This window comes from Sphaerisporangium rhizosphaerae, assembly GCF_042665155.1.
Classification (GTDB): Bacteria; Actinomycetota; Actinomycetes; order Streptosporangiales; family Streptosporangiaceae; genus Sphaerisporangium; species Sphaerisporangium rhizosphaerae.
Genome location: NZ_JBHTCG010000050.1, coordinates 1 through 48,081 on the forward strand (window position 1 = coordinate 1; position 48,081 = coordinate 48,081).

Annotated in this window: 40 protein-coding genes; 28 read left to right on the top strand and 12 right to left on the bottom strand. The window is 72.7% G+C overall.

The annotated features are described in order from the left end of the window. Nucleotides 1-170: 170 nt before the first annotated feature. Nucleotides 171-1,100, bottom strand: a complete 930-nt coding sequence (locus ACFQSB_RS37945; RefSeq protein ID WP_380832015.1) for a peptidylprolyl isomerase — start codon at nucleotides 1,098-1,100, stop codon at nucleotides 171-173. Nucleotides 1,101-1,392: 292 nt separating this feature from the next. Here ACFQSB_RS37945 and ACFQSB_RS37950 point away from each other — a divergent pair, with 292 nt between their 5' ends. The 16 genes from ACFQSB_RS37950 to ACFQSB_RS38025 all read left to right on the top strand — a co-directional run bounded on the left by ACFQSB_RS37950 (nucleotide 1,393) and on the right by ACFQSB_RS38025 (nucleotide 18,491). Continuing rightward, nucleotides 1,393-1,854 (top strand): DUF2231 domain-containing protein, encoded by a 462-nt coding sequence (locus tag ACFQSB_RS37950; RefSeq protein WP_354847872.1) that lies wholly within the window; start codon nucleotides 1,393-1,395, stop codon nucleotides 1,852-1,854. Nucleotides 1,855-1,908: 54 nt separating this feature from the next. Then, nucleotides 1,909-3,225, top strand: a complete 1,317-nt coding sequence (locus tag ACFQSB_RS37955) for a replication-associated recombination protein A (RefSeq protein ID WP_354847875.1) — start codon at nucleotides 1,909-1,911, stop codon at nucleotides 3,223-3,225. A gap of 232 nt (nucleotides 3,226-3,457) precedes the next feature. Then, on the top strand, nucleotides 3,458-3,850 hold the full coding sequence (locus tag ACFQSB_RS37960; protein ID WP_354847877.1) for a DUF948 domain-containing protein: 393 nt from the start codon (nucleotides 3,458-3,460) through the stop codon (nucleotides 3,848-3,850). Further along, nucleotides 3,847-4,101, top strand: coding sequence for a hypothetical protein (locus ACFQSB_RS37965; RefSeq protein ID WP_354847880.1), 255 nt, complete (start codon nucleotides 3,847-3,849; stop codon nucleotides 4,099-4,101). Before ACFQSB_RS37960 ends, ACFQSB_RS37965 begins: the two co-directional genes overlap by 4 nt. A 1-nt stretch (nucleotide 4,102) precedes the next feature. Continuing rightward, a complete protein-coding gene (gene alaS, locus ACFQSB_RS37970) occupies nucleotides 4,103-6,775 on the top strand; it encodes an alanine--tRNA ligase (protein WP_380832017.1) in 2,673 nt (890 codons plus the stop codon). A 28-nt stretch (nucleotides 6,776-6,803) separates the two neighbouring features. Continuing rightward, nucleotides 6,804-7,301: a Holliday junction resolvase RuvX gene (ruvX, locus tag ACFQSB_RS37975; RefSeq protein ID WP_380832019.1), complete on the top strand. Its 498-nt coding sequence runs from the start codon at nucleotides 6,804-6,806 to the stop codon at nucleotides 7,299-7,301. 59 nt (nucleotides 7,302-7,360) lie between these two features. Next, nucleotides 7,361-8,587: an endolytic transglycosylase MltG gene (gene mltG, locus ACFQSB_RS37980; protein WP_380832020.1), complete on the top strand. Its 1,227-nt coding sequence runs from the start codon at nucleotides 7,361-7,363 to the stop codon at nucleotides 8,585-8,587. Nucleotides 8,588-8,744: 157 nt separating this feature from the next. Further along, nucleotides 8,745-9,908: an endolytic transglycosylase MltG gene (gene mltG / locus ACFQSB_RS37985; RefSeq protein WP_380832022.1), complete on the top strand. Its 1,164-nt coding sequence runs from the start codon at nucleotides 8,745-8,747 to the stop codon at nucleotides 9,906-9,908. Further along, nucleotides 9,908-10,738: a shikimate dehydrogenase gene (locus ACFQSB_RS37990; RefSeq protein ID WP_380832024.1), complete on the top strand. Its 831-nt coding sequence runs from the start codon at nucleotides 9,908-9,910 to the stop codon at nucleotides 10,736-10,738. The genes mltG (ACFQSB_RS37985) and ACFQSB_RS37990 overlap by 1 nt, the downstream gene beginning before the upstream one ends. A gap of 292 nt (nucleotides 10,739-11,030) precedes the next feature. Beyond that, nucleotides 11,031-11,714: a translation initiation factor IF-3 gene (gene infC / locus ACFQSB_RS37995; RefSeq protein WP_459117359.1), complete on the top strand. Its 684-nt coding sequence runs from the start codon at nucleotides 11,031-11,033 to the stop codon at nucleotides 11,712-11,714. A 137-nt stretch (nucleotides 11,715-11,851) separates the two neighbouring features. Further along, on the top strand, nucleotides 11,852-12,046 hold the full coding sequence (rpmI, locus tag ACFQSB_RS38000; RefSeq protein ID WP_189163794.1) for a 50S ribosomal protein L35: 195 nt from the start codon (nucleotides 11,852-11,854) through the stop codon (nucleotides 12,044-12,046). A gap of 24 nt (nucleotides 12,047-12,070) precedes the next feature. Then, on the top strand, nucleotides 12,071-12,454 hold the full coding sequence (gene rplT, locus ACFQSB_RS38005) for a 50S ribosomal protein L20 (RefSeq protein WP_354847900.1): 384 nt from the start codon (nucleotides 12,071-12,073) through the stop codon (nucleotides 12,452-12,454). Between the two features lie 127 nt (nucleotides 12,455-12,581). Next, entirely contained in the window at nucleotides 12,582-13,385 is an 804-nt protein-coding gene (locus tag ACFQSB_RS38010) for a TrmH family RNA methyltransferase (protein WP_380832026.1), read from the top strand. Nucleotides 13,386-13,527: 142 nt separating this feature from the next. After that, nucleotides 13,528-14,610, top strand: coding sequence for a sensor histidine kinase (locus tag ACFQSB_RS38015; protein ID WP_354847906.1), 1,083 nt, complete (start codon nucleotides 13,528-13,530; stop codon nucleotides 14,608-14,610). Nucleotides 14,611-14,907: 297 nt separating this feature from the next. Next, on the top strand, nucleotides 14,908-15,948 hold the full coding sequence (gene pheS / locus ACFQSB_RS38020) for a phenylalanine--tRNA ligase subunit alpha (protein WP_354847977.1): 1,041 nt from the start codon (nucleotides 14,908-14,910) through the stop codon (nucleotides 15,946-15,948). Then, the gene (locus tag ACFQSB_RS38025; protein ID WP_380832027.1) at nucleotides 15,948-18,491 is read left to right on the top strand and encodes a phenylalanine--tRNA ligase subunit beta; all 2,544 of its coding nucleotides are present in this window, start codon (nucleotides 15,948-15,950) and stop codon (nucleotides 18,489-18,491) included. The genes pheS and ACFQSB_RS38025 overlap by 1 nt, the downstream gene beginning before the upstream one ends. A gap of 66 nt (nucleotides 18,492-18,557) precedes the next feature. Here the strand turns inward: ACFQSB_RS38025 and ACFQSB_RS38030 are convergent, their stop codons facing one another. Together ACFQSB_RS38030 and ACFQSB_RS38035 are read right to left on the bottom strand one after the other, a co-directional pair. Next, nucleotides 18,558-21,755 (bottom strand): penicillin acylase family protein, encoded by a 3,198-nt coding sequence (locus tag ACFQSB_RS38030; protein ID WP_380832029.1) that lies wholly within the window; start codon nucleotides 21,753-21,755, stop codon nucleotides 18,558-18,560. A gap of 213 nt (nucleotides 21,756-21,968) precedes the next feature. Beyond that, entirely contained in the window at nucleotides 21,969-22,889 is a 921-nt protein-coding gene (locus tag ACFQSB_RS38035; protein ID WP_380832031.1) for an NmrA family NAD(P)-binding protein, read from the bottom strand. 84 nt (nucleotides 22,890-22,973) lie between these two features. Between ACFQSB_RS38035 and ACFQSB_RS38040 the strand changes: the two genes are divergently transcribed. Further along, nucleotides 22,974-23,717 carry an SbtR family transcriptional regulator gene (locus tag ACFQSB_RS38040; protein WP_380832033.1) on the top strand — a complete coding sequence of 248 codons (744 nt, stop codon included), beginning with the start codon at nucleotides 22,974-22,976 and terminating at the stop codon, nucleotides 23,715-23,717. Between the two features lie 60 nt (nucleotides 23,718-23,777). Here ACFQSB_RS38040 and ACFQSB_RS38045 read toward each other — a convergent pair whose 3' ends face one another. Beyond that, complete coding sequence (locus ACFQSB_RS38045; RefSeq protein WP_380832063.1) at nucleotides 23,778-24,356, bottom strand: Uma2 family endonuclease; 579 nt, start codon at nucleotides 24,354-24,356, stop codon at nucleotides 23,778-23,780. A gap of 72 nt (nucleotides 24,357-24,428) precedes the next feature. Continuing rightward, entirely contained in the window at nucleotides 24,429-25,739 is a 1,311-nt protein-coding gene (locus ACFQSB_RS38050; RefSeq protein WP_380832035.1) for an MFS transporter, read from the bottom strand. A 227-nt stretch (nucleotides 25,740-25,966) separates the two neighbouring features. On the opposite strand from ACFQSB_RS38050, the gene macS reads away from it, so the two are divergent. Beyond that, nucleotides 25,967-27,214 (top strand): MacS family sensor histidine kinase, encoded by a 1,248-nt coding sequence (macS, locus tag ACFQSB_RS38055; protein WP_380832037.1) that lies wholly within the window; start codon nucleotides 25,967-25,969, stop codon nucleotides 27,212-27,214. Beyond that, entirely contained in the window at nucleotides 27,147-27,797 is a 651-nt protein-coding gene (locus ACFQSB_RS38060) for a response regulator (RefSeq protein WP_380832039.1), read from the top strand. The genes macS and ACFQSB_RS38060 overlap by 68 nt, the downstream gene beginning before the upstream one ends. Before the next feature lie 39 nt (nucleotides 27,798-27,836). Here ACFQSB_RS38060 and ACFQSB_RS38065 read toward each other — a convergent pair whose 3' ends face one another. From ACFQSB_RS38065 to ACFQSB_RS38090, 6 genes are all read right to left on the bottom strand, one after another. Further along, nucleotides 27,837-28,127 (bottom strand): YiaA/YiaB family inner membrane protein, encoded by a 291-nt coding sequence (locus ACFQSB_RS38065; RefSeq protein ID WP_380832041.1) that lies wholly within the window; start codon nucleotides 28,125-28,127, stop codon nucleotides 27,837-27,839. A gap of 143 nt (nucleotides 28,128-28,270) precedes the next feature. Beyond that, complete coding sequence (locus ACFQSB_RS38070) at nucleotides 28,271-31,171, bottom strand: AfsR/SARP family transcriptional regulator (RefSeq protein WP_380832043.1); 2,901 nt, start codon at nucleotides 31,169-31,171, stop codon at nucleotides 28,271-28,273. 111 nt (nucleotides 31,172-31,282) lie between these two features. Further along, nucleotides 31,283-32,674, bottom strand: a complete 1,392-nt coding sequence (locus ACFQSB_RS38075) for an NAD(P)/FAD-dependent oxidoreductase (protein WP_380832045.1) — start codon at nucleotides 32,672-32,674, stop codon at nucleotides 31,283-31,285. Nucleotides 32,675-32,697: 23 nt separating this feature from the next. After that, a complete protein-coding gene (locus tag ACFQSB_RS38080) occupies nucleotides 32,698-32,868 on the bottom strand; it encodes a hypothetical protein (protein WP_354847939.1) in 171 nt (56 codons plus the stop codon). Between the two features lie 130 nt (nucleotides 32,869-32,998). Then, complete coding sequence (locus tag ACFQSB_RS38085) at nucleotides 32,999-35,842, bottom strand: AfsR/SARP family transcriptional regulator (RefSeq protein ID WP_380832047.1); 2,844 nt, start codon at nucleotides 35,840-35,842, stop codon at nucleotides 32,999-33,001. A 110-nt stretch (nucleotides 35,843-35,952) separates the two neighbouring features. Then, on the bottom strand, nucleotides 35,953-37,626 hold the full coding sequence (locus tag ACFQSB_RS38090; protein WP_380832049.1) for a class I adenylate-forming enzyme family protein: 1,674 nt from the start codon (nucleotides 37,624-37,626) through the stop codon (nucleotides 35,953-35,955). Nucleotides 37,627-37,817: 191 nt separating this feature from the next. Here ACFQSB_RS38090 and argC point away from each other — a divergent pair, with 191 nt between their 5' ends. The 9 genes from argC to tyrS all read left to right on the top strand — a co-directional run bounded on the left by argC (nucleotide 37,818) and on the right by tyrS (nucleotide 47,414). Next, on the top strand, nucleotides 37,818-38,840 hold the full coding sequence (argC, locus tag ACFQSB_RS38095; protein ID WP_380832051.1) for an N-acetyl-gamma-glutamyl-phosphate reductase: 1,023 nt from the start codon (nucleotides 37,818-37,820) through the stop codon (nucleotides 38,838-38,840). 55 nt (nucleotides 38,841-38,895) lie between these two features. Further along, nucleotides 38,896-40,047, top strand: coding sequence for a bifunctional glutamate N-acetyltransferase/amino-acid acetyltransferase ArgJ (gene argJ, locus ACFQSB_RS38100; RefSeq protein ID WP_380832053.1), 1,152 nt, complete (start codon nucleotides 38,896-38,898; stop codon nucleotides 40,045-40,047). A 53-nt stretch (nucleotides 40,048-40,100) separates the two neighbouring features. Next, nucleotides 40,101-41,012, top strand: coding sequence for an acetylglutamate kinase (gene argB, locus ACFQSB_RS38105; protein WP_380832064.1), 912 nt, complete (start codon nucleotides 40,101-40,103; stop codon nucleotides 41,010-41,012). Then, entirely contained in the window at nucleotides 41,009-42,253 is a 1,245-nt protein-coding gene (locus ACFQSB_RS38110) for an acetylornithine transaminase (protein WP_380832055.1), read from the top strand. The genes argB and ACFQSB_RS38110 overlap by 4 nt, the downstream gene beginning before the upstream one ends. Continuing rightward, nucleotides 42,250-43,188, top strand: a complete 939-nt coding sequence (gene argF / locus ACFQSB_RS38115) for an ornithine carbamoyltransferase (RefSeq protein WP_380832056.1) — start codon at nucleotides 42,250-42,252, stop codon at nucleotides 43,186-43,188. The genes ACFQSB_RS38110 and argF overlap by 4 nt, the downstream gene beginning before the upstream one ends. Beyond that, nucleotides 43,185-43,703, top strand: coding sequence for an arginine repressor (locus ACFQSB_RS38120; protein ID WP_354847961.1), 519 nt, complete (start codon nucleotides 43,185-43,187; stop codon nucleotides 43,701-43,703). Before argF ends, ACFQSB_RS38120 begins: the two co-directional genes overlap by 4 nt. A 181-nt stretch (nucleotides 43,704-43,884) precedes the next feature. Beyond that, complete coding sequence (gene argH / locus ACFQSB_RS38125) at nucleotides 43,885-45,309, top strand: argininosuccinate lyase (RefSeq protein WP_354847979.1); 1,425 nt, start codon at nucleotides 43,885-43,887, stop codon at nucleotides 45,307-45,309. Between the two features lie 29 nt (nucleotides 45,310-45,338). Then, nucleotides 45,339-46,019 carry a DNA-3-methyladenine glycosylase gene (locus ACFQSB_RS38130; protein WP_380832059.1) on the top strand — a complete coding sequence of 227 codons (681 nt, stop codon included), beginning with the start codon at nucleotides 45,339-45,341 and terminating at the stop codon, nucleotides 46,017-46,019. 126 nt (nucleotides 46,020-46,145) lie between these two features. Beyond that, on the top strand, nucleotides 46,146-47,414 hold the full coding sequence (gene tyrS, locus ACFQSB_RS38135; RefSeq protein WP_380832065.1) for a tyrosine--tRNA ligase: 1,269 nt from the start codon (nucleotides 46,146-46,148) through the stop codon (nucleotides 47,412-47,414). Between the two features lie 478 nt (nucleotides 47,415-47,892). Here the strand turns inward: tyrS and ACFQSB_RS38140 are convergent. Then, nucleotides 47,893-48,081, bottom strand: a 189-nt coding sequence (locus ACFQSB_RS38140) for a hypothetical protein (RefSeq protein WP_380832060.1), incomplete at its 5' end; no start/stop codon positions are given.

Genomic DNA, 48,081 nt, shown 5'->3' on the forward strand with positions numbered 1-48,081 from the left:
CGAGCCGAAAGTATTCCTCCCGCTCAGCCCGGAGCTTCCTCGGCCCCTGCGCCTTGCGCACCTTGCGGATCTCAAAGTCCATCGCATCCCCTGAAGTGGGGTGTTGCAACGAACCCTAGAACCCAAGCGTGGCGCGCCGGGGCTCCGCTGTGCTGACAGGTGCCCGCCGGCTAGCGGGTGATCCGCAGGTCCTTGATGATCACCGGGAGCTTGGGGGCGTTGGAGCCCTCGCCCCGCACGTCGGCGAGGGGGTCGCCGTTGAAGGGGATGATGCCGCCCTTGGCGATCTTGTCGATGACGTCCATGCCCTTGGTGACGACCCCGAACGGGGTGAACGCGGCGCCCGAGGAGGTCAGCTGGGTGTTCTCGTCCGAGAAGGAGATGAAGAACTGGCTGCCGTTGGAGTTGGCGTCCTCCGAGGCCTGCGCCATCGCCACCGTGGCCCTGCCGAGCGGGATGCCGCCGAGGTTCTCGTCGGCGAACAGGTAGCCGGGGCCGCCGGTGCCGTCGGTGGAGTGCTTGGCGTCGCCCTTGGCCAGCGGGTCGCCGCACTGCAGCATGCCGAGGCCCACGGTCTCCGGTGTCGCCAGGCGGTGGCAGCGCGTGTTGTCGAAGAAGTTCTTCTTCGCGAGGAACTCGAAGGAGTTCACGGTGCACGGCGTCTGCGCGGTGGCGAGCTGGATGACGATCGTCCCCTGGTTGGTGGTGATCACCATGTTCTTGCCCCGCGTGTCGGGCTTGGCCGGCGGCATGCCCACCTTCTTCGCCGGGGCTCCGGTGTCGTCCTTGCGGTATTCGCAGGTCACGCCGGCGGGCTTGGCGTCCGTGGTGGGAAGCGCGGCCGGGACGGAGGCCCCAGGCGACGCGGAGGCCGAGGCGGAGGCGGAGGCCGAGTCGGCGGGCGCGGCCGCGTCGGGCGCCTTGGAGTCGTCGTTCCCCATGAGTGTCACGGCGGCGATGACGCCGCCGGCCACGAGCACCACCCCCAGGAGGGCGCCGATGACCGTGTTCCGCCTGGAGTTGCCGGTGTCCTTGCTGCGCTGTTCCTGCCGCTCGCGGTGCTCCCGTGCCAGCTGGGTCTGGCGATCCACGTCGGTCACGGTATGCCTTCCATTTGCCGATAGATGACTTGATGTGCTCGGGAATCGTACCGGCCTTTACGTCGAGCCCGTATAAAACGCCCAGTTCGCATCGCCTGGTCGATCGTCCTTTGCCGGGCGGTCCAGCCTGGTTGCCGCGAGGAAAGTTGCCGCGCGGAACTTCTTATGGCGACTTGACGCCGGTTCCGGGATCATGGGGAGGCGGTGGAGGGGGACCGCGCCGCCGGCCCGGCCGGAACCACGCGCCGGCCGGATCCGTATATGGGGACGAACCACTGACAGGAGCCATGTGATGTTCGACCAGATTCTCGGACTGCCCGCCCACCCCCTCATCATCCATACCGCCGTGATCTTCATCCCGCTGCTCGCCGTGGGGGCGGTGGTGTACGGCGTCGTGCCCCGCGTGCGGCCCTCCATCGGCTGGGCCGTCGTCCTGCTCGCGATCGCCGCGCCGGCCGTCACCTTCGCGGCCAAGGAGAGCGGCGAGGCCTTCCTGAGCACCATGTTCGCGGGCGGTTCGCCGAGCGGGCCGCTGGCCGCGCGCATCGAGGAGCACGAGAGCTACGCCAACCCGCTGCTGTTCAGCACGCTCGGGCTGGGCGTCTCCTCGCTGCTGCTGGTCTACTCCTCCCGCAGACTGGGCAGGATGACCACCGCCGTACTGGTCGTGGTCACCGTGCTGCTCGCCGCCGCCGCCGGCTTCTACGTCCTGCGGGCCGGCCACACCGGGGCGACGGCGGTCTGGGCGCACTGAGGGCCGGCGCCGGCGCGGCCGTAGGCCCTCCCGCGCCGGCGGTAATGTCGACGCGTGGAGAGTTTGTTCGACTCGGCGGCTGAGGAGGCCCACAAGGGCCAGGAGCCGCTCGCGGTGCGCATGCGGCCGCGCGGCCTCGACGAGGTGGTCGGCCAGCGCCACCTGCTGGGCCAGGGCACCCCGCTGCGCCGTCTGGTCGAGAGCGAGGCCCCCATGTCGCTGTTCCTGTGGGGGCCGCCCGGCACCGGCAAGACCACCCTCGCCTACGTCGTCGCCGGGGTCACCAAGCGGCGCTTCGTCGAGGTCTCGGCCGTCTCGGCCGGGGTCAAGGACGTCAGGGCGGCCATCGACCAGGCCAAGCGCGAGCTCGGCATGACCGGCCGCCAGACGGTGCTGTTCGTCGACGAGGTGCACCGCTTCAACAAGGCCCAGCAGGACGCCCTGCTGCCCGCCGTGGAGAACCGCTGGGTCACCTTCATCGGCGCCACCACCGAGAACCCCTTCTTCTCGGTCATCTCGCCGCTGCTGTCGCGTTCGCTGCTGCTGACGCTGGAGTCGCTGACCGAGGACGACGTGCGCGCCGTCCTCGGCCGCGCCCTGACCGACCCCAGGGGCCTGGCGGGCGCGGTGACCCTGGCCCCCGAGGCCATGGACCACCTGGTGCGCCTGGCCGGGGGAGACGCCCGCCGCTCGCTCACCTACCTGGAGGCGGCCGCTCTGCTCGTCCCCGAGGGCGAGATCACCGTCGAGACCGTCGAGAAGGCCGTGGACAAGGCCGCCGTGCGCTACGACCGGCAGGGCGACCAGCACTACGACGTCATCAGCGCCTTCATCAAGAGCATGCGCGGCTCGGACGCCGACGCCGCCCTGCACTACCTGGCTCGCATGATCGAGGCGGGGGAGGACCCGCGTTTCCTGGCCCGCCGCATCATGATCTTCGCCTCCGAGGACGTCGGCATGGCCGACCCGACCTGCCTGCAGGTCGCGGTGGCCGCCGCCCAGGCCGTGCAGATGATCGGCCTGCCCGAGGGCCGCCTCAACCTGGCCCAGGCGGTGGTCCACTGCGCGCTGGCCCCCAAGTCCAACGCCGTCACCAGGGCGATCGGCGCCGCCTCCGACGACGTGCGCAGGGGGCTGATCGGCCAGGTGCCCGGCCACCTGCGCGACGCCCACTACCCGGGCGCGGCCAAGCTCGGCCACGGCAAGGGCTACAAGTACCCGCACGACTTCGAGCACGGCCTGGTCCGGCAGGACTACGCGCCGGAGGAGGTCCGCGACCGGCGCTACTACGAGCCCACCCGCCACGGCGCCGAAGGGCACTTCGCCGACCGATGGGCAAAGATCCGCGAGTTCCTGCGCGGCGCCGGGTGAGCGTCCCGCCGGCCGCCTCCGGAGATCGCCGGAGATCCCGGTGGACGCGTGGCGAGCCCACTGCGCCGGGACCGTGCGACCCGCCGCTCCGCCGGGGCGGGGCGGGCCTCCCGCCGTCCACAGACTGGCGCGCTCAGCGCGGGCGCCACGCCCGGGCGCGATAGGGTCTCCCCATTCCATCGCCCCAGCCGGGTCGAACATCCGTAGGTCACCTACGAGGGGACGCATCGACATGCTTACCGCGGGAGAGGTCGCAGGCCTCATCGTCGCACTGTTCTGGGCGATATTGGTGTGCTTCATGGCCGTGGTGCTGGTGCGGCTGGCCCGGCTGCTCACCGAGACCGCCAAGATGGTCGCCGACCTGAGCGAGCGGGTCATCCCCCTGCTGGACGAGGTCAGCGTCACGGTCTCCGAGACCAACCGCCAGCTGGTCGCCGTCGAGGCCATAGCGGTCGACATGAAGCAGGTCAGCGGCAACATGGTCAAGGTCACCGGCGTCGCCTCGACGCTGCTGGCCAGGCCGCTCATCAAGGTCGCCGCGCTGCTGCACGGCCTGCGCGCCGCGTTCACCGGCCGCCGCGGGGGCGCCGCGTTCCAGGCGGGCGACAGGCGGTGGCGCGCGTGATCCGCCGGCTGTTCTACATGGCCCTGGGCGCGTACATCGCGGTCTGGGTGATGCGTAAGCTGCAAGCGTTGAAGCCCGACCACGTCGCGCGCCGCACGGCCGACCGCGCCATGGGCCTCGCCGAGGAGGCGCGCCTTCTCGCCGGCGACGTCCGGCGCCTGGCGGCCGGCAGGGAAACCGAGTTGCGAGCGCGCTTCGGCATCGACAGTGTTGAACAAACCCACGTAAACGACGTAAAGGATGGCCGCTGAGATGGAGTCGGCAGAGATCGCCCGCCGCTTCCTGCGCTTCTTCGAGGAGCGCGGTCACACTGTCGTGCCCTCGGCCAGCCTTGTCGCCGAGGACCCGACGCTGCTGCTGGTCAACGCGGGCATGGTGCCCTTCAAGCCCTACTTCCTGGGCCAGAAGAAGCCGCCGTTCCCGAGGGCGGCCAGCGCCCAGAAGGTCGTGCGCACGCTCGACATCGACGAGGTGGGCAAGACCACCCGGCACGCCAGCTTCTTCCAGATGCTCGGCAACTTCTCCTTCGGCGACTACTTCAAGGACCAGGCCCTGCCGTACGCCTGGGAGCTGCTGACCAGGCCCGAGTCCGAGGGCGGCTTCGGCTTCCCCGAGGAGCGCCTCTGGGTCACCGTCTACCACGACGACGACGAGGCCTTCGACATCTGGCACAACAAGGTCGGCATCCCCGCCGAGCGCATCCAGCGCCGCGGCCTGGCCGACAACTACTGGCACATGGGCGTGCCCGGCCCCGGCGGCCCCTGCTCCGAGATCTACTACGACCGCGGCCCCGACTACGGCAAGGAAGGCGGCCCGGTCGCGGACGAGAACCGCTACCTGGAGGTCTGGAACAACGTCTTCATGCAGTTCCAGCTCAGCGCGGTCCGCAGCAAGGTCGACTTCGACGTTTCGGGCGAGCTGCCCGCCAAGAGCGTCGACACCGGCATGGGCCTCGAGCGCATGGCGGCCATCCTGCAGGGCGTCGACAACATCTACGAGATCGACACCACCTACAAGATCCTCGACCGGGCGGCCGAGCTCACCAAGTCCCGCTACGGGCGCAACGCGCGCGCCGACGTCTCGCTGCGCGTCATCGCCGACCACCTGCGGGCCGGCGTCATGCTCGTGGGCGACGGCGTGCTGCCCTCCAACGAGGGCCGCGGCTACGTTTTGCGCCGCATGCTGCGCCGCGCCATCCGCAACCTGCGCCTGCTCGGCGCGGGCGAAGAGCGCTACATGCACGAGCTCACCGCCACCACCATCGAGGCGATGGGCCAGCAGTACCCCGAGCTCAAGGCCGACGCCGCCCACCTCCACACGGTGATCGACGCCGAGGAGGTCTCCTTCCTCGGCACCCTGCGCACCGGCACCGCGATCTTCGACGCGGCGGTCGAGGAGACCAAGCGCAAGGGCACCGCGACGCTCGCGGGCAGCCAGGCGTTCCAACTGCACGACACCTACGGCTTCCCCATCGACCTGACGCTGGAGATGGCCTCCGAGCAGGGCCTGCAGGTCGACGAGGAGGGCTTCCGCCGCCTCATGGACGAGCAGCGCCACCGCGCCAAGGCCGACTCCGCGGCCAAGAAGACCGGCAACGCCGACATCTCCGTGCTGGGCGAGATGCTCGACCGCGCGGGCAAGGTCGACTTCCTCGGCTACGACCTGACCACCGCCGAGGCCACCGTCATCGGCCTGCTCGTCGACGGCGCCTCGGTGCAGGCGGCGGGCGCGGGCACCACGGTCGAGGTCGTCCTCGACCGCACCCCGTTCTACGCCGAGGGCGGCGGCCAGCTGTCCGACCAGGGCGCGATCGGCACCGGCGGCGCGCACGTCGACATCGTGGACGTCCAGTCGCCCTTCGCCGGCCTGGTCGTGCACCGCGGCAAGGTCCGCGACGGCGAGATCCGCGTGGGCGACCAGGCGCACGCCGAGATCGACATCGAGCGGCGCCGGGCCATCTCCCGCAGCCACACCGCGACCCACCTGGTGCACCGCGGGTTCCGCAACGCGCTCGGCGAGAGCGCGGCGCAGGCCGGCTCCGAGAACTCCCCGGGGCGCTTCCGCTTCGACTTCACCGCGGCCGGCGCCGTCCCGCCGAGCGTGCTGCGCGACGTCGAGGACGAGGTCAACGCCATCCTGATCAACGACCTGAAGGTCCACGCCTACCACACCTCGCTCAACGAGGCCCGGTCGATGGGCGCACTGGCGCTGTTCGGCGAGAAGTACGGCGACGAGGTCCGCATCGTCGAGGTCGGCGACTACTCCCGCGAGCTGTGCGGCGGCACCCACGTCGCCAGCTCCGGCCAGCTCGGCCTGGTCAAGGTGCTCGGCGAGGCGTCGATCGGCGCCGGCGTGCGCCGGGTCGAGGCCCTGGTCGGCATCGACGCCTTCCGCTTCCTGGCCCGCGAGAGCGTTCTGGTGGCCCAGCTCAGCGAGCAGCTCAAGGCCCGCCGCGAAGAGCTGCCCGAGCGCGTCGAGGGCATCGTCACCCGCCTGCGCACCGCCGAGCGCGAGCTGGAGAAGCTCCGCTCGGCCCAGGTGCTCGCGGTGGCCGGCGAGCTGGCGGCCTCCGCCCGCGACATCGAGGGCGTTTCGGTCGTCACCCACCGCGCGCCTGACGGCACTTCGCCCGATGACCTGCGTAAACTCGCCCTAGACGTGCGCGGCCGGTTCCCCGGTGACCGCGCCGCGATGATCGTGATCGCTGGTGTTCCCGCCGACCGGCCGGTCGTGGTCGCCGCTGTGAACGATGCGGGGCGCGCCCGGGGGCTCAAGGCCGGGCGACTGGTCGGCGTCGCCGCCAAGGCACTTGGGGGTGGCGGTGGCGGTAAGGATGACGTCGCGCAGGGCGGTGGCGCCCGTCCGGAGGCGATCGGCGACGCGCTCGGCGCCGTCGAGCACGCGGTCCGGGAGGCCCTGTCCTGAACACCGGCGCCCGCATCGGGAGCCCGCCGTGAGGGCGGGCGTCCGGCTCGGCGTCGACGTGGGTTCCGTCCGCGTCGGGGTGGCCCGCAGCGACCCTTCGGGCCTGCTGGCCACCCCCGTGGAGACCGTGCGCCGGGGCCGGGGCGACCTCGACCGCATCGCCGCGATCGCCGGCGAGCACGAGGCCGTCGAGATCGTCGTCGGCCTGCCCACCTCGCTGTCGGGCCGCGAGAGCCACGCGGCGGCCGCGGCGCGCGAGTTCGCCGTCCGGCTGGCCGGGCGGCTGGCGCCGACCCCGGTCCGGCTCTACGACGAGCGGCTGACCACCGTGACCGCGCAGCAGGGGCTGCGCGCCAGCGGCGTGAAGGCCAAGAACCAGCGCGAGGTGGTCGACCAGGCGGCCGCCGTGGTGCTGCTGCAGGCCGCCCTGGACGCCGAGCGGGCGAGCGGCGCCCCGCCGGGCAGATCCGTCGAGCCGCCGGGGCGCCGCCCCGGCGGGGAATCGAGCGCCGGGCCCGCGCGGTGACCCGCCAGGCGGGCCCCGGCGGCCCGGGCGACCCGGACGTTTCCCCTGATGTGCCCGATGTGAAGCGGGACGATTGGAACGTTCCGCCGGGCCCGGACGAGGCCGACGGGGAACGGGACGGGCGCGAGCGGCAGGACGGGCCGCCGGACGGCCCTGACAGGCCCGACGATCCCGAGGACCCCGGCGACCTGATCGCTTTCAGCGACGAGGGCGGCGAGGACGACGAGCGGGCCCGCGCGGACCGCGGGCGCCGCGGGCTGCTCCTGCTGGTCGCCGGCGGCAGCGCCGTGGTGATCGCGGCCGGGCTGGCCGGCGCGCTCACTCTGTTCCGGCCGCTGATGAGGCCCGCCGACTTCGAGGGCAGGGGCACGGTCCCGGTCGTGGTCGAGATCGCGCCGGGCGCGAGCGCGGGGCAGATCGCCGAGGTCCTGGTGAAGGCGGAGGTGGTGGCGAGCGCACGCGCGTTCGTGCACGCCGTGGAGGAGCGCGGCCAGTCCGGCAGCCTGCGGCCGGGACGCTACCTGCTGCGCAAGCGCATGGCGGCCGCCTCCGCGCTGGATTCGCTTCTCGCGCCGCAGTCCAGGATCCGCAAGCGGGTGACGGTGCCCGAGGGGCTGCGCGCGGCCGAGGCCGTCGCCCGGCTCGCCAAGGGGTCGGGCCTGCCCGCCGCCGAGCTGTCCAAGGTGCTCGCCCGCCCCGCCGACCTCGGGCTGCCCGCCTACGCCAAGGGCGCCGCCGAGGGGTTCCTGTTCCCCGCGACCTACGACATCGAGCGCACGACGACTCCCCGCGACCTGCTGCGGTCGATGGTCCGCCGGTTCAGGCGCGCCGCCGCCCAGGTCGGGCTGGAGGCCGAGGCCGCCCGCCTGCGCCTCACGCCGCGCGAGGCGGTGGTGGTCGCCAGCATCGTGCAGGCGGAGGGGGGCAGGGAGTCCGACTATCCGAAGATCGCCAGAGTCATCTACAATCGCCTCGCGTCCGGAGCCAAGCTGGAGATGGACAGCACGGTGATGTACGGCCTGGGCAAGCACGGCATCGTGGCGTCGAACGCCGAGATCAAGCGCGACACCCCCTACAACACCTACATGCACCCCGGGCTGCCGCCCGGGCCGATCAGCAATCCCGGTGAGGCGGCGCTCAGCGCGGCACTTCGTCCGGCAAAGGGTGATTGGTACTGGTTTGTCACGGTCGACCCACAGCGTAGAATCACGAAATTCACTGACAAAGAGAGTGAGTTCGTGAAGTACCGAGAAGAGCTGCACAAACGTCTCGGGCAGCACCACTGATGCCCGGCGGTACGGCCGTCCCCTCCCGTACACGCCCGGTGACGCGGACCGGCGCGACCCCCGGCGCCGGACCGACCGGCCATACGGTAGGTCCTGCCGATTGTGAGCACTGGCTTGACGGCGGGCCGGTCCGACCGGGAGATTGGCGAACGCACCCATGAACGATCTCGACCTCGATAGCTTGCTGGGTGCCGAGGACGACGAAGGTCCCCGGCGCCGGTCTCGTGGTTCCCGATCCGCGCAAAGGCGCAGCAAGAAGCGCCAGCGGCGCCAGCGGCGCAAGGGCTTCGTCGCCTTCTTCGTCGCGATCGTCATCATCGTCGGAGTCCTCGGCGTCGGCGGCTACTACGGCTACAACTGGATCCGCGGCGTCACGATCCCCAAGGACTACACCGGCCAGGGCTCCGGCGAGGTCCTCGTGGAGATCAAGGAGGGGCAGAGCGCCACCGACATCGCCCAGACCCTGGTCGACCAGGGCGTCGTGGCGAGCGAGCGGGCGTTCATCAACGCCATCGGCGCCGCCGGCAAGAGCGCCTCCCTCCAGCCGGGCGAGTACAAGCTCCGCAAGGGCATGGCCGCGGCCAACGCCGTCCCCCTCCTGGACCCCAAGCGCCGCCTGCAGACCACCCTCACCGTGCGCGAGGGGCTGCGGCTCTCCCAGATCTTCCAGCAGCTCTCGACCGCGACCGGCAAGCCCGTGCGCGACTTCGAGAAGGCCGCCAAGGACGCCGAGGCGCTTGACCTGCCGTCCTACGCCAAGAAGCGGCTCGAGGGCTTCGCCTTCCCCGCCACCTACGAGGTCTCGCCCAAGTCGGCCCCCGAGGACCTGCTCGCCGCGATGGTCGAGCGGTACAAGAAGGCCGCCGACGACGTCGGCCTGGTGGCCGGGGCCCGGCGGGTCGGCCACACCCCGCTGGAGGTGCTGACGATCGCGAGCATCGTGCAGGCCGAGTCGGGCAGCAAGCGCGACATGCCGAAGGTCGCCCGGGTGATCTACAACCGGCTCCAGCGCACACCGCCGATGCTGCTGCAGATGGACAGCACCGTCATGTACGGCCTGAACAAGTTCGGCGTCTCGGCAACGCACGCCGATCTGAAGAGCAAGTCGCCCTACAACACCTACGCGCGCCCGGGCCTGCCGCCGGGGCCGATCACCAACCCCGGCGAAGACGCCATCAAGGCCACGCTCAAGCCGGCCGACGGGCCCTGGCTGTTCTTCGTCACCACCGACACCAAGCGCGGCATCACCAAGTTCACCGACTCCCAGGAAGAGCACGACAGGTTCGTCCAGGAGTTCAACCGCAACCAGGCGGGCGGCTGATGGAGCGCCGCGCCGCGGTCCTGGGCTCGCCGATCGCTCACTCGCTGTCGCCGTGCCTGCACCGCGCCGCCTACCGGGCGCTCGGCCTCACCGGCTGGCGGTACGACGCCATCGAGTGCGACGAGGCGGGCCTGGCCGGGCTGATGGCCACGATGGGCCCCGAATGGGCCGGGCTGTCGCTCACCATGCCGCTCAAGCGGGCGGTGCTGCCGCTGCTGGACACCGTCGCCGACCTCGCCGTGCGGGTGGGCGGGGTCAACACGGTGGTGTTCCGGGACGGCGCGCGGCACGGCGAGAACACCGACGTGCACGGCATCGTCCGCGCGCTCACCGAGGCGGGGGTCTTGGCGCCGCGCTCGGCGACCATCCTCGGCGGCGGCGCGACGGCCGGCTCCTCGCTCGCAGCCCTGCGCGAGCTGGGGCTCCGGGAGGCGACGCTGGTCGTCCGCGACCGGTCGCGGGCGGAGGAGACCGCACAGGTGGCCGACCGGCTCGGCATGGCCCTGTCGGTCCGGCGCTTCGACGAGCTGGGCGCCGCCCTCGACGCCGACCTGGCCATCTCGACTCTGCCGTCGGGCGCGGCGGACGCCTACGCCGAGGCCGTGGCGGTCGTGCCCGCCGTCTTCGACGTGGTCTACGCCCCCTGGCCCACCCGGCTCGCGCGCGCCGTCCGCGACAAGGGCGGGACGGTCGTCAGTGGCTTCGCCATGCTGCTCCACCAGGCCGTCCGCCAGGTCGAGCTGTACACCGGCCAGGCCCCGGTGCCGGTGGACCCGGTGCGCGCCGCCGGCGAGACCGAGTTGCTCAGGCGTTCGGCCCGTACACACTGAGCGTCCGCCCCCTGGTGAACGGCCGTTTCGTCGCCCTCTGCACCGGAACGCTCGCACAGGGTGACAGGGGTGTGGGACGATTCGGCGGGGGCGCGGTGTTGTGGTAATGTTGCTGCTTGATCGGTCCGGCGTGCGCGCTGGACGCGCAAGCGGAGGTCTTCCTCCCACCTGATCGGCTGCCAGGCCGGCGGGTCAAGGATCACTACCGGACTACTCCGGGGAGCTCTCGATCGATGATCTGAGAGCTTGGTGGCCCCGCATGCGCGACGTGCGGGGCTTTTCGCTTTCCGGCGTGAGGCCCCATGGCACGGTCGAGCACGAACGCGGAAATGCCAGGTACCTAGGAGGTCCCATCAGCACTGAGCCCCGCATCAACGAGCGCATTCGTGTGCCCGAGGTCCGCCTCGTGGGCCCGAACGGCGAGCAGGTCGGCATCGTCTCCATCGGAGACGCTCTGAAGCTGGCCCAGGAGTCCGATCTCGATCTGGTCGAGGTCGCGGCCACGGCTCGTCCGCCCGTGTGCAAGCTCATGGACTACGGCAAGTTCAAGTACGAGTCCGCCATGAAGGCACGCGAGGCGCGCCGTAACCAGGCGCACACGATCATCAAGGAGATCAAGCTCCGGCCGAAGATCGACCCGCATGACTACGAGACCAAGAAGGGTCACGTCGTGCGGTTCCTCAAGGCGGGGGACAAGGTCAAGGTCACCATCATGTTCCGCGGGCGTGAGCAGTCCCGCCCCGAGCTGGGCTTCCGGCTCCTGCAGCGGCTGGCGGAGGACGTGACGGAGCTCGGCTTCGTCGAGTCCCAGCCCAAGCAGGACGGCCGAAACATGATCATGGTGATCGGGCCGCACAAGAAGAAGGCCGAGGCCAAGGCCGAGAAGGCCGCCGCGCGCGCGCGGACCGACGACCCGGCGCATGACGACGTGAGCGTCGGCGCCGACATGGCGGGGGCTTCGGAACCGCAGGAGTGACGCGGCCCGCCTGACGATCCGGCGGCGAGCGTAGAGAACACCGACACCGGGTGAGGTGCCACAGCCGGCCGAACGGCCTGGCTGGGGTACCTTGACCCGGGATATCGGCACGGACGAACGAGGGAGAGACGGCTGAGATGCCGAAGATGAAGACGCACAGCGGTGCGAAGAAGCGGTTCCGCCTCAGCGGCAGCGGCAAGATCATTCGCCGGCGCGCGAACCGTGCCCACTACAACGAGTGGAAGTCGTCGACGCTGACGCGCCGTCTGAAGCCTGAGGTCGTCATGTCCGATGCCGACACCAAGAAGATCAAGAAGCTGCTCGGCAAGTAACCGAACCCCCGGGGAGATAGAACAATGGCACGCGTAAAGCGGGCGCTCAACGCCAAGAAGAAGCGCCGCGTCGTCCTCGAGCGGGCGAGTGGTTACCGGGGTCAGCGGTCGAGGCTGTACCGCAAGGCCAAGGAGCAGATGCTCCACTCCTTGACCTACGCCTACCGCGACCGCAAGGACAAGAAGGGCACCTTCCGGCGGCTGTGGATCCAGCGCATCAACGCCGCGGCGCGCGCGAACGGCATCACCTACAACCGGTTCATCCAGGGCCTGAAGGCCGCCGGTGTCGAGGTCGACCGCAAGATCCTCGCCGATCTCGCCGTCAACGACAGCCAGACCTTCGCCACGCTGGCCGAGACCGCCAGGAAGGCGCTTCCGGCCGACGTGAACGCGCCGGCCGCGAGCTGATCGCGACGCACGTCCCGGTGAACGACTCGTTCTTTCGCGGAGCGGGTCGTTCACTGTTTTCCGCGTCGTTTTCCGGGTCGTCGCGGCGGGCCATGCCGCGGCGGTCCGGGGGTTGCTAAGGGGGCACATGGCCGGGTCCGAGCTGACCAATGTCAAGTCGCCGCGGGTCAAGGCCGCCAAGCGCCTGACCAAGCGGGCGTTCAGAGACCGCGACCGGTCCTTCCTGGCCGAGGGCCCGCAGGCCGTCAGGGAGGCGCTGGCGCTGCCCGGCGTCGCGGTCGAGCTGTTCACCACCGCCGAGGCCGAGAGCAGGCACGCCGACATCGTGACCGCCGCCCGGCTGGCGGGGGTGCCGGTGCACGGCGCCAGCGGCGAGGTCATGGCCGAGCTGGCCCAGACGGTCACGCCGCAGGGGCTGCTCGCGGTCTGCCGTTTCGTGCACGTCCCGCTCGCCGAGGCCGTCACCGAGACGGCCGGGCTCGTCGCCGTGCTCGCCCACGTGCGCGACCCCGGCAACGCCGGCACCGTCCTGCGCACGGCCGACGCGGCGGGCGCGGACGCGGTGGTGTTCACCGACGCCTCGGTGGACCCCTACAACGGCAAGTGCGTCAGGGCCAGCGCCGGCAGCCTGTTCCACCTGTCGGTGGTCACCGCGGCGCCGGTGGCCCAGACCGTGCGTCATCTGAAGGACAAGGGCCTGCGGGTGCTGGCGGCCGACGGGGCGGGCGACAGGACGCTCGACGACGTGGACCTCGCCGGGCCGACGGCGTGGATCTTCGGCAACGAGGCGTGGGGGCTCCCCGAGGAGATCCTCCGCCTGGCCGACGACGTCGTCCGGGTGCCCATCTACGGGCGCGCCGAGAGCCTCAACCTGGCCACGGCGGCCGCCGTCTGTCTCTACGCCTCGGCGCGGGCACGCCGCGCCGGCTGACCCCTGCGGCCCGCCCGGAAATCCGTTACCGGACAACTCGCCATGTTTCGGGCGAGGCGTGCCGTCCCGCGCTGGCGCGGGGCTGCCGCCGGGTACGGGAAACCCGCTATTGTCGGCGCTGTAGGGGTCGAGGGAGGCGATAGTGCGCGGCGAGCAAACCCACCGGCGGGGCGCCGATGCCGCGTGCTCGATCGACGTCGACGACCTTCCCGAGGGCGTCATCGTGGCCGACGGCCGCGGCCGGGTGGTGGCCTTCAACCGGGCCGCCTGCCGCCTCACCGGCGTGGGGGGCGACGCCGTCGTCGGCAAGTACTTTCCCGACGTCCTGCCCTTCCGCGACGACGACGGCCGCGACTGGTGGAAGTGGCTGGACGCCTACGGAGGGCTGCGCATCCGCAGCCGCCAGCCCGAGTGCTCCCTGTATCTTCCCGGCGGCCACGAGCTGCTGGTCGCGGCCCGGTTCGTCCGCAGGCCCGCGCGGGGCGGCGAGGTCGAGCGCGTCGTGGTCACCCTGCGCGACGCCGCGGCGCGAGCCCGCCTCGAGCGCAGCCGGGCCGACCTGGTCTCCACCGTCGCCCACGAGCTGCGCTCCCCGCTGACCAGCGTCAAGGGGTTCACCGCCACGCTGCTGGCCAAGTGGAGCCGCTTCACCGACGACCAGAAGCGCGTGATGCTCGAGACCGTCAACGCCGACGCCGACCGGGTCACGCGGCTGATCACCGAGCTGCTCGACGTCTCGCGCATCGAGTCCGGCCGGTTGCAGATCCACCGCCAGGTGGTCGACGTCCCGGCCCGGGCCCGCAAGATCATCGCCGGCCGGGTCGCCGCGGGCGAGCCGGAGGACCGCTTCCGCCTGGAAACGCGCGGCGAGCTCCCCGAGATGTGGCTCGACCAGGACAAGATCGACCAGATCCTCGGCAACTTGCTGGAAAACGCGGTGCGCCACGGGCGAGGTACGGTGACGATAGTGGTGGAGCCCGTCGAGTGGGGAGTAGCCGTGTCCGTGCGTGACCAGGGTGAGGGTGTGGCACCCGAGCTGGCCTCGCGCGTCTTCCGGCAGTTCTGGCGCGGCAACGGGCGCCGCCGCGGCGGCACGGGCCTCGGCCTGTTCATCGTCAAGGGCCTGGTGGAGGCCCACGGCGGCACGATCACCGTGCAGCGGGCGCCCGGCGGGGGCGCCGAGTTCCGATTTACCATGCCCGCCGGCACCCCCGACTTCGCCTGAGGCGTCGGGACGGGCCGGTGGGCGACACCACGCCGGCATCCGCCGGCTCGGCCGCGTCGCGTCCGGCGCCCGACCGCGGCAGCGGTCGGGGGGTCCGGCCGCGGTCAGGAGGCTGTGAGCGCCGCCCCGTTCGCGCATGATCGTGGTGGTCGTCCACAGCGCACCGTTCGTGGCCGGTCCGCCACTCTGGACGGACTAGACTCGTGCCCGCTCAAGCCCTGGATACGGAGCTCTCTCTTGTCGAACACCTATGACCCGGTCGAGGTGACGCCGTTGCACGCCGACGAGGTGGCGCGCATGGAGGCCGAAGCCGTAGCCGCCATCGACGCGGCGGCCGACCTCGACGAACTCAAGCAAGTGCGGCTCGCCCACGCCGGTGACCGGTCACCGATCGCGCTCGCCAACCGCGAGATCGGCGCTCTTCCGCCCCAGGCCCGCGCCGAGGCGGGCAAGCGCATCGGCGGGGCGCGCAAGACCATCGGCGAGGCGCTCACCGCCCGGCAGGCCGTGCTGACCGCCGAGCGCGACGAGCGCGTCCTGGTCGAGGAGACCGTCGACGTCACCCTGCCGTGGGACCGCCGCCCGCGCGGCGCCCGCCACCCGCTCACCACCCTCCAAGAGCGCATCGCCGACGCCTTCGTCGCCATGGGCTACGAGGTCGCCGAGGGGCCTGAGCTGGAAGGCGAGTGGTTCAACTTCGACGCGCTCAACATCGCGCCCGACCACCCGGCCCGCTCCGAGCACGACACCTTCTTCGTCGGCTCGGTCGACTCCGGCATGGTGCTGCGCACCCAGACCTCGCCGGTGCAGATCCGCGCGCTGCTGTCGCGCGAGCTTCCGGTCTACGTCGTCTCGCCGGGCAAGGTCTTTCGCACCGACGAGCTCGACGCCACCCACACCCCGGTGTTCCACCAGGTCGAGGGGCTGGCCATCGACGAGGGCCTGACGATGGCCCACCTGAAGGGCACGCTCGACCGGTTCGCCGAGGTCATGTTCGGCCAGGGCATCAGCACCCGGTTCCGGCCCAACTACTTCCCCTTCACCGAGCCGTCGGCCGAGATGGACCTGCGCTGCTTCGTCTGCCGGGGCGCCTCGGCCGTGCCGGGCAACCCGCCCTGCCGCACCTGCAAGTCCGAGGGCTGGATCGAATGGGGCGGCTGCGGCATGGTCAACCCGCGCGTGCTGGTGGCCTGCGGCGTCGACCCCGAGCGCTACAGCGGGTTCGCCTTCGGCATGGGCGTCGAGCGGACCTTGATGTTCCGCAACAACGCCGAGGACATGCGAGACATGGTCGAGGGAGACGTGCGCTTCACGCTCCCGTTCGGTATGGAGGCCTGATGAAGTTCCCGCTCTCCTGGCTGCGGGAGTACGTCGACCTGCCGGCCGCCAACGCCCACGAGGTCGCAGAGAAGCTCACCGCCGCCGGGCTCAAGCTCGAGTCGATCGAGTCGGTCGGCGACGACATCAAGAACGTCGTCGTCGGCGAGGTGCTGTCCATCGAGGAGCTCGCCGGGTTCAAAAAGCCCATCCGCTACTGCTCGGTCGAGGTCGGCGAGGCCGCGCCGCGCTGGCTGATCTGCGGCGCCACCAACTTCGCCGTGGGCGACCGCGTCGCGGTGGCGCTGCCGGGCGCCGTCCTGCCCGGCGGGTTCGAGGTCGGGTCCCGCAAGACCTACGGCCACGTCTCCGACGGCATGATCTGCTCGGCGCGCGAGCTCGGCATCGGCGAGGACCACAGCGGCATCCTCATCCTGCCCGCCGACACCCACCTGGGCGCCGACGTGGTCGAGCTGCTCGGCCTGCGCGACGACGTCATCGAGCTGGAGGTCACCCCCGACCGCGGGTACGCCCTGTCGATCAGGGGCGTCGCCCGCGAGGTCGCCACCGCCTTCGGCGTGCCCTGGCGCGACCCGGCCGACATCGAGCCGCCCGCCTTCGACGACGAGGCCCACCCGGCCTCGATCGCCGACCCGACGGCCTGCGACCGGTTCGTGCTGCGTTCGGTGTCCGGCTTCGACCCCTCGGCCGAGACTCCCATGTGGATGCAGGTGCGCCTGGCCCGCGCGGGCATGCGCCCGGTGTCGCTGGCCGTCGACGTCACCAACTACCTCATGCTCGAGCTCGGCCAGCCGCTGCACGCCTTCGACCGTTCCCGGCTCACCGGGCCGATCGTGGTGCGCAGGGCCGAGCCGGGCGAGAGGCTCGAGACGCTCGACCACGTCGTGCGCGAGCTGTACCCCGAGGACATCCTGATCACCGACTCCTCCGGGGCGATCTCCATGGCCGGCACGATGGGCGGCCTGGCCACCGAGATCTCCGGCGAGTCCACCGAGCTGGTGATCGAGGCGGCCCACTTCTCGGCCACCGGCACGGCGCGCATGTCGCGCCGCCACAACCTGGTGAGCGAGGCATCGCGCCGGTTCGAGCGCGGCGTCGACCCCGAGCTGCCGCTGTACGCCTCCTGGCGCGCGGTGCAGATGCTGACCGCCTTCGGCGGCGGCACCGCCGAGGCCGGGGTCACCCACGCCTTCGTCGACGTCGAGCCGGCGACGATCGTCATCCCGGCCGACCACCCCGACCGGGTCGCCGGCGTCGCCTACGGCCGCGACACCGTCGTGCGCCGCCTCGAGCAGGTCGGCTGCGCGGTCGTCGCCCAGGGCGCCGCGAGCGGCCAGGCGGGCGCCGAGGCCGTCCCGGCCGACGTGCTCGAGGGCCCCGCCCGGCCCGATCCGGCCGAGCTGCTGGTCGTGACGCCGCCCTCTTGGCGTCCCGACCTGACCGACCCCAACGACCTGGCCGAGGAGGTCATCCGGCTCGAGGGCTACGAGCGCCTGCCCTCGGTGCTGCCCGCCGCCCCGGCCGGGGCCGGGCTGACCGAGGTCCAGCGACTGCGCCGCCGCGTGGGCCGCGCGCTCGCCGCCGCCGGGTACGTCGAGACGCTCGCCTACCCGTTCATCGGCGCCCGCGACCTGGACGGCCTGCAGCTCTCCGCGGACGACGCGCGGCGCCGCACCCTGCGCCTGGCCAATCCGCTGAGCGAGGACGAACCGCTCATGCGCACCACGCTGCTGCCCGGCCTGTTCAAGACGCTGGTCCGCAACGTCGGGCGCGGCTTCGGCGACGTGGCGCTGTTCGAGTCCGGGCTGGTCTACCGGCCCGAGCCCGGCGCCCCGGCCAAGGCGCCCGTGCTCGGCGTCGAGCGCCGGCCGTCGCAGGAGGAGCTGGACGGCATCGCCGCGGCGCTGCCCCGCCAGCCCCTGCGGGTCGCGGTGGTGCTCGCCGGCGAGTTCGACCGCTCCGGCTGGTGGGGTCAGGGACGCCCGGCCGGCTGGTCCGACGCCGTGGAGGCCGCGCGCATGGTCGTGCGGGAGTCCGGGCTGGAGCCCGTGGTCCGCGCCGACCGGCACGAGCCGTGGCACCCGGGCCGGTGCGCGGCGCTGTACGTGGGAGAGGCATTGGTCGGTCACGCCGGCGAGCTGCACCCGCGCGTCGTCGAGGCCTTCGGCCTGCCCCCGCGCACGTGCGCGATGGAGCTCGAGCTCAGCGTCCTGGAGGCCGCCCTGCCCGGGGCGGTGCAGGCGGTGCCCGTCTCCTCCTACCCCGTCGCCACGCAGGACGTCGCGCTCGTCGTCCCGGCAGGGGTGCCGGTCGCGCAGGTCGAGGCCGCGCTGCGCGAGGGCGCGGGCGAGCTGCTGGAGTCCATCCGGCTGTTCGACGTCTACACCGGGGCGCAGGTGGGCGAGGGCAACAAGTCCCTGGCCTACACCCTGCGCTTCCGCGCCGCCGACCGCACGCTGACCGTCGAAGAGACCACCGCCGCCCGCGACGCCGCGGTGGCCCAGGCCACCACCAGCACCGGCGCCCACCTCCGCACCGCCTGACCCGCCAAGGGGCGGGTGAGCCGTTACCCGGCGGACCGCTATGCGGGTCCGCCGGGTACCGGGTGTTCAGCGGGAGTAGACCTCCATTTCGTACAGCGAGTAGCCATAGCCGGTGCCGCGGGTGATGCCGTGCATGCGGACATAGCGCGCGGAGGCCGGGCCGAAGGTCAGGTTGTCCACGCCGCCGTCGCCGGTGGTCGTGGAGTACACCGTGGTCCACGACGACCCGTCCGGAGAGGTCTGGATCTCGTACGCCTTCCCGTAGGCCGCCTCCCAGCGCAGCACCACCCGGGCCACGGTCCTGGCGGACCCGAGATCGACCCGCAGCCACTGGTCGTCGCTGGAGGCGCTGGCCCACCGGGTGGTGGGGTCGCCGTCCACGGCCCTGCCCGCCGGGTAGTAGGGCAGGATCTGCGTGCTGGACGCGCCGGCGCTCGCGCCGGCCGCCAGGTTGGCGATGGGGTCGCCGCGGCGGGCGGGGAAGGACACGACCTGCTGGTAGGTCGGCCGGTTCTGCCAGGAGATCAGCGACTGCTTGATCCCGCCGAGCGGCGAGTGGCGGATGGCGTCCGCGCACCACTGGTCGCCCGCCGAGCAGGCGTCGTCGGCCGGGTAGGTCGTCGCCGCCGGTTCGGCGAGCGCCGCCGACAGGCTGTCCAGCAGAACGGCGCGGCAGCCCGCCACCGTGCCGTCTCCGCAGTACTTGGCGGGCAGCGGTCCGGCGACCGGGTCGCCGAGCACCGCCCGGACGTCCTTGCCGACGTAGCCCCACCAGCCGTACTGGAAGGCCGAACCCTTGTGGGTCTGGGCCTCGTTGGCCGAGGCCGGGAAGCTCGACAGGTCACCCTGCTGGTGCCCGGAGGGCGACTCGTTGATCTGCAGGGCGTTGACCAGCGACTGGTACAGCCCGTCGCCCAGCCCCGGCCGGAACTCGGCCCTGACCAGCTTGGGCCACCAGGCGTCGAAGGCCCGGATGGCGTCGGCGTGCGCGTAGGTCCTGCTCCCGGGCGAGGTCTCGACCCTCTTGGCGCCGCCCGAGGCCCACGCCGCCAGCTTCGACACCGCCGAGGCCAGTGCCGGGTCGGACACCGTCGCGCTGTTGATCACCCGTAGCAGGTCGGGCAGCACCTCCTTGCCGCGCAGGTCGGTGACCGCCGCGTCGGCCATGATCTTCACGGTGCCGGCCCGGTCGAGCTTGCCCGCGCCGGCGAGCGCGGCCTTCACCGGCCGGTCCAGCAGGTCCACCCGGTGCACCGGCCCGAAGCTGAAGTTGCCGTCGGCCGCGCCGAAGTCCTTGGCCTGCTTGTTGTTCCAGCTCACCAGGTAATCCTGGGCGGCCGTCTGCGGGTGGGCGGAGGCCGGCAGGTAGGTCGCGCTGTTGGTGGCGGGGTCGTAGCCGGCCCACTCGTGGGCGGCGTCGGCGGTCATCGGCAGGTTGGGGTCGGAGCCCGCCGCCCTGACCGGGACGTCGCCCGACATGAAGTACGCGGCCTCGGCCGAGTTGACGTAGAACCAGTTGAACGCGAAGCCGATCTCCGACGCCGAGGCGGCGAAGGCGGCGGCGTTCCCCATCTGGGCCGGGTCGTTGAACAGCGCGAAACCCACCGCGGAGTCGGCCTCGTGCTGGTAGGTCGAGCGCAGCGTGGTGAAGGCCGTGGGCTGCCCGCCGACGGTGCCGCGCCAGGTCACCAGCCCGTACTTGGTGCGCTGGATGACCAGGTCGTAGGACCCGGCGGAGGTGGTGTCGGCGACGTTCGGCTTCCAGGAGTTGGTCTTCTTGAGCGTCTCCATGGCCGTGCAGGCGCCGCGGTAGAGGTAGTAGGTGGAGGCCGTGGTCACCGCGCCGCCGGAGGGGTTGCACAACTGCAGCGCGTAGGTGTCGGTGATGTCCTCCCCGGCCGAGGTCGCGCTCCAGGCGTAGTCGGTGCCCCTGCCGAGCAGCACGTACAGGTTGAGCCCCGCGAAGGCCACCCCGCGCGAGCGGATGCCCGGCCCCGTCAGCTCCTGCAGCATGAGCAACTGCGGCGCGAAGTAGCCGGTCTGCGGGCCGAACACCGCGATCGGGTGCCCGGAGGCGGACTCGGCGGCCGACACCACGACGGCGTTCGACATGCCGGGCTTGGAGTTGTCCACCGACAGGCCGGGGAGCACGCCCGTGGCGGCGGTGGCCGATGGGGCGACCGAGGTGGTGGCCGACCCGGACTCGTTCTGGGTGATGTCCACCGGCGCCGTCGTGGCGGCGTCGGGCAGCACGACTCCAGTGGCGCCGGGCGCGGCCCCGAACGGGAAACTCTGGCCGTTGTGCAGGGTCAAGGTGGCCTCCGGGTCGTTCTGCGCCCGGAACGCCGCCCATGCCTGGTCGCCGGCCGCCGTGCCGTACTTGGCGCGGGCCGCCACGCGCACCAGGGCGGACTGCATCTCCGCGCCGCCGCCCCCGCCGAACAGCCCGCCGATCACCCCGGAGACCGCGATCAGGTCGGTCATGGTGAAGTCTTGCGGGCCGCCGGCGTTGGTGATCGCGTCCAGGTGGCCGGTCAGGACGTACTCGCCGGGGCAGTCGCGGCCGGCCATGCAGTGGTCGATGTAGGCGTTGATGCCGCTCACGTAGTTCTGCACGTCGGCGTACAACTGGGCGCCGCGGGGCCCGGAGTCCCGCAACCGGGTGATCTGCGCCTGCAGGTCGGCCTCGGTGTAGGGGGAGTTGCGCCAGACGCTCTGCTCCAGGGCCCGGTTGCCCGGCGCTCCTCCGGCGAACGGGGTCAGCTCGCCGCGGCCGACGTGGCGCATGAGGTCCATCAGCCAGAGGCGGTCCTGCGCGCCGGCGTACCCGGCGCCGAACATGGTGCCCTCCCGGGTGGTCCCGGTGATGTGCGGGACACCGGTGGCCTTGTCCCGGACGATGGTCACGTCCGCCCGGGGGCTGGTCGTGCTCTCCACCTGTCCGGCCGGCACCCCGAAGGAGGCGTCGTTGAAGAAGGCGGCGATCTGGTCCTCGGTCAGGCCGGTGTAGCCGGAGATCAGGCCGGCGTACCTGCCGAGCTGGTCGCCCGAATGCCGCGGCATGGTGCCGAGCGACTGGTTGGCGAGGATCTCCACCAGGGTCGCGTTGCCGTTCTGGCCGGGCGGCAGCACGTCGGCGCACTGGCCGAGACAGTAGTCGTCGGCGGTGTAGACGGCCGCCGATGCGGGCACGACGGGGGATGCCAGCGTGAGGATCGCGAGCGCGGAGGTCGCCGTGATCATCCGCTGGAGACGTGCGTGCATGTGAGAACCCCCAAAACATGAGGCGTACTCGAATGTTTGGGAGGACCATACGCTCGCACCAACACCGGATCAATGGCCGATGTGATAATCACCCGTGCCCGATGGCGGGCCGGCGGGTTGCCGTGAACCTCGGCCGGTCCCGGTCCCGGTCCCGGTCCCGGTCTCGGTCCCGGCGCCGGCCGGGCCGGCCCAGGCGGTGATGAGATCAGCGGCTCAAGCGGTGGCGAGGTGAGCGCGGAGGGCGGCGGCGCCGGATTCGGCGAGCCAGTCGGCGAGCGTGCGCAGACCGGGGTGGATGACGCGCAGGGCCTCGATGTCGGCGTGCCAGCGGTGACCGGCCTGCCAGCGCTTCTTGGTCTCGGCGATCCCCGGGCCGAGCCGGGCGGTCTCCTCGTCGGTGAGCTGCTCGTACCGGATCGGGATGCCGGTGGCCGCGGCGATCGTGGCGGCGGCCTGCACCGGGGTCGGCTCGTCGCCGGCCAGCTCCAGGGTGCGCCCGGCGAACCGGGCCGGGTCGGCGAACGCGAGCGCGGCGAACTCGGCGATGTCCTCCAGCGCGATGACCTGCATGGGCTGGTGCGGCGCGAACAGGTGCCGGTGCACGCCATCGGGGGAGATGCCGTCGATGCCGGTGACTCCGGCGGCGGCGAGATAGTTCGTCATGAAGCGCACCGGGCGCAGCACGGTGGGCGACGCGACGTGGTCGCGCAGGTACTCCTCGATCAGCGCCTTGCCCTCCGACATCGACGATGTGCTCGACGTCGAGGCGACGGTGCTGTATACGACCTGCGCGATTCCCGCCTTGGCCGCGGCGTCGATCAGCGTCCGGCCGCGAGCGATCTCGAGTTCGGTTTCCGGTCCGGCCGGGCCGTAGGCGACCGGTGGGACGCCGAACACGGCGGCGACGCCGTCGAGCGCGGGCGGCAGGCTCGCCGGATCGTCGAAGTCGCCGCCCACGAGCCGGGCGCCCGCGGCGGCCAGCGCCGTGGCGGCAGGCGCGTTCACGTCGCGCACCAGCGCCCGCACCTGCCGGCCCCGGGCGAGCAGCAGCCGGGCGGTGGCGCCGCCCTGCTTGCCGGTGGCGCCGGTGACGAGGATGGGAGCGTCGATGCCGGCGGGTGCCGCGGTGGTCATGGTGTCCTCCACAGATGTGCGGGATACTGGATACGGTCCGGAATGCTCCACCCGTTTCGCCGCCGCAGACAAGGATTTCGTGACATGACGGCAGTGCCGGTCGCCGGGCGTTCCGATGCCCGCCGGAACCGGGATCTGGTGCTGCGCACCGCGATGCGGGTGTTCGCCGAGGAAGGGCTCCAGGCGTCTCTCGGCCGCATCGCCCAGCGCGCCGGGGTCGGCGCCGGGACCGTCTACCGGCACTTCCCGAGCAAGGACATCCTGGTCGAGGCGGTGCTCGCCGAGCACCTTGAGACCCTGGTCGCCTCCGCCGGCCGCTGGGGCGCCCGCGCCGCCCCCGGTGACGCGCTGTTCGGGTTCCTGCTCGAAGTGGTCGAGAAGTCGGCGGACCGTCAGAGCGTGTGCGACGCCCTCACCGGTGACCGGAGCTGGCCGCGTGCCGTGCTGACCGCCGCGGTCCAGCGGTTCCACCAGGCCCTGGAGCGCCTGATGCGCGACGCGAGACAGGCCGGGGCGATACGCGCCGACGTCCGGCTGGACGATCTGTCGGCGCTCGTCGTCGGCGCCGTCGCGCTGCGTACGGCACACCGGGACCAGGCCCGCGGCGCCCAGTTGGTGCGGTTGCTGCTGGACGGACTGCGTGCCAGGCCCGTCACGAATCCCGCATCATTTCGTGACGCGTCCTCGTCGCCTCGTCACGGACCCACCGCCCCGCGGCTCTGCGAGGAATGCGGCGCGTCGCTTCCAGCGCGCGATACCGGGCGGCCGCCCCGCTACTGCGGCCCCACCTGCCGCCAACGCGCCCACCGCCGCCGCTCCGCCGGTTGACGACCCCACCGACTCACCGCTCACCCAGGACTTGAACAGCCCCGGCCCGCCCAACGGCCGTCAGAGCCTGTCGATCTCGGTCAGGTCGATGTCGATGTCGAACGGCGCCGTCAGCCGAACCCGATCATGATGGCTGCTGGACAGCACGTAGCTGCGCGTGGCCGGGTCCAGTTCGTAGACGTTCACCGTAGGACGTCCCTCGGAGCTCTCGACCAGCCAGAAGTGAGGGATGCCCGCCTCGGCGTACAGCGACGGCTTGCGCTTGCGGTCGCGCTCCTCCGATTCGGGGGACACCACCTCGACCGCGAGCACCAGATCTTCGGCTCGGTAGGCGGTGACGTCGGGGCCACGCAGGGCTGTGGCGTGGAAGACGATGACGTCCGGCTCCGGTCGCTGCCGTGGGCCCAGGATCACACTCATCTCGCGACGCACGCGCAGATCGCCGGGAGCCGTGCGGCGCAAGCCGTTCTCCAGCAGAGACAGCATCAGAGTGTGGAAGTCTTTCTGCGGGCTCACGAGCACCAAGCTTCCATCGATCAACTCGGTGTGCGCAGGCAAATCCGGAAGGTGATCGAGGTCCTCGGCGTGGAACCCCTCAGGGGGAGGGATCAACCAGTCGGGTAGCTCCGAATTCGTCATCATTTCGCTCCGGACCTGGACCTTCATGCTTCCCACCGTAGCAAGTGGCTTCCCTGATCCCGGGGGCTTTGGTCAGGTGGTGACGGGCACTTCGCGGCGGGCGCGTTCGGCCAGGGCGTGTTCGTCGGTGCGGGCGTCGTACTTTCTGAACTTGGGGAGGGCGGTGGCCATGGCGGCGACGGCGGCCATGCAGAGCAGGCCGCCGACGCCGAGGGAGAAGCGGGCGCCGCCGGCTTGGGCGAGGAATCCGGCGCGGGCGTCGCCGAGCATGGGGCCGGTGGAGTAGGAGAGCAGTTCGATGCCGGCCAGGCGTCCGCGGTATTCGTCGGGGATGGTCTGGTTCCAGATGATGCCGCGGAAGACGCCGCTGATCATGTCGGCGGCTCCGGCGAAGGCGAGTAGGGCGGCCACGAGCCAGATGTTGGGCATGATCGAGGCCAGGGCGACGCCGGCGCCCCACAGTGCGGCCGAGGTGATCACCGCGCGGCCGTGGCGGTGGACGTGGGCGGTCCAGCCGGAGGTGGCCGAGGCGATCACCGAGCCGATGCCGCCCGCCGCGTACAGCAGGCCGAGCGCCCTGGGCTCGTGGAGCTGGTCGGCGAGGAACGGGAAGAGCGCGTTCGAGAAGGCGAACACCATGGCGGCGATGTCGACCAGGTAGGTGCCCATGAGGTCGGGGCGGCGGACGGCGTAGCGCACGCCCTCGACCAGCGAGCGCAGCGAGGCCGGGGTGTGGTCACCGGTGCGGGGAACGGGGCGCACGCGCACCAGAAGCAGCAGCGACAGCAGGAAGGACGCGATGTCGATGCCGTAGGAGGTGGCCGGGCCGAGGGTGACGACGATGAGGCCGCCGGCGGCCGGGCCGACGATCATGCCCGCGTTGCGCGCCAGGCCCTGGAGGGCGAACGCGGCGCCCATCTGGTCGAGTTTGAGGACCCGGTTGATGATCGCCTGCTCGCTGGGGCCGCGGAGGCTGGACAGGCCGGCCGACAGCGCGGCGACGACGTACAGCACGGGCACCTGGGCCGGGGCGGGGAACAGCACGGCGTTCAGCAGCAGGAGCACCGAGGTCAGGCAGAGGCCCACCTCGGACAGGACGACGATCTTGCGCCGGTCGAGCGCGTCGGCGATCGCGCCGCCCCACAGCCCGCACACCACCATCGGCGCGAACTCCACCAGGCCGACCAGGCCCACCGCGACGTAGGAGCCGGTGAGCTGCTTCATCTGGAAGGGCACGGCCACCATGGTCATCAGGCTGCCGAACATCGTGACCAGGCTGGAGCCGAACAGCAGCCGGAAATCCCGCGAGTCGCGTAGTGGGCTGAGGTCCATGCGCAGCCGCAGCAGCAGGGTCTTCAGCGATCCGGCGGGACTCGTCGACACAGGCGGCAAGTCTGAAGGCCCACGACGCTCCCGGGCAACCGGTTTTCCGTGCGCCGGGGCCGCCGCACCCACGGACACGCGTCACGGGCACCCGAAGGACGCCCGGCGGCCGGACCCGCGCCCCCGTCCGGGAGCGGTGCCCGTCAGAGCTCGGGCGATGAGAGGGCATCCGGGCCGTCATATAGTCGGCTCACCGGGGACAGCGCCGACGAGCGTGATGGGGCCGCATGGAGATCGAGGGGTCGTTCTGGCGGGCCATCGCGGTGTACCGCATCGCCTCTCTCGGCTACGCCGCGGTGTTGCTGGCGGGCGCCGGCGGCTACCAGCGCCCCCTCACCGGGTGGGCCGTCCTCGGCGTGATGGCGGTATGGACCGCGGCCACCACGATCGCGTACTCCTCCGCGAGAAGCCGCCCCCTGCTGGTGCTGGACGTGCTCGTCACGCTCGGCTGCATGCTGGCTTCGCCGTACGTCCAGGGACCTGACGCCGGACCGGCGGGTGTGATGCCGGTGACGGCGACCTGGATCGGGGGGCCCGTGCTCGCCTGGGCCGTGTACGGCGGGCGGCGGGCGGGCGCGGTGGCGGCGATCGTGCTGGCGCTCGGCGACCTGTGGCTGCGCGACGCGGACCGGTTCGCGCTTTCCGTACCGATCAACGGATCCGTGCTGCTGATCCTCGCCGGAACCGTCGTCGGACACGTGGCGCGGCTCACCAGACAGGCGGAGGAACGGCTGCAGCGTGCCGCCGAGATCGAGGCGGCCGGCCGGGAGCGCGAGCGGCTCGCTCGCGGCATCCACGACTCCGTGCTCCAGGTACTGGCGCTGGTGCGACGCCGCGGGCTGGAGATCGGCGGGGAGGCCGCCGAACTGGGGCGGCTGGCCGGAGAGCAGGAAGCGGCGGTGCGCGAGCTGATCCGCAGCGGTCCTGGCACGGGGGAGCAGGACGGTGCGGGCCTGGTCGATGTGGGGGCTCGGTTACGCCGGTACACCTCGGCGGTGGTCACCGTGTCGACACCCGCGACCCCTCTGCCGCTTCCCGCCGGTCACGCTCACGAGGTCGTCGCGGCCGTGGGGGCGGCGCTCGACAACGTACGGTGGCACTGCGGCGCGGAGGCGAGGGCCTGGGTCTTCGCCGAGAACGACGGCGTCTCGATGACCATCACGGTGCGCGACGAGGGCCCCGGCATCCCCGAGGGACGCCTTTCTGAGGCGGAGGCGGAGGGCAGGCTCGGCGTCGCGCAGTCCATCAGGGGCCGGATCACCGGCCTCGGCGGCAGGGTCGGTCTCACGTCCGTGCCGGGCCAGGGAACCGAGGTCGAGCTGGTGATCCCCGTCCCCGCCCGGCCCGCCGCCCACGAGCGGGCCCGCACATCCGGGGCGGGAACGCGGGCCGGTCTACAGTTGCGGAATGACCAGCGCTCTGCGGGTGATGGTGGTGGACGACCACCCGATGTGGCGGGACGCGGTCGCCCGTGACCTGGAGAACGCCGGGTACCAGGTGGTGGCGACCGTGGGCGAGGGCCGCCAGGCGCTCCGCGTCGCCGCCGCCCTGCGCCCCGACGTGGTGATCCTCGACCTGCGGCTTCCCGACCTGTCCGGTGTCGAGGTGGCCAGAGGGCTGGCCGCCTCCGATCCCGCGCCCCGCGTCCTGGTGCTGTCGGCGAGCGCCGAGCATGAGGACGTGCTCGAGGCGGTCAAGGCCGGAGCCTGCGGATACCTGGTCAAGTCGGCGAGCCGTGAGGAGTTCCTCGGCGCCGTCCGGCGCACGGCCGGCGGGGAACCGGTCTTCACCCCTGGCCTGGCAGGGTTGGTGCTCGGCGAGTATCGCCGTCTGGCCACGCAGAGGCCTTCGGACGCCGGGCCGCGCCTCACCGATCGGGAGACCGAGGTGCTGCGCCTGGTCGCCAAGGGCCTGTCCTACCGGCAGATCGCCGAACGGCTGGTGCTCAGCCACCGGACCGTGCAGAACCACGTGCAGAACACCTTGAACAAGCTCCAGCTCCACAACCGGGTCGAGCTCGTCCGTTACGCGATCGAGCAGGGACTGGACGGGACATAGCGGGGACTGGACGGGACACAGCGCGGCCGGAGCGGCGGCTCACGGCGTGTCGACCTTGTACGGGTCGTGCTCGGAGAGCAGTTTGTCCAACCGTGCCTGGTCGACGCGGCTGGACATGCTGTCGAGTTCCTGCCGGTCGCGCACGCACTTGGCCAGTCCGAAGGCCGTGGTCACCGTGTACAGCACGGCGATCGCGAGGAACGCGCGAATCCAGGGATCGATCGGCAGGAAGACGATGCCGAGCGCCACGCTGCCGAGCGCCACGGCGAAGGAGATGACGCACTGGGCGTAGTAGGCGCCGGTCATGGCGGGCTGGAGTGCTTTCTTCATGCCGTTCAGGGTCTGACACCGGCCGGCCGGACGCCTGAGTAGGCGTACCCATCCTGTCTGAGTACCTCAACCGAAGGGGGCCGGGGCCGCGCCGGCGGGGTGCGGGTTTCGGGGCCGGGTGTGGCGGGGTGGGGTGGGTCGGGTCACCGTGCGTCGAGCAGGCCGATCATGAAGGTGGTCAGCTCCGGCAGGGACAGTTCGCGTCCCTGGGCCGCGAGGCGTTCGTACTCCGCCGGCGGGAGCGCTTCGCGGACGGCGGCGGCTTCTCTCGGGCCGTCGAACGGGTCCATGAGTTCGGGGGAGAAGCCGACCCGGCGGCCGACGGCCTCCACGCCGCCCATCAGCACGGCCGCCTGGCCGGCGCGTCCGCTCAGCGTGAGGGCGTGGGCGGCGGTGTGGATCAGGACGAGCCGGGAGGTGACGTCGTCGTGGCGGTCGAGGGCGTCCAGGATGCCCGCGGCGATGCCGAGCGCGCGCCGGCCGTCGCCGTCGTCGCAGGCGGTCTTCATGGCGGCCCACGCGGCGGAGCCCGCCGCCCAGTCGTGGCCGCAGGACTCGGCGGTCGCGACGGCCTCGGCCAGGACGGCCTCGGCCGCCGGGCGGTCTCCCATGACGCGGGCGAGCGTGCCCTGCACCATGAGGGCCTCGGCCACCAGCCAGTCCTCTCCGGCGCGCCGGGCGAGGCCGACGGCGCCGGCGGCGAGCGCGGGGGCGTCGATCGGGATCCCGGCGAGCACGCCGAAATGCGTCTGGTAGACCCGCGCGGACGCCTGGACCACCAGATCCCCGGCCTCCTGGCCCTCCCGCTCGGCGGTCAGCACCTCCTCGTACGCCTCCGCCGGCCTGCCGGCCAGGTAGCTGAGCCCGCTCACGGCGAGCCGGGCCCGTCCGCGGACCTCGGGCCCGGCGTCCGGCGCGGCGGCGAACGCGTCGGACATCCAGGACAGGCCCTCGGCGATGTGACCCATGCGGTACCAGAACCAGTACAGCGCTCCGCCGAGCCGCAGCGCGTAGTCGCCGTCCCCGTCGGCCAGCGCGGAGGCGAAGGCGGCGCGGAACTCCGGCTGCTCGCGGGTCAAGCGGGCCAGCAGCTCGGCGGCCTGCGGGCCGTGCAGCCTGCGCTCGGCGCTCTCGGCCTGGGTCAGCGCCCAGGCCCGGTGACGCCGCCGTGTCCCGGCGAGGTCGTGGGGGTCCAGTTCCCGCAGCGCGTACTGGCGCAGCGTCTCCAGCATCCGGTAGCGGCGCGGCGCGGTGCCCGGCTCGACGGCGATCAGCGACTTGCGCACCAGCGCCGACAGGGCGGGCAGGACGGGGGCCTGGCCTGCGACCGCGGCGGCGGCGTCGAGGTCGAACCCGGCGGCGAACACGCTCAGCCGGTGGAACAGCCGCCGCTCCGCGGGGTCGAGGAGATGGTGGCTCCAGGCGACGGTGGCCTCCAGCGCGCGGTGCCGCGCCGGCAGGTCGATCGGGCCGTCCACCAGCACGTCGAAGCGGTTCTCCAAGGCCTCGGCGATCTGGCCGATGGAGAGCATCCTGCACTGCGCGGCGGCCAGTTCGATGGCCAGCGGGATGCCGTCCAGCCCGGCGCACAGCCCCGGGATGCGGTCCAGATCGCCCGGGTCGGGTGACCAGGCGGGCAGCGCCGCGGCGGCCCGCCGCCGGAACAGCTCGGTGCCGTCCCCGGCGGGGTCGAGCGGCAGGACCTCGTAGACGGCCTCGCCCTCCACGCCCAGCGCCTCGCGGCTGGTGGCCAGCACCCGCAGGGCCCCGCAGCGGCCCAGCAACGCGCCGGCGAGGGCGGCGACGGCCTCCAGCAGGTGTTCGCAGTTGTCGAGCACCAGCAGCAGCCGGCGCCCGGCGAGCACGCCCGCCAGCGCCTCGGCCGAGGCCACCCCCGGGATGCCCAGGCAGGCCGCGATGGTGGCGGGGAGCAGTTCGGCCGAGGTGAGGCCGGCCAGCTCCACCAGCCAGGGGCCGTCGTCGTCGGCACGGGCCCTGGCCGCCTCCAGCGCGAGGCGCGACTTGCCGACCCCGCCGGGGCCGGTGAGGGTGACCAGCCGGTACTCGGTGAGCAGGCCGCCGACGGCGGCGAGGTCGGCCGTGCGCCCGACGAAGCTCGACAGGGCGAAGGGCAGGTTCCCCGCCGGCGCGGGCGCGGGCTTGGCCGCGAGGCCGGCCGGTTCGGCGGCGGGCGAGCCGGCGGGGGCCTGGGAACGGGGCGCGCCGCCGAGGCGGGCGCCGGTGGTGAGCGCGGGCGGCGGGTCGAGCCGCGGGTCCTGGGCGAGCACCGCGGCCTCCAGGTCGCGCAGCGCGGGGCCGGGGTCGATGCCGAGCTCGTCGGCGAGCCGTTCCCGTACGGCGCGCAGCGCCGCGGCGGCCTCGGCACGCCGGCCCGACCGGTACAGCGCCAGGGTGAGCAGTTCCCAGCCGCGTTCCCGCAGCGGCTGCTCGGCCACCAGGGCTTCCAGCTCGCCGACCGCGGCGGCGTGCCGGCCGAGCCGGATGGCGGCGGCCAGCCGGTCCTCGTACGCGGCGGCGCGCAGCCCCTCCAGCCGGGCCGCCTCCGACACCGCGAAGCCGGCCCCGTCGAAGTCGGCGTAGGCCGGTCCACGCCACAGGTCCAGCGCCTCGGTCAGCAATGCCTCGGCCTGTTCCGGCCTCGCGCCGTCCAGGGCGTGCCGCCCGGCCACGGCCAGGTCGGCGAAGCGCTCGGCGTCGACCGCGGCCGGGTCGGCCCGTAGCGCGTACCCGGGCCCCTCGCGCACCAGGAGCCCGGCCGGGGCGCGGGCCGCGCGCTCCGGCTCCAGCGCCCTGCGCAACTGGGAGATGTACACGTGCAGGGTCGCCGGCGAAGGCGGCGGGGACCCCTCCCACACGTCGGACATGAGCCGCTCGGCCGACACCATCCTGCCCCGGGCGATCAGCAGCACGGCGAGGACCGCGCGCTGCCGCAGCCCGCCCAGGCCGACCGGACGTCCGCCCAGCTCGGCCCGAAGCGGGCCGAGCACCCCGAACCGCGCGGCATCGGCGTCGACCCGGCCCATCGGCCCCCCTCGCACAACGTAGATCGATGCGAGGGTAACCCAAGGAAAGCGGTACAAAAAGGGGATCGTGGACCGTTCCCTCCAGCGGTCCGCCGCCACGATCCCGGGGTGTCACCGGCCGGCCGGCTCCTGCGCCCGGATCTCCGGCTCGGGGAGGGCCGGAGCGCCGCGGCGGGAACGAGGTCGGAGCACCCGGGCGAGGATCCCCGGCGACAGCAGGCGCTGCGGCGGCGCCTGGAGGTTGGCGACGCTCAGGAAGGCGTTGCCGACCACCGGGTCGGCCTGCGCGGCGGCGTGGAGCCGTGTGAGGTAGCCGTTGAGCAGCCTCACCCGCGGGGACCGCGGGCCCTCGACGGACGGGAACCGCAGGTCGCCGCCGACCGACATGTCCCAGGGCACGTCGATGATCCGTGCGGCGCGCCCGAAGAAGCGGCGGGCCAGGCCGTCCAGCCCGCCGGCCAGGCACTCCCGCAGGGCGACGGCCTCGCAGGCGGCCACGGTCATCCCCTGCCCGTAGCTGGGGTTGAACTGGCACAGCGCGTCGCCGAACACCAGGTAGCCCTCGGGGAAGCGGCCGAGCCGTTCGTAGCGGCGGCGGATGCTCACCGGGATGCGCATCAGGCGCGGCGCCCCGAGCGGTTCCAGGCGCAGCAGGAGGTGGTGCAGGTCGGGGACCGGAAGCCGGGCGGCGAAGGCGTGATACCCCTCCGGGTCGACGGGCGGGACGTCGTCGCCCATGCCGAACAGGGTGACCAGCCAGCGGTCCCCCTCGGCGCTGAGCGCGACCCCGCCCCTCGGGACGGCCGTGCCGTGCCCCACGATCATGGCCGCGACGCCGGCGTCGCCCGGCCGGCGCCGGTACTCGCGCGAGACGTACACCAGCCGGGAATCGACGCGGTCCTCCGGCGCGGGCTCGTACCCCAGCCCGCGCAGCCACTCCGTGCCCCGGTTGCCCCGCCCCGTGGCGTCGACCACCAGGTCGGCCGCCATCTCCTCGGCCTCCTCGGGACGGTGGCCGGGGCGCAGCACGCGCACTCCCGTGACGGCTCCGCCGGGACCGGCGATCGGCCCGAGGACCTCGCGGCGCTCGTGGACCACCACGCCGGGAAGGGCCGCGACCCGGGACCGCACATACCCTTCCAGCCGCGGCCGGCTCACCGTCAGGCCGCGCAGCCGCGAAGGCGCGGGACGCAGCAGCCGGCCGTCGTTGTACCAGCGGACGTCTTTCTGGATGTCGCAGGCGCCTGCGCCCGTGGCGACCAGGTCGGCGGTCAGCCGGGGGAACAGCTCCTCGAGGATCTCGCGGCCCCGGGACAGCAGCCCGTGCGCGTGGTGGCCCTGCGGGACGCCCCGCCGGGGGACGTCCTGGTCCGGCAGGGCGTCGCGGTCGATCAGCGTGACCCGGTCGAACCTCTCGCCGAGCACCCGGGCGGCCAGCAGCCCGCCGATGCCCGCGCCGACGACGACGGCGTGCCCGGTGGGGCGGTGTCCGGTGTCCGCCATGGTCCGCTCACCCCCTCCTCGGATCAGCCCCACTGGGACGGGTCTCCGGTCACGCCCCACTGGGATGGGTCTCCGCTCACGCCCCACTGGGACGGGTCGCCGGTGGCGGCGTGGGCGGCCGTCATGCCCAGGCCCGCCAGGAGCCCCAGGCTGATCGCGGCCACCGCCGCGCTGCGCCTCATCGTCTTGATCACGATTCACCTCGTCGTCCGGGCCGCCCGGCCGGGGCGGCACTCCACTCATGGCGACGAGGATGCGCGCGGCCGCTTGGCGGCCACTGGGAACGGGCTTTACCACCGGCGGACGCCGGGCCCGGTCGAGGGGTCAGTTCCGGGCGATCAGACCGGCCAGCAGGGCGCTCGCCTCCTGCCGGGACAGGGCGCGTCCCCTGGCCGCGTGGCACTCGTACTCCTCCGGTGGCAGCGCTTCTCGCACGGCGGCGGCCTCGCGGGGCCCGTCCAGCGGGTCCATCAGCTCAGGGGAGACGCCGGCCCGCTCGCCGATGGCCTCCACGGCGCCCATCAGCGTGGCCGCCTGCTCCGCCCTCCCGGTGAGCACGAGGGCGCGGGTCGCGCTGTGCACGGTGACCAGCCAGAAGGAGATGTCGCCGTAACGGTCCATCGCGGCGAGGATGTCGCCGGCGACGGCCAGCGCGCGGGCGCCCTCCCCGCGATCGCAGGCGGTCTTCATGTCGCACCAGGCGGCCCCGTCGGCGGCCCAGTCGTGGCCGCTGGAGTGGGCGGCGGCGATCGCCTCCCGGAAGGCGGCGCCGGCGCCGGGCAGGTCGCCGAGGATCCGCAGCGCCATGCCCTGGATCATGAGCGCCTCGGCCTCCAGCCAGCCCTGCGCGGTGCCGCGGGCCATCTCGACGGCCGCGCGGGCGAGGGCCGGCGCGTCGACCGGCGCCCCGGCCAGCAGGCCCAGATAGGCCGCGTAGCCCGTCGCGCTCGCCTCGGTCACCCGGTCGCCGGCCTCGCGGGCCTCCTCGACGGCCGTGCGGGCCGCCTCGTACGCCTGCGCCGGCCGTCCGGCCAGGTAGCGCAGCGCCGCGACGGCGAACCTGGCACGCGCCCGGGTGCCGGCGTCGGCTCCCGGGGCCGCGGCGAAGCCCTCCGACAGCCAGGCCAGCCCTTCCGCGACGTGGCCCATGCGGAACCAGAACCAGAACAGCGCGCCGCCCAGCCGCAGGACGTAGTCGCCGTCGCCCTCGGTGAGCGCGGAGGCGAACGCGGCGCGGAACTCCGGCTGGTCGCGGCTCAGCCCTTCCAGCAGCGCCGCCCCCTGCGGGCCGCGCAGATGGCGTTCGGCGCTCTCTGCCCTGGTCAGCGCCCAGGCGCGGTGCCGTTCCCGCGCCCGCGCCAGTTCCTCGGGGGACAGCGCGCCAAGGGCGTACTGGCGCAGCGTCTCCAGCATGCGGTAGCGGCGCGGCGCCGTGCCGGGCTCGGCGGTGACCAGCGACTTGCGTACCAGCGCCGACAGCGGGGCCAGTACGGGGGCGACCCCCGTCACGGCGGCGGCCGTCTCCAGGTCGAAGCCGGCCCGGAGCACGCCGAGCCGGTGGAACAGCAGCCGTTCCTGCGGCGACAGGAGCTGGTCGCTCCAGGCGACGGTGCCGAGCAGGGTCCGATGGCGGTCCGGCCGGCTGGCGGGCCCGCCCACCAGCAGGGTGAAGCGGTTTTCCAGGGCGTTGGCGATCTGGCCGACCGACAGCGTCCGGCACTGGGCGGCGGCGAGTTCGATGGCCAGCGGGATGCCGTCGAGCCCGGCGCACAGGGCGGCGACGCGCTCCTGGCCGCCCGGCTCGGGCTCCCAGCCGGGCTGGGCCGCCGCCGCGCGGCGCGCGAACAGCTCCGCGGCCTCGGTGGCGGCGGGCAGCGGCGGCACCTCGTAGACGGCCTCGCCGGTGATGCCCAGGGGTTCGCGGCTGGTGGCCAGGATCCGCACGCCGCCGCAGCGGGCCAGCAGGGTGTGCACGAGCATGGCGGCGGGGGCCAGCAGGTGCTCGCAGTTGTCCAGGACGATCAGCAGCTCGCGGCCGGCGAGCATCCCGGCCAGCTGGTCGGCGGAGGCGGCGGCGGGCAGTCCCAGAGCGGCGGCGATGGTGGCGGTGAGCAGGTCGGGTGTGTGCAGGCCCGCGATCTCCACCAGCCAGGGCCCGTCGGCGTCCGTACGGGCGCGGGCGACCTCCAGGGCCAGGCGGGTCTTGCCGACGCCGCCGGGGCCGGTGAGCGTGACCAGCCGGTGCGCCTTCAGCAGGCGCGCGGCGGCGGTCAGGTCCCCGTCGCGGCCGACGAAGCTGGACAGGGCGAAGGGCAGGTTGCCCGGGGACGGCGCCGGTTCCCCGGCCGGCGGCGCGGGGGAGGGCCCCTGGCCGGGTTCCGCGGGCACCGGGGTCAGGCGGGGGTCCTGGGCGAGCACGGCCGCCTCCAGCTCGCGCAGCCCGCGTCCGGGGTCGGCGCCGAGCTCGTCGGCCAGCCGTCTGCGGACGGTGCGTAACGCGGCGAGCGCGTCGGCCTGCCGTCCGGACCGGTACAGGGCCAGGGCCAGCAGTTCCCAGCCGCGTTCGCGCAGTGGTTGCTCGGCGACCAGCGCCTCCAGTTCGCCCACGGCGGCGGCGTGCCGTCCCGATGCGATGACGGCGGACAGGCGGTCCTCGCGCACCGCGGCCCGCAGGTCCTCCAGCCGGGCGGCGTCGGGCGCCGCGAAGGCGGCCCCGTCGAAGTCGGCGTAGGCCGGGCCCCGCCACAGCGCGAGGGCCTGGCCGAGGAGGTCGGCGGCGCGCCCGGGCTCGCCGTCCTCCAGCGCGCGCCGGCCGCGGACGGCCAGGTCGGTGAAGCGCTCGGCGTCGATCGCGGCGGGCGCCGCGCGCAGGGCGTATCCGGGGCCTTCGCGCACCAGCAGCCGGGCCGGGGCGCCGGGCGGCCGTTCCGGCTCCAGCGCCCTGCGCAGATCGGCGACGTACCCGTGGAGCGTCGTCGGGGAGGCGGGCCGCGACCCCTCCCACACCTCCGACAGGATCCGCTCGGCCGGGACGATGCGGCCGCGCGCGATCAGCAGCATCGCCAGCACGGCACGCTGCCGCGGCCCTCCAAGGCCCGCGGGCCGCGCGCCCACCTCGGCCCTGAGCGATCCAAGCACTCCGAACCGCACGCCCTCGGCGACGCTCACCCGCGGTCCTCCCCTCGTCCACCGGCCTTCCGGTCGATGATCTCAGGTGGCGCCCCCGGGGCCCACGGTTCCCGGGGCCCGGCGGGGGCGCCGCGCGGCCGTCGGGGCGTTCACAGGCCGAGGGTCTCCCGGCGCAGGTGGGTCTTGAGGATCTTGCCGCCGGGGTTGCGGGGGAGTTCGGTCTCGCGGAACCAGAACCGCACGGGGATCTTGAACGGTGCCAGGACGCCGGTCAGGGACTCCCGCAGCTCCTCTGCGGTGGCCGACATGCCGGGCTTCAGGCGCACGACGGCGCCGACCTGCTCGCCGAGCTCGTCGTCCGGGATGCCGATCACGGCGGCGTCGTCCACGGCGGGGTGCTCGAACATGGCCGCCTCGACCTCGGCGCAGTAGACGTTCTCGCCGCCCCTGATGACCATGTCCTTGGCCCGGTCGACGATGTAGACGAAGCCCTCCTCGTCCAGCCTGGCCAGGTCGCCGGTGTGCAGCCAGCCCTCCACGAAGGTCTGGGCGGTGGCCTCGGGGCGGTTCCAGTAGCCGGCGATGACGTTGGGGCCGCGCATGCACAGCTCGCCGACCTCGCCGGGCGGCAGCTCGTTGCCGAGCGGGTCGGACACGCGCACGTCGCACACGGCCAGGGGCAGGCCGATGCTGTCGGGCTTGGCCAGGTAGGTGGGCCCGCTGTTGTAGATCGCCAGCGCGGTGGTCTCGGTCATCCCGTACCCGTTGGACGCCTGCCGCTGGGGAAGCTGGTCGCCGATGCGCTCCAGCAGCTTGGGCGGGGCCGGCGCGCCGCCGTAGCTGACCCCGCCGAGGCTGGAGATGTCGTACTTGCCGAGGTCGGGGTGTGACAGCAGCTGCCAGGCGTTGGTCGGGACGCCCGTCATGATGGTGACCTTCTCGCGCTCGATCAACTGGAGCGCCTGCCCGGGGTCCCACTTGTACATCAGCACCAGGCCGCCGCCGGTGAACATGGTGGCCGTCATCACCGCGAAGCAGCCGGTGACGTGGAACAGAGGCACGGTCAGCAACGTGATGCGCCGGGTGCCCACCGCCGTCGAGGGGTCCTTGCCGGCCAGGGCGATGCTGCGCAGCAGCGCGTAGGCGACGGTCATCGGCGACTGGGCGGCGTTGCGGTGGGTGCCGAGCGCGCCCTTGGGGTGGCCGGTGGTCCCGGAGGTGTAGAAGATGGTGGCCGGGTCCTCGGGGCCCAGCTCGACCGGCGGCAGGGTCGCCTCCGCGCGCACCTCGCCGAGGACGTCGGCGAACGCGCGGGCCCCGGGCGGCAGGTCCCCGGCCGCGCGGGTGACGATCATGGGGACGGACGTCCCGCGCAGCCGCTCGGCCCGCTCGCCGTCGGCGATGAACACCTTGGCCCCCGAGTCCGACAGGCCGTATTCCAGCTCGGGCGTCGTCCACCACGCGTTCAGCGGCACGGCTATCGCCCCGATCGCGACGACCGCCGAGAAGGCCACGACCCACTCGGGGTAGTTGCGCATCGCGATGGCGACCCGGTCTCCCTTGGTCACGCCGTAGTCCTCGGCGAGCCGGGTGGCCAGTGTGGCGGTCCGGCGGTAGTGCTCCTCGTAGCTGACGCGCTCGTCCTCGTAGACGATGAAGATCGCCTCTCCGTGGAAGCGGCTGTTCTCCAGCAGGGCGCGGAAGGTCGTCGGGGCGTGCTTCCAGGTCCGGAGCTTCGACCCGCGTATCTCGACCTCCTCCATCTCGAACAACTGGCCAGGTCCGGTGAGCTGTGCCTGGACCTGGTCATGGGTGACAGTCATGCGCGGTTACTCCCGGGGGTGAGTAGCTGCCGTTGTGGAAGGTGACGATACCGACCGGTAGGTACGGAGAACAGGGGGCCAGCTCACACGGTCATTCACGTGATGTTGGTTTGCATGAAGATGCTGAGCGGTGCATAATCTTTCTTTGTAAAGGTCATAAGGCCCAGTGCATGGTCATGCGAGGTGAGTCGATGAAAGCGGCGGTCGCCGGAGCCAGCGGCTACGCCGGGGGCGAGCTTCTGCGCCTGCTCTCGGCCCACCCCGCCTTCGAGATCGGCGCGCTGACCGCCGGTTCGAGCGCGGGCGGCGCCCTGGGCGCCCATCAGCCGCACCTGCCCGCCCTCGCCGGGCGGGTCCTCGCCGAGACGACGGCCGAGACGCTGCGGGGCCACGACGTCGTGTTCCTGGCCCTGCCGCACGGGCGGTCCGCCGCCATCGCCGCCCAGCTCGGCGAGGACACCCTCGTGGTCGACTGCGGCGCCGACTTCCGGCTGGACGACCCGGCCGAGTGGGTCCGTTTCTACGGCGGCGAGCATGCTGGCACCTGGCCGTACGGCCTGCCCGAGCTGCCCGGCCAGCGCGACCTGCTGCGCGGGGCACGACGCGTCGCCGTCCCCGGGTGCTACCCGACCTCGGCCACCCTCGCCCTGTTCCCCGCCTTCGCCGCCGGCCTCGCCGAGCCGGACGTCGTGGTCGTCGCCGCCAGCGGCACCTCCGGCGCCGGTCGCTCACTCAAGACCCACCTGCTCGGCAGCGAGGTCATGGGCTCGGTCGGCGCGTACAACGTGGGCGGCGCCCACCGCCACACGCCCGAGATGGAGCAGAACCTCTCCAAGGTCGCGGGCACCCCGGTGAAGGTCTCCTTCACCCCCATGCTGGCCCCCATGAGTCGCGGCATCCTCGCCACCTGCACCGCGCCCGCCGCTCCCGGCCTGACCGCCGCCGCGCTGCGGGAGGCCTACGCCGCGGCGGTGAAGGACGAGCCCTTCCTGCGCCTGCTGCCCGAGGGCGTCTGGCCCGCCACGGCCATGACCGTCGGCGCCAACACCGCCGCGCTTCAGGTGACCCTCGACGAGCGGGCCGGCCGCGTGGTCGCCGTCGTCGCCATCGACAACCTGACCAAGGGCACCGCGGGCGGGGCGATCCAGAGCGCCAACCTCGCCCTCGGCCTGGCAGAAGAACTCGGCCTTCCCCTCAATGGAGTAGCCCCGTGAGCCAGCGCAGTCACACCACCCCGATCACTTCGGTCAAGGCGGGGGAGGGCCGGTCATGAGCGTCACCGCGCCCCTCGGCTTCCGCGCCGCCGGCGTCGCCGCGGGCCTGAAGGCCAAGGGCGCCCGCGACCTGGCCCTGGTCGTCAACGACGGCCCCTCCCGTGCCGCCGCCGGCGTCTTCACCCGCAACCGCGTCAAGGCCGCCCCCGTGCTGTGGACCCAGCAGGTCCTCACCGGCGGCCGGGTCCGGGCGGTCGTCCTCAACTCCGGCGGCGCCAACGCCTGCACCGGCCCGGGCGGCTTCCAGGACACCCACGCCACCGCCGAGAAGGTCGCCGGCGTCATCGGCGACTCGGCCGGCGAGGTCGCCGTCTGCTCCACCGGCCTGATCGGCGAGCGCCTGCCCATGGACCCGCTGCTGGCCGGGGTCGAGGCGGTGGCGGCCCAGCTGTCCCGCGACGGGGGCCTGGCCGCCGCCGACGCCATCCGCACCACCGACACCGTCACCAAGATCGCCTTCCGCAGGGGCGAGGGCTACATGGTGGGCGGCATGGCCAAGGGAGCCGGCATGCTGGCCCCCGCCATGGCCACGATGCTCAGCGTCATCACCACCGACGCCGACGTGCCGGCCGCCGAGCTCGACCGGGTGCTGCGCAAGGCCGTCGGCGTCACCTTCGACCGGCTCGACACCGACGGCTGCATGTCCACCAACGACACCGTGCTGCTGCTCGCCAGCGGGGCATCGGGCGTCACCCCCGACCCCGCCGAGTTCGAGAAGAAGATCACCGAGGTGTGCGCCGACCTGGCCAGGCAACTCCTGGTCGACGCCGAGGGGGCCACCAAGGCCATCGCGATCGAGGTCGTCGGCGCCGCCCACGAGGACGACGCGGTGACCGTCGGCAGGGCGGTGGCAAGGTCCAACCTGCTCAAGTGCGCCATCCACGGCGAGGACCCCAACTGGGGCCGCGTCGTGTCCGCCGTCGGCACCACCGACGCCGTGTTCGAGCCCGACCGGCTCAACGTCGCCATCAACGGCATCTGGATCTGCCGGGGCGGCGCCGCGGGCGACGACCGTGCCAAGGTCGACCTGCGCACGAGGGACGTGACCATCACCATCGACCTGTCGGCGGGGCCGCACTCGGCCACCGTCCACACCACCGACCTCACCGCCGAGTACGTCCACGAGAACTCGGCGTACTCCACATGAGCGGCGACACGCCGGCCGCCGGGCGGAACGGAACCGCCCCGCCCGCCGCGGCCATGTCCGCGGCGGGGGACGCCCTCGGCCCGCACGCCAAGGCCGCCGTCCTCATCGAGGCCCTGCCCTGGCTGGAGCGCTTCCGCGGCCAGACCGTCGTGGTGAAGTACGGCGGCAACGCCATGACCGACGAGACGCTGCGCCGCGGATTCGCCGACGACATGGTGTTCCTGCTCCACGCGGGCCTGCGGCCGGTCGTCGTGCACGGCGGCGGCCCGCAGATCAACGCCCACCTCGACCGCCTCGGCATCGAGACCGGCTTCACCGCCGGGCTGCGGGTCACCACGCCCGAGGCCATGCAGGTCGTGCGCATGGTGCTGGTCGGCCAGGTCAACCGCGACGTCGTGGGCCTGATCAACCGGCACGGGCCCTTCGCCATCGGCATGTCCGGCGAGGACGCCCACCTGTTCACCGCCGAACGCAAGCACGCCGAGGTGAACGGCGAGAAGGTCGACATCGGCCAGGTCGGTGAGATCGTCAAGGTGGAGCCCGGGGCCGTCCAGGCCCTGCTCGACGACGGGCGCATCCCCGTCGTCTCCTCCATCGCCCGCGGCGAGGACGGCGAGATCTACAACGTCAACGCCGACACCGCCGCCGCGGCGCTCGCCGTCGCGCTGGACGCGGGCAAGTTCGTCGTCCTCACCGACGTCGAGGGCCTGTACGCCGACTGGCCGCCCTCGGGCGACGGCGCCGGGGCCAAGGTGATCAGCCGGTTGACGGCCGGCGAGCTGGCCGGGCTGCTGCCGGGCCTGTCCAGCGGCATGGTGCCGAAGATGGAGGCCTGCCTGACCGCCGTCAGCGCGGGCGTGCCCCAGGCCCACGTCCTGGACGGGCGGGTGCCCCACTCGGTGCTGCTGGAGATCTTCACGGACGAGGGGATAGGGACCATGGTGGTGCCGGAGGAGGAGTCATGAGCCAGGTCAGCCCATCCGCGACGCCCGGCCACGCCGGAGGCGACCTGCTGGACGCCGGCGCCGCCTCGCTCACCGAGCGCTTCGAGGCCGCGTTCATGCCCAACTACGGGGTGCCCCCGGCCGTGCTGGTGCGCGGCGAGGGGTGCCACGTCTGGGACGCCGACGGCAGGCGCTACCTCGACCTGATCGCCGGCATCGCCGTCAGCTCCCTCGGCCACGGCCATCCCGCCCTGGTGCGCGCCGTCTCCGAGCAGGCCGCCGCGCTCGCCCACAGCTCCAACCTGTTCATCAACGAGCCCGAGGTGCTGCTCGCCGAACGGCTGCTCGGCCTGCTGAAGGTCCCCGGCCGCGTCTTCCTGGCCAACTCCGGCACCGAGGCCAACGAGGCCGCGCTCAAGCTGGCCGTCAAGCACGCCAGGGCCACCGGCAGGAAATACTACGTCGCCGCCGAGAACGGCTTCCACGGCCGCACGCTCGGCGCGCTGTCGCTGACCGGCAAGGCCGCCATCCGCGACCAGTTCGGGCCCTTCCCGCTGGACGTCCGCTTCGTCCCCTACGGTGACGCCGATGCCCTCAAGCAGGCCGTCACCGGCGACTGCGCCGCGGTCTTCCTGGAGCCCACGCAGGGCGAGGCCGGGGTCGTGCCCCCGCCCGACGGCTACTTCACCGCCGCCCGGCAGATCTGCGACGCCACCGGCGCACTGCTGGTGCTGGACGAGATCCAGTCGGCGATCGGCCGCACCGGCCACTGGTTCGCCCACCAGCACGACGGCATCGTCCCCGACGTGCTCACCCTGGCCAAGGGTCTCGGCGGGGGCCTGCCGATCGGCGCGTGCGTCGGCTTCGGCCAGGCCGGCACGCTGTTCGCCAAGGGCGACCACGGCTCGACCTTCGGCGGCAACCCGGTGTCGGCCGCCGCCGCCCTCGCCGTGCTCGGCACCATCGAGCGCGACGGGCTGCTCGCCCACGTCCGCGAGCTCGGCGACCGGCTCGCCGAAGGCATCGCGTCCTTGGACCACCCGCTGCTGTCCGGCGTGCGCGGGCGCGGCCTGTGGCGGGCCATCGTGCTCACCGGCGACCACGCCGCGCAGATCCAGGCCGCGGCCCAGCGGGCCGGGTTCCTGGTCAACGCCGTGCAACCCGACGCGATCCGGCTCGCGCCACCCCTGGTCATCACCGAGGAGCAGGTCGACGCGTTCCTCGGCGCCCTGCCCGCGATCCTTTCGGAGGTGGCCGGATGAGCGGGCCGATCTCAGGAGCCGTCCGGCACTTCCTGCGCGACGACGACCTCGGCCCGGCCGAGCAGGCCGAGGTCCTCGACCTGGCCGAGGCGATGAAGAAGGACCGCTACGGGTACCGCCCGTTCGAGGGCCCGAAGACCGTCGCGGTGCTGTTCGACAAGCACTCCACCCGCACCCGTGTCTCCTTCGCGGTCGGCATCGCCGAGATGGGCGGCAACCCGCTGATCATCGACGCCGCAGGGTCCCAGATGGGCCGCGGCGAGCCGATCGGGGACACCGCTCGCGTCCTCTCACGCCTGGTCGCCGCGATCGTCTGGCGCACCTTCGGGCAGGAACGCGTCGAGGAGATGGCCGCCGCGTCCCCGGTCCCCGTCGTCAACGCGCTGACCGACGAGTTCCACCCCTGCCAGGTGCTCGCCGACCTGCTCACCGTGCGCGAGCGCCTGGGCGCCCTCGCCGGGCGCACGCTCGCCTACTTCGGCGACGGCGCCAACAACATGGCCCACTCCTACCTGCTCGGCGGCGCCACCGCCGGCATGCACGTCCGCATCGCCGCCCCGGCCGCCTACCAGCCGCACGCCGCCGTCCTGGCCCGCGCCGCCGAGATCGCCGCCGCCACGGGCGGCTCGGTCACCGTGCTGTCGGACGCCGGCGCGGCCGCCGCCGGCGCCCATGTCCTGACCACCGACACCTGGGTGTCGATGGGGCAGGACGGAAAGGACGAACGGGTCGCCGCGCTCACGCCCTACCAGATCAACTCCGCGCTGCTGGCCCTGGCCGCCCCCGACGCCGTCGTGCTCCACTGCCTGCCCGCCTACCGCGGTCTGGAGATCACCGCCGAGGTGCTGGACGGCCCGCACAGCGCCGTGTGGGACGAGGCCGAGAACCGCCTGCACGCCCAGAAGGCCCTGCTCCAGTGGCTGGTGACGCGATGACCATCCCCCTGACCAAGGCGGGGAGGCTCGCCAAGATCGCCGACCTGGTGAACCGCAACCAGGTCCGCTCCCAGCCCGAGCTGGCCCGGCTGCTGGCCGAGAGCGGCGTCGAGGTCACCCAGGCCACCCTGTCGCGCGACCTGGACGAGCTGGGCGCGCTCAAGCTGCGGGCCGACGACGGCTCGCTCGTGTACGCGCTGCCGGGCGAGGGCGGCGCGCGCATCCCGCTGACCCGCACGGGCTCCGGCACCGAGACCCCGGCGGCCCGCCTGCGACGAGTGGCCGAGGAACTACTGGTCTCGGCCGAGGCCTCGGCCAACCTGGTGATCGTGCGCACGCCGCCCGGCGCCGCGCAGTTCCTCGCCTCGGCACTGGACCACGCCGACTGGGAGTCGATCCTCGGCACCGTCGCCGGCGACGACACCATCCTGGTGATCAGCCGCGACCCGACGGGCGGCACCCTGCTCGCGGACTCCCTGCTCAAGCTGACCGAGCGACGTAGTCAGCCCGCGTGAGGCGGGCTGACCGGCACAGACCCGGCCCATGCCGGGCCTCGCGGGCGACATGGACGCCCGAAACAAGATCGCGCCGCGCGGGACTGCCGTCTCGGCTGATGAGCGTCGTTTTGGGCTAGGGTCGCGGATTGAGCATTTCGATCTAGGGAAGAGGAGAACGGTGGCTGAGGGTGGCAAGCCCATGCGGCTATGGGGTGGCAGGTTCGAAGGCGGTCCTGCGGACGCGCTGACACGGCTCTCCGTGAGCGTGCAGTTCGATTGGCGGCTCGCGCCGTACGACCTGATGGCGTCGCGGGCGCACGCCCGGGTGCTGCACCGCGCGGGGCTGCTGAGCGAGAACGAGCTCGAGCGCATGATCGCGGCGCTGGACGACCTCGAGCGGGCCTGCAAGTCGGGCGAGTTCCGGCCCACCGTGGCCGATGAGGACGTCCACACCGCCCTCGAACGCGGGCTTCTGGAGCACCTGGGGTCGCTCGGCGGCAAGCTGCGCGCCGGCCGCAGCCGCAACGACCAGATCGCCACCGACCTGCGCCTGTACCTGCGCGACAACGTCCGCTACATCGTCTCGCGGCTGGTCGAGCTGGAGACCGCGCTGATCAGCCAGGCCGAGGAGCACGCGGCCACCGCCGCGCCCGGCATGACCCACATGCAGCACGCACAGCCGGTCTCCTTCGGTCACCAGCTCCTGGCCCACGTCCACGCGATCGCGCGCGACGTCGACCGGCTGCGCGACTGGGACCGGCGCGCCGCCGTCTCCCCGCTCGGCGCCGGCGCGCTCGCCGGGTCTTCCCTCCCGCTGGACCCGCAGAGGGTGGCCCAGGAGCTCGGCTTCGACTCGGCCGCGCCCAACTCCATGGACGCCGTCGCCGACCGCGACTTCGCCGCGGAGTTCCTGTTCTGCGCGGCGCTGATCGGCGTCCACCTGTCCCGCCTGGGCGAAGAGATCGTCCTTTGGGCCTCCCAGGAGTTCCACTGGATCGAGATGGACGACGCCTACTCCACCGGCTCGTCGATCATGCCGCAGAAGAAGAACCCGGACGTCGCCGAGCTGGCCCGCGGCAAGTCCGGCCGGCTCATCGGCAACCTGATGTCCCTGCTCACCACGCTCAAGGGCCTGCCGCTCACCTACAACCGCGACCTGCAGGAGGACAAGGAGCCGGTCTTCGACGCCGTCGACACCCTGCTGCTCGTGCTGCCCGCGGTCTCCGGCCTGGTCTCCACCATGCGCGTCAACACCGCCCGGCTGGAATCCTCCGCGCCCGACGGCTTCGCCCTGGCCACCGACCTCGCCGAGCTGCTGGTGCGCAAGGGCGTGGCCTTCCGCGACGCCCACGAGGCCGTCGGCCACCTGGTGGTCTGGTGCCAGGTCAACGACACCACCTTCGAGCGGCTCACCGAGGAGGACCTCGCCAAGATCTCCCCGCACTTCACCGCGTCCGCGGCCGACGGCGCCGACGTGCCGGGCCCGCTGGAGGTGCTGAACGTGCAGGGCGCGCTCGCCTCGCGCAAGGCCCACGGCGGCACCGCGCCCGACCGGGTGCGCGACCAGATCGCCGCGCTCCGCGAGATCGTGGACGGCCAGGCCGCGTGGGCGACCGGATCTTAGGCCGGGAACCGGCCGGCGTGGACGGGCGGATGCCCGGCGCTCGGTCATCCGAGGTCGCCGGGCGTGTCCTGGACCGCGCCTTCTTCGACCGGCCCGCGCCGGAGGTGGCCCCCGACCTGCTCGGGCGCGTCCTGGTGCACGGGCCGGTGGCCGTCCGCCTCACCGAGGTGGAAGCCTACGGCCCACCCGGGACCGACCCCGCCTCCCACACCTACCGGGGACGCACGCCGCGCAACGCCGTCATGTTCGGCCCGCCCGGCCACCTGTACGTGTACTTCACCTACGGCATGCACTACTGCGCCAACTTCGTCTGCCTGCCCGAGGGAATGGGCTCGGGGGTGCTGCTGCGCGCGGGCGAGGTGGTGAGAGGGGTGGAGGAGGCCCGCACCCGCCGCCACCGGCCCGGCACCTCCGCGCCGCTCACCAGCCCCGGCCGCCCCGTTCCCGCACGCGACCTGGCCCGCGGCCCCGCCCGCCTGGCCGTCGCGCTCGGCATCGGACGCGAGCTCAACGGCGCCGACTGCTGCTCCGGCTCCCGCCCGGACGGCTTACAGGTACTGGAGGGTGACCCCGCCGACCCGGCGTCGGTCCGTTCCGGCCCGCGCACCGGCGTGTCGTCCGGTGCGGACACGCCGTGGCGCTTCTGGATCGACGGCGACCCGACCGTCTCGCCGTACCGCAAGCACGTGCCGAAGACCCGGCCGAGCTGACGGCCAGGGCCGTCCCGCATCCTGGTCTTCCGAGTGGCGGAGTGGTGCGGTGATCGGGCAGGCTGTACGCAGGGCGAGAGCCCGGCATTCATCCCATTCAGCGAACGACTCATGAAGGCCAGGATCGTGACCGACATCCTCGATGACCTTGCGTGGCGCGGCCTGATCGCGCAGTCCACCGACATCGACGCCCTGCGGGGCGCGATGAGCGAAGGTCCGATCACGGTCTATTGCGGCTTCGACCCCACCGCCCCCTCCCTGCACGTCGGCAACCTCGTCCCGCTGCTCACGCTGACGCGCATCCAGCGGGCCGGCCACCACGCCATCGGGCTGGTCGGCGGCGCCACCGGCCTCATCGGCGACCCCAGCGGCAAGAGCGAGGAGCGTTCGCTCAACTCCACCGACGTGGTCGCCGAGTGGGTGCGGCGCATCCGCGTCCAGGTGGAGAAGTTCATCGACTTCGCAGACCCCTCCGCCGCCATCCTGGTCAGCAACCTCGACTGGACGGCGGGCCTGTCGGCGATCGACTTCCTGCGTGACGTGGGCAAGCACTTCCCGGTGAACCGCATGCTCGCCCGCGAGTCGGTCTCGGCCAGACTGGCGGGGGAGGGGCTGAGCTACACCGAGTTCAGCTACCAGATCCTCCAGGCCAACGACTACCTGGAGCTGCACCGCCGCCACGGCTGCACTCTGCAGATCGGCGGCAGCGACCAGTGGGGCAACATCACGGCCGGCTGCGACCTCATCCGCCGGGTCGAGGGCGCTCACGTGCACGCGCTGACCGTGCCGCTCATCACCAAGGCCGACGGCACCAAGTTCGGCAAGACGGCCGGCGGAGCGGTCTGGCTCGACCCCGAGCTGACCTCGCCCTACGCCTTCTACCAGTTCTGGCTCAACTCCGACGACCGCGACGTGGTGAAGTTCCTGAAGATCTTCAGCTTCCGCTCCAGGGACGAGATCGAGGCGCTGGAGAAGAGCGCCTCGGAGCGTCCCGCGGCGCGCGAGGCGCAGCGGGCGCTGGCGGAGGAGTTCACCACCCTGCTACACGGCGCCGACGAGTGCCGCGCGGTCATCGCCGCGTCGGGCGCGCTGTTCGGCCAGGGGTCCCTGGAGGAGCTGCCGGAACGCACGCTCGCCTCCGCGCTCGCCGAGGTGCCACGGGTCACCGTCCCCGCGCTCGGGGCCGCCTACGTCGACCTGCTGGCCGACAGTGGGCTGGTCGAGAGCAAGTCGGCCGCGCGGCGCTCGGTCAAGGAAGGCGGGGCCTACCTCAACAACGTGCGGGTCACCGACGAGGCGTACGTGCCCACCGCCGATGACCTGTTGCACGGGCGCTTCCTGGTGCTCCGCCGTGGCAAGCGTTCTGTGGGCGGCGTCGAGGTGGCGGCCGGCTGACCTCGAGGTCGCGGTCGGCTGAGCCGCCCGTCCGCTTCGGCCCGTGGGTCCGTGACCTGCGGCTTTCCACGGTTTCCCCTCTCAGGCCCCCCGGCCCCCGGTACGCGCGCCGCGCGTACCGGGGGCCGCTGTCGTAGGTAACAGTCTTGTAGCGGATGCGTGAGAGTTTCCCGGATCACGGGATGAGCTGGGCGATCGGCCCCGTAATCGATTTGACGGACCCTCCAGAGCCGCTTAATGTTCTGTTCCACCCCAGGGAAACGGCGGGCCGCCGCAGAGGCGCCTGACTCCCGGGGCATCCCGAACGACACGATCTCGGAAACTCCGTCCTCGACGGAGGGTCCGGTTCTGGCGTGTCGCCCGCACGAGATCGACTCGAGCCGCTATTTGACTCGATTGGACTTGGCGTGGGTGATGACGTAAGTTAGACGGGTTGCCCTGGCGACGGGGTGACCGAGATTTTAGCAGTTCCGAACGATTACGGCAGATCGGTTGATTTGACGGAGATCGCCGGAAACTGGTAAAGTTTAAGAACACGAGATGAACGCCCCAGTCGGGGGTCGGGTCCTTGGTGGGTCTGGTTTCCGGTGGTGTACGCGTCCGTTTCTTGAGAACTCAACAGTGTGTTAAAAGCCAGTGCATGATTATGCATTTTCCCGTCTTCCGT

Bases quoted from the DNA above. Each gene is read 5' to 3' on its own strand.
- ACFQSB_RS38030 (WP_380832029.1), bottom strand. From the start codon at position 21,755: ATGCACGCACGTCTCCAGCGGATGATCACGGCGACCTCCGCGCTCGCG.
- alaS (WP_380832017.1), top strand. From the start codon at position 4,103: ATGGAGTCGGCAGAGATCGCCCGCCGCTTCCTGCGCTTCTTCGAGGAG.
- ACFQSB_RS37950 (WP_354847872.1), top strand. From the start codon at position 1,393: ATGTTCGACCAGATTCTCGGACTGCCCGCCCACCCCCTCATCATCCAT.
- argJ (WP_380832053.1), top strand. From the start codon at position 38,896: ATGAGCGTCACCGCGCCCCTCGGCTTCCGCGCCGCCGGCGTCGCCGCG.
- ACFQSB_RS38120 (WP_354847961.1), top strand. From the start codon at position 43,185: ATGACCATCCCCCTGACCAAGGCGGGGAGGCTCGCCAAGATCGCCGAC.
- pheS (WP_354847977.1), top strand. From the start codon at position 14,908: ATGGAGGCCGAAGCCGTAGCCGCCATCGACGCGGCGGCCGACCTCGAC.
- ACFQSB_RS37990 (WP_380832024.1), top strand. From the start codon at position 9,908: ATGGAGCGCCGCGCCGCGGTCCTGGGCTCGCCGATCGCTCACTCGCTG.
- ACFQSB_RS38045 (WP_380832063.1), bottom strand. From the start codon at position 24,356: ATGACGAATTCGGAGCTACCCGACTGGTTGATCCCTCCCCCTGAGGGG.
- argB (WP_380832064.1), top strand. From the start codon at position 40,101: ATGTCCGCGGCGGGGGACGCCCTCGGCCCGCACGCCAAGGCCGCCGTC.
- mltG (WP_380832022.1), top strand. From the start codon at position 8,745: ATGAACGATCTCGACCTCGATAGCTTGCTGGGTGCCGAGGACGACGAA.
- ACFQSB_RS38110 (WP_380832055.1), top strand. From the start codon at position 41,009: ATGAGCCAGGTCAGCCCATCCGCGACGCCCGGCCACGCCGGAGGCGAC.
- ACFQSB_RS38075 (WP_380832045.1), bottom strand. From the start codon at position 32,674: ATGGCGGACACCGGACACCGCCCCACCGGGCACGCCGTCGTCGTCGGC.
- rplT (WP_354847900.1), top strand. From the start codon at position 12,071: ATGGCACGCGTAAAGCGGGCGCTCAACGCCAAGAAGAAGCGCCGCGTC.
- rpmI (WP_189163794.1), top strand. From the start codon at position 11,852: ATGCCGAAGATGAAGACGCACAGCGGTGCGAAGAAGCGGTTCCGCCTC.
- ACFQSB_RS38040 (WP_380832033.1), top strand. From the start codon at position 22,974: ATGACGGCAGTGCCGGTCGCCGGGCGTTCCGATGCCCGCCGGAACCGG.
- argH (WP_354847979.1), top strand. From the start codon at position 43,885: ATGCGGCTATGGGGTGGCAGGTTCGAAGGCGGTCCTGCGGACGCGCTG.
- argF (WP_380832056.1), top strand. From the start codon at position 42,250: ATGAGCGGGCCGATCTCAGGAGCCGTCCGGCACTTCCTGCGCGACGAC.
- ACFQSB_RS38065 (WP_380832041.1), bottom strand. From the start codon at position 28,127: ATGAAGAAAGCACTCCAGCCCGCCATGACCGGCGCCTACTACGCCCAG.
- ACFQSB_RS38010 (WP_380832026.1), top strand. From the start codon at position 12,582: ATGGCCGGGTCCGAGCTGACCAATGTCAAGTCGCCGCGGGTCAAGGCC.
- ACFQSB_RS38035 (WP_380832031.1), bottom strand. From the start codon at position 22,889: ATGACCACCGCGGCACCCGCCGGCATCGACGCTCCCATCCTCGTCACC.
- ACFQSB_RS38070 (WP_380832043.1), bottom strand. From the start codon at position 31,171: ATGGGCCGGGTCGACGCCGATGCCGCGCGGTTCGGGGTGCTCGGCCCG.
- argC (WP_380832051.1), top strand. From the start codon at position 37,818: ATGAAAGCGGCGGTCGCCGGAGCCAGCGGCTACGCCGGGGGCGAGCTT.
- ACFQSB_RS38090 (WP_380832049.1), bottom strand. From the start codon at position 37,626: ATGACTGTCACCCATGACCAGGTCCAGGCACAGCTCACCGGACCTGGC.
- macS (WP_380832037.1), top strand. From the start codon at position 25,967: ATGGAGATCGAGGGGTCGTTCTGGCGGGCCATCGCGGTGTACCGCATC.
- ACFQSB_RS38025 (WP_380832027.1), top strand. From the start codon at position 15,948: ATGAAGTTCCCGCTCTCCTGGCTGCGGGAGTACGTCGACCTGCCGGCC.
- ACFQSB_RS38130 (WP_380832059.1), top strand. From the start codon at position 45,339: ATGCCCGGCGCTCGGTCATCCGAGGTCGCCGGGCGTGTCCTGGACCGC.
- ACFQSB_RS37960 (WP_354847877.1), top strand. From the start codon at position 3,458: ATGCTTACCGCGGGAGAGGTCGCAGGCCTCATCGTCGCACTGTTCTGG.
- ACFQSB_RS38060 (WP_380832039.1), top strand. From the start codon at position 27,147: ATGACCAGCGCTCTGCGGGTGATGGTGGTGGACGACCACCCGATGTGG.